At 62.7% G+C, this 57,671-nt stretch carries 49 protein-coding genes; 23 read left to right on the top strand and 26 right to left on the bottom strand.

What is annotated here, in order from left to right:
• Nucleotides 1–129 precede the first annotated feature (129 nt).
• The gene (locus ACVWWJ_RS22195; protein ID WP_456969507.1) at nt 130–1,644 is read left to right on the top strand and encodes an OapA family protein; all 1,515 of its coding nucleotides are present in this window, start codon (nt 130–132) and stop codon (nt 1,642–1,644) included.
• A 3-nt stretch (nt 1,645–1,647) separates the two neighbouring features.
• Nucleotides 1,648–2,763 (top strand): anhydro-N-acetylmuramic acid kinase, encoded by a 1,116-nt coding sequence (locus ACVWWJ_RS22200; protein ID WP_456969508.1) that lies wholly within the window; start codon nt 1,648–1,650, stop codon nt 2,761–2,763.
• Nucleotides 2,764–2,766: 3 nt separating this feature from the next.
• On the opposite strand, the gene ACVWWJ_RS22205 is transcribed toward ACVWWJ_RS22200, so the two are convergent.
• The 3 genes from ACVWWJ_RS22205 to ACVWWJ_RS22215 all read right to left on the bottom strand — a co-directional run bounded on the left by ACVWWJ_RS22205 (nt 2,767) and on the right by ACVWWJ_RS22215 (nt 5,216).
• Nucleotides 2,767–3,078: a hypothetical protein gene (locus ACVWWJ_RS22205; protein WP_456969509.1), complete on the bottom strand. Its 312-nt coding sequence runs from the start codon at nt 3,076–3,078 to the stop codon at nt 2,767–2,769.
• Nucleotides 3,079–3,150: 72 nt separating this feature from the next.
• A complete protein-coding gene (locus ACVWWJ_RS22210) occupies nt 3,151–4,449 on the bottom strand; it encodes an AmpG family muropeptide MFS transporter (RefSeq protein WP_456969510.1) in 1,299 nt (432 codons plus the stop codon).
• Nucleotides 4,446–5,216: an exodeoxyribonuclease III gene (locus ACVWWJ_RS22215; protein ID WP_159896738.1), complete on the bottom strand. Its 771-nt coding sequence runs from the start codon at nt 5,214–5,216 to the stop codon at nt 4,446–4,448. The genes ACVWWJ_RS22210 and ACVWWJ_RS22215 overlap by 4 nt, the downstream gene beginning before the upstream one ends.
• Nucleotides 5,217–5,273: 57 nt before the next feature.
• Here ACVWWJ_RS22215 and ACVWWJ_RS22220 point away from each other — a divergent pair, with 57 nt between their 5' ends.
• From ACVWWJ_RS22220 to ACVWWJ_RS22230, 3 genes are all read left to right on the top strand, one after another.
• A complete protein-coding gene (locus tag ACVWWJ_RS22220; protein ID WP_159896740.1) occupies nt 5,274–5,774 on the top strand; it encodes a GNAT family N-acetyltransferase in 501 nt (166 codons plus the stop codon).
• A gap of 12 nt (nt 5,775–5,786) precedes the next feature.
• A complete protein-coding gene (pyrE, locus tag ACVWWJ_RS22225) occupies nt 5,787–6,434 on the top strand; it encodes an orotate phosphoribosyltransferase (RefSeq protein WP_456969511.1) in 648 nt (215 codons plus the stop codon).
• 98 nt (nt 6,435–6,532) lie between these two features.
• Nucleotides 6,533–7,186, top strand: a complete 654-nt coding sequence (locus tag ACVWWJ_RS22230) for a hypothetical protein (RefSeq protein ID WP_200851995.1) — start codon at nt 6,533–6,535, stop codon at nt 7,184–7,186.
• 8 nt (nt 7,187–7,194) lie between these two features.
• On the opposite strand, the gene ACVWWJ_RS22235 is transcribed toward ACVWWJ_RS22230, so the two are convergent.
• Genes ACVWWJ_RS22235 through coaBC form a run of 3 tightly spaced genes read right to left on the bottom strand, consistent with a single transcriptional unit; the run spans nt 7,195 to nt 11,225 of the window.
• Nucleotides 7,195–9,534, bottom strand: a complete 2,340-nt coding sequence (locus ACVWWJ_RS22235) for a phosphomannomutase/phosphoglucomutase (protein WP_456969512.1) — start codon at nt 9,532–9,534, stop codon at nt 7,195–7,197.
• A 26-nt stretch (nt 9,535–9,560) separates the two neighbouring features.
• Nucleotides 9,561–10,016: a dUTP diphosphatase gene (dut, locus tag ACVWWJ_RS22240; protein ID WP_456969513.1), complete on the bottom strand. Its 456-nt coding sequence runs from the start codon at nt 10,014–10,016 to the stop codon at nt 9,561–9,563.
• Between the two features lie 3 nt (nt 10,017–10,019).
• On the bottom strand, nt 10,020–11,225 hold the full coding sequence (gene coaBC / locus ACVWWJ_RS22245) for a bifunctional phosphopantothenoylcysteine decarboxylase/phosphopantothenate--cysteine ligase CoaBC (RefSeq protein WP_159893366.1): 1,206 nt from the start codon (nt 11,223–11,225) through the stop codon (nt 10,020–10,022).
• 152 nt (nt 11,226–11,377) lie between these two features.
• Here coaBC and radC point away from each other — a divergent pair, with 152 nt between their 5' ends.
• The 3 genes from radC to ACVWWJ_RS22260 all read left to right on the top strand — a co-directional run bounded on the left by radC (nt 11,378) and on the right by ACVWWJ_RS22260 (nt 15,009).
• Nucleotides 11,378–12,118 (top strand): RadC family protein, encoded by a 741-nt coding sequence (gene radC, locus ACVWWJ_RS22250; protein ID WP_456969514.1) that lies wholly within the window; start codon nt 11,378–11,380, stop codon nt 12,116–12,118.
• A 455-nt stretch (nt 12,119–12,573) separates the two neighbouring features.
• On the top strand, nt 12,574–14,262 hold the full coding sequence (gene argS, locus ACVWWJ_RS22255; protein ID WP_159893365.1) for an arginine--tRNA ligase: 1,689 nt from the start codon (nt 12,574–12,576) through the stop codon (nt 14,260–14,262).
• A complete protein-coding gene (locus ACVWWJ_RS22260; RefSeq protein ID WP_456969515.1) occupies nt 14,263–15,009 on the top strand; it encodes an SPOR domain-containing protein in 747 nt (248 codons plus the stop codon).
• A gap of 70 nt (nt 15,010–15,079) precedes the next feature.
• Here ACVWWJ_RS22260 and ACVWWJ_RS22265 read toward each other — a convergent pair whose 3' ends face one another.
• Complete coding sequence (locus ACVWWJ_RS22265) at nt 15,080–15,940, bottom strand: NAD(P)-dependent oxidoreductase (protein ID WP_159893361.1); 861 nt, start codon at nt 15,938–15,940, stop codon at nt 15,080–15,082.
• Complete coding sequence (gene speA / locus ACVWWJ_RS22270; RefSeq protein WP_456969516.1) at nt 15,937–17,823, bottom strand: arginine decarboxylase; 1,887 nt, start codon at nt 17,821–17,823, stop codon at nt 15,937–15,939. The genes ACVWWJ_RS22265 and speA overlap by 4 nt, the downstream gene beginning before the upstream one ends.
• A gap of 319 nt (nt 17,824–18,142) precedes the next feature.
• Between speA and speE the strand changes: the two genes are divergently transcribed.
• The gene (speE, locus tag ACVWWJ_RS22275) at nt 18,143–19,000 is read left to right on the top strand and encodes a polyamine aminopropyltransferase (protein WP_456969517.1); all 858 of its coding nucleotides are present in this window, start codon (nt 18,143–18,145) and stop codon (nt 18,998–19,000) included.
• Between the two features lie 167 nt (nt 19,001–19,167).
• Here the strand turns inward: speE and ACVWWJ_RS22280 are convergent, their stop codons facing one another.
• Complete coding sequence (locus ACVWWJ_RS22280) at nt 19,168–20,202, bottom strand: hypothetical protein (protein ID WP_456969518.1); 1,035 nt, start codon at nt 20,200–20,202, stop codon at nt 19,168–19,170.
• 174 nt (nt 20,203–20,376) lie between these two features.
• Between ACVWWJ_RS22280 and ACVWWJ_RS22285 the strand changes: the two genes are divergently transcribed.
• The 5 genes from ACVWWJ_RS22285 to ACVWWJ_RS22305 all read left to right on the top strand — a co-directional run bounded on the left by ACVWWJ_RS22285 (nt 20,377) and on the right by ACVWWJ_RS22305 (nt 24,354).
• Nucleotides 20,377–20,574 (top strand): antitermination protein NusB, encoded by a 198-nt coding sequence (locus ACVWWJ_RS22285; RefSeq protein ID WP_159893355.1) that lies wholly within the window; start codon nt 20,377–20,379, stop codon nt 20,572–20,574.
• Nucleotides 20,575–20,636: 62 nt separating this feature from the next.
• Nucleotides 20,637–21,269 carry a ParA family protein gene (locus ACVWWJ_RS22290; protein ID WP_159893353.1) on the top strand — a complete coding sequence of 211 codons (633 nt, stop codon included), beginning with the start codon at nt 20,637–20,639 and terminating at the stop codon, nt 21,267–21,269.
• Nucleotides 21,270–21,332: 63 nt separating this feature from the next.
• Complete coding sequence (locus tag ACVWWJ_RS22295; RefSeq protein ID WP_159893351.1) at nt 21,333–21,800, top strand: SixA phosphatase family protein; 468 nt, start codon at nt 21,333–21,335, stop codon at nt 21,798–21,800.
• An 8-nt stretch (nt 21,801–21,808) separates the two neighbouring features.
• Nucleotides 21,809–22,372, top strand: coding sequence for a YceI family protein (locus ACVWWJ_RS22300; RefSeq protein WP_456969519.1), 564 nt, complete (start codon nt 21,809–21,811; stop codon nt 22,370–22,372).
• Between the two features lie 50 nt (nt 22,373–22,422).
• Nucleotides 22,423–24,354, top strand: a complete 1,932-nt coding sequence (locus ACVWWJ_RS22305) for a phospholipase D family protein (RefSeq protein WP_456969520.1) — start codon at nt 22,423–22,425, stop codon at nt 24,352–24,354.
• Between the two features lie 12 nt (nt 24,355–24,366).
• Here ACVWWJ_RS22305 and ACVWWJ_RS22310 read toward each other — a convergent pair whose 3' ends face one another.
• The gene (locus tag ACVWWJ_RS22310; protein WP_456969521.1) at nt 24,367–24,924 is read right to left on the bottom strand and encodes a TonB family protein; all 558 of its coding nucleotides are present in this window, start codon (nt 24,922–24,924) and stop codon (nt 24,367–24,369) included.
• Between the two features lie 20 nt (nt 24,925–24,944).
• On the bottom strand, nt 24,945–26,231 hold the full coding sequence (locus ACVWWJ_RS22315) for an acetyl-CoA C-acetyltransferase (RefSeq protein ID WP_456969522.1): 1,287 nt from the start codon (nt 26,229–26,231) through the stop codon (nt 24,945–24,947).
• Between the two features lie 192 nt (nt 26,232–26,423).
• Here ACVWWJ_RS22315 and ACVWWJ_RS22320 point away from each other — a divergent pair, with 192 nt between their 5' ends.
• Together ACVWWJ_RS22320 and ACVWWJ_RS22325 are read left to right on the top strand one after the other, a co-directional pair.
• A complete protein-coding gene (locus ACVWWJ_RS22320; protein WP_456969523.1) occupies nt 26,424–27,551 on the top strand; it encodes a hypothetical protein in 1,128 nt (375 codons plus the stop codon).
• A gap of 75 nt (nt 27,552–27,626) precedes the next feature.
• Nucleotides 27,627–30,116, top strand: a complete 2,490-nt coding sequence (locus ACVWWJ_RS22325) for a sensor domain-containing protein (protein ID WP_456969524.1) — start codon at nt 27,627–27,629, stop codon at nt 30,114–30,116.
• A gap of 53 nt (nt 30,117–30,169) precedes the next feature.
• Here ACVWWJ_RS22325 and ACVWWJ_RS22330 read toward each other — a convergent pair whose 3' ends face one another.
• From ACVWWJ_RS22330 to glnL, 3 genes are read right to left on the bottom strand one after another with little or no spacing between them, the layout of a single operon-like run.
• Complete coding sequence (locus ACVWWJ_RS22330) at nt 30,170–30,625, bottom strand: GNAT family N-acetyltransferase (protein ID WP_456969525.1); 456 nt, start codon at nt 30,623–30,625, stop codon at nt 30,170–30,172.
• 4 nt (nt 30,626–30,629) lie between these two features.
• The gene (gene ntrC, locus ACVWWJ_RS22335) at nt 30,630–32,015 is read right to left on the bottom strand and encodes a nitrogen regulation protein NR(I) (protein WP_159893337.1); all 1,386 of its coding nucleotides are present in this window, start codon (nt 32,013–32,015) and stop codon (nt 30,630–30,632) included.
• The gene (glnL, locus tag ACVWWJ_RS22340; RefSeq protein ID WP_159893335.1) at nt 32,008–33,027 is read right to left on the bottom strand and encodes a nitrogen regulation protein NR(II); all 1,020 of its coding nucleotides are present in this window, start codon (nt 33,025–33,027) and stop codon (nt 32,008–32,010) included. Before glnL ends, ntrC begins: the two co-directional genes overlap by 8 nt.
• Before the next feature lie 537 nt (nt 33,028–33,564).
• Between glnL and ACVWWJ_RS22345 the strand changes: the two genes are divergently transcribed.
• The 3 genes from ACVWWJ_RS22345 (at nt 33,565) to ACVWWJ_RS22355 (ending at nt 38,684) form a co-directional block, all read left to right on the top strand.
• Nucleotides 33,565–36,231 (top strand): AAA family ATPase, encoded by a 2,667-nt coding sequence (locus tag ACVWWJ_RS22345; protein WP_456969526.1) that lies wholly within the window; start codon nt 33,565–33,567, stop codon nt 36,229–36,231.
• A 120-nt stretch (nt 36,232–36,351) separates the two neighbouring features.
• On the top strand, nt 36,352–37,737 hold the full coding sequence (locus ACVWWJ_RS22350) for an AAA family ATPase (RefSeq protein ID WP_456969527.1): 1,386 nt from the start codon (nt 36,352–36,354) through the stop codon (nt 37,735–37,737).
• Nucleotides 37,734–38,684, top strand: a complete 951-nt coding sequence (locus ACVWWJ_RS22355; RefSeq protein ID WP_456969528.1) for a DUF4435 domain-containing protein — start codon at nt 37,734–37,736, stop codon at nt 38,682–38,684. The genes ACVWWJ_RS22350 and ACVWWJ_RS22355 overlap by 4 nt, the downstream gene beginning before the upstream one ends.
• A 133-nt stretch (nt 38,685–38,817) precedes the next feature.
• Here ACVWWJ_RS22355 and ACVWWJ_RS22360 read toward each other — a convergent pair whose 3' ends face one another.
• The 4 genes from ACVWWJ_RS22360 to ACVWWJ_RS22375 form a co-directional block, all read right to left on the bottom strand.
• On the bottom strand, nt 38,818–40,164 hold the full coding sequence (locus tag ACVWWJ_RS22360) for a TniQ family protein (RefSeq protein WP_456969529.1): 1,347 nt from the start codon (nt 40,162–40,164) through the stop codon (nt 38,818–38,820).
• Entirely contained in the window at nt 40,161–41,180 is a 1,020-nt protein-coding gene (locus ACVWWJ_RS22365; protein WP_456969530.1) for an ATP-binding protein, read from the bottom strand. Before ACVWWJ_RS22365 ends, ACVWWJ_RS22360 begins: the two co-directional genes overlap by 4 nt.
• A gap of 197 nt (nt 41,181–41,377) precedes the next feature.
• Nucleotides 41,378–43,801 carry a hypothetical protein gene (locus ACVWWJ_RS22370; RefSeq protein ID WP_456969531.1) on the bottom strand — a complete coding sequence of 808 codons (2,424 nt, stop codon included), beginning with the start codon at nt 43,799–43,801 and terminating at the stop codon, nt 41,378–41,380.
• Between the two features lie 531 nt (nt 43,802–44,332).
• Nucleotides 44,333–44,584 (bottom strand): hypothetical protein, encoded by a 252-nt coding sequence (locus tag ACVWWJ_RS22375; RefSeq protein ID WP_456969532.1) that lies wholly within the window; start codon nt 44,582–44,584, stop codon nt 44,333–44,335.
• Between the two features lie 295 nt (nt 44,585–44,879).
• Between ACVWWJ_RS22375 and ACVWWJ_RS22380 the strand changes: the two genes are divergently transcribed.
• Both ACVWWJ_RS22380 and ACVWWJ_RS22385 read left to right on the top strand, forming a co-directional pair.
• Complete coding sequence (locus ACVWWJ_RS22380; RefSeq protein ID WP_456969533.1) at nt 44,880–45,359, top strand: hypothetical protein; 480 nt, start codon at nt 44,880–44,882, stop codon at nt 45,357–45,359.
• A gap of 1,133 nt (nt 45,360–46,492) precedes the next feature.
• A complete protein-coding gene (locus ACVWWJ_RS22385) occupies nt 46,493–47,032 on the top strand; it encodes an energy transducer TonB (protein ID WP_456969534.1) in 540 nt (179 codons plus the stop codon).
• Between the two features lie 637 nt (nt 47,033–47,669).
• Here the strand turns inward: ACVWWJ_RS22385 and ACVWWJ_RS22390 are convergent.
• From ACVWWJ_RS22390 to ACVWWJ_RS22400, 3 genes are all read right to left on the bottom strand, one after another.
• On the bottom strand, nt 47,670–48,065 hold the full coding sequence (locus ACVWWJ_RS22390) for a helix-turn-helix domain-containing protein (protein WP_456969535.1): 396 nt from the start codon (nt 48,063–48,065) through the stop codon (nt 47,670–47,672).
• Nucleotides 48,066–48,282: 217 nt separating this feature from the next.
• Nucleotides 48,283–48,528: a tautomerase family protein gene (locus ACVWWJ_RS22395; protein ID WP_456969536.1), complete on the bottom strand. Its 246-nt coding sequence runs from the start codon at nt 48,526–48,528 to the stop codon at nt 48,283–48,285.
• A gap of 48 nt (nt 48,529–48,576) precedes the next feature.
• Entirely contained in the window at nt 48,577–49,287 is a 711-nt protein-coding gene (locus ACVWWJ_RS22400) for an SDR family NAD(P)-dependent oxidoreductase (RefSeq protein WP_456969537.1), read from the bottom strand.
• 81 nt (nt 49,288–49,368) lie between these two features.
• Here ACVWWJ_RS22400 and ACVWWJ_RS22405 point away from each other — a divergent pair, with 81 nt between their 5' ends.
• Nucleotides 49,369–50,253, top strand: coding sequence for a LysR family transcriptional regulator (locus ACVWWJ_RS22405; RefSeq protein WP_456969538.1), 885 nt, complete (start codon nt 49,369–49,371; stop codon nt 50,251–50,253).
• Between the two features lie 178 nt (nt 50,254–50,431).
• Here the strand turns inward: ACVWWJ_RS22405 and fumC are convergent, their stop codons facing one another.
• The 5 genes from fumC to ACVWWJ_RS22430 form a co-directional block, all read right to left on the bottom strand.
• Nucleotides 50,432–51,946, bottom strand: coding sequence for a class II fumarate hydratase (fumC, locus tag ACVWWJ_RS22410; protein WP_456969539.1), 1,515 nt, complete (start codon nt 51,944–51,946; stop codon nt 50,432–50,434).
• A gap of 191 nt (nt 51,947–52,137) precedes the next feature.
• The gene (locus tag ACVWWJ_RS22415) at nt 52,138–52,677 is read right to left on the bottom strand and encodes a hypothetical protein (protein WP_456969540.1); all 540 of its coding nucleotides are present in this window, start codon (nt 52,675–52,677) and stop codon (nt 52,138–52,140) included.
• A gap of 5 nt (nt 52,678–52,682) precedes the next feature.
• Nucleotides 52,683–54,089 carry a c-type cytochrome gene (locus ACVWWJ_RS22420; protein WP_456969541.1) on the bottom strand — a complete coding sequence of 469 codons (1,407 nt, stop codon included), beginning with the start codon at nt 54,087–54,089 and terminating at the stop codon, nt 52,683–52,685.
• 2 nt (nt 54,090–54,091) lie between these two features.
• Nucleotides 54,092–55,729 carry a GMC family oxidoreductase gene (locus ACVWWJ_RS22425; protein ID WP_456969542.1) on the bottom strand — a complete coding sequence of 546 codons (1,638 nt, stop codon included), beginning with the start codon at nt 55,727–55,729 and terminating at the stop codon, nt 54,092–54,094.
• A gap of 15 nt (nt 55,730–55,744) precedes the next feature.
• Nucleotides 55,745–56,290 (bottom strand): sugar dehydrogenase complex small subunit, encoded by a 546-nt coding sequence (locus ACVWWJ_RS22430; protein WP_456969543.1) that lies wholly within the window; start codon nt 56,288–56,290, stop codon nt 55,745–55,747.
• An 849-nt stretch (nt 56,291–57,139) separates the two neighbouring features.
• Between ACVWWJ_RS22430 and ACVWWJ_RS22435 the strand changes: the two genes are divergently transcribed.
• Entirely contained in the window at nt 57,140–57,568 is a 429-nt protein-coding gene (locus ACVWWJ_RS22435) for a low affinity iron permease family protein (protein ID WP_456969544.1), read from the top strand.
• Nucleotides 57,569–57,671: the final 103 nt, after the last annotated feature.

A 57,671-nucleotide genomic window follows, 5' to 3' on the forward strand; every position in this document is an offset into this window, starting at 1 on the left:
GCCGTGGGGGTTAATTGTGCGTTAACCGAAAGATGCGATGCAAAGCCTTGATGGGAAAGGCGTTGACGCCGTTTGCACGAGGCCGTTATGGTACGCGACAACTCGGGGCGAGCGGATACAAGAAAGACAATGACTGATGAGAACAGAGGCGCGCACAGCGCTCGCAAGCAGGCGGTCCGCCGCAAGGCGCAGCGCCGTCATTCGCACTTCTACGATAGTCGTGCGCATTGGTCGTTCAGTCGCAACGCGTCGTCGGAGCCGTTGAGCTGGTCGCGTGAACGCTGGATCCTCGCGGGCACGGCCTTTCTTCTTGTCATCCTCTCCGCCCTCGTGATCCCGGCCTGGGCCGGCGCCATGAAGTCGTCCTCGGTTACCGCCGTTCCGACTCTTCCCGCGAAGATTCCGCTAGGCGCGATGGCCGCGACGACCGCGATCACCACCGACCCTTTCAATCACGCCATCGTCCCGCTCGCCCTTCCGAAGATGGACCCGGCGGCGATCAAGCCGGTCGCTCCCGTCGACGAATGGCAGACCGTACAGGTTCATCCGGGCGAGACACTCGCCGACATCTTCCTGGCTCAGGGCCTGTCGATGACGGATCTGCAGCACGTGATCGATGGCTCGGGCGGCAGCAAGGTGTTCCACCAGATCAGGCCGGGCCAGGAGTTCCAGTTCCTCGTCGGCGGCGATCACCTCCTCAAGGGTGTGCGCTTCGACCAGGACGAAGCGAACATCGCCACCTTGCGTCTGGACGGTGCATCGCCCCAGCTCACCACGAAGACCCGCGACGTGCAGCGTCGCGAGCACATCGCGCACGGAGCGATCGACAGTTCGCTGTTCGGCGCGGCCTCCAAGGCCGGCATGAGCAACGCGATGGTCCTCAAGCTGGCCGAGGTGTTCAAGTTCGATATCGACTTCGTGCAGGACCTGCGCGTCGGCGATAACTTCACCGTGATCTATGACGATGTCTACAGTGACGGCTCGTACCTTCGGGAAGGCGATATCGTCGCGGCCGAGTTCGTGAACCAGGGTAAGCGCTATACCGCTTATCGCTTCAAGAACACCGACGGCAAGTGGAGCTATTTCAGCGAAGAAGGCCGTCCGCTCACTGGCTCCTTCCTGCGCATCCCGGTCGACTTCACGCGGATCTCCTCGCAGTTCAGCGCGGGCCGCATGCACCCGATCCTTGGCACGATGCGCGCGCACAAGGGCGTCGACTACGCCGCCCCGACCGGTACGCCGATCCACGCCGCGGGCGATGGCGTGGTCAAGTTCCGCGGCTGGATGAACGGCTACGGCAACTTCGTGGTCATCCAGCACAACGCGACGATCAGCACGGCCTACGGCCACATGTCCCGCTTCGCGAACCTCCGCGTGGGCCAGCGCGTCAGCCAGGGCAGCACCATCGGCTTCGTCGGCATGACCGGCCTGGCGACCGGTCCGCATCTGCACTACGAATTCCGCGTCAACAACGTGCAGCGCGATCCGCAGACCGTGACCCTGCCGAAGCCGGAGCCCTTGCCGGCGGGACAGCTGGCGAAGTTCAAGAAAGAGATCGTCGGTCCGCAGCTGGCCCGCCTCAACCAGGTCGACAACAACACGAAGCTCGCGCGCGCCGATACCGCCTCGCGCGGCGACGACTGAGTCGTGCCGACGACAGACGGCCTTTACCTTGGCCTGATTTCCGGAACCAGCGCCGACGGCATCGACGCCGCGCTGGTCCGCTTCGACGAAGGGCGCCCGTCCCTTGTTGCCGGGCTGACGCATCCTTGGGACGACACCCTGCGCCGGCGCATTCTTGCCGTGGCGCAGGATGAGGATCGCCTTGCCCTCGATGATTACGGCCGGCTCGATGTCGCCGTAGCCCATGCCTTTACCGATGCCGCGCAGGCCGTGCTCGAAAGAGCCCGGGTGTCGTCGACGGCGGTGAAAGCCATCGGCTCCCACGGCCAGACCATTCGCCATCGGCCCGACGGTCCGCATCCCTTTACGCTGCAGATCGGCGACCCGTCGGTCATCGCCGAGCGCAGCGGCATCGATACGATCGCCGACTTCCGTCGCGCCGATGTGGCGGCGGGTGGCCAGGGTGCACCGCTGGTTCCCGCTTTCCACGCAACGGTGCTGCGGCCGCCGAATGGGGCGCGCGCCGTACTCAATCTTGGCGGCATCGCCAACGTCACGAGACTATCCGCCAGCGGCGAAGTCACCGGGTTCGATACCGGTCCGGCAAACGGGCTCATGGATGCCTGGTGCCTGCGCCACCGCGGCGAAGCGTTCGACCGCGATGGGCGCTTCGCCGCGTCCGGCACGGTCGACGCGACCCTGCTGGCCGAGATGCTCGACGACGCCTACTTCGTCCTGCCGCCGCCCAAGAGCACTGGCCGCGAGCATTTTCATCTGGCCTGGCTGGATGCGCATCCGCGCGTGGCTGACAACAGCCCGGAAGACGTCCAGGCCACCCTGCTCGCGTTGAGCGCGGTATCGATCGCCGATGCCATCGAGCGCTACGCGGCCGATGCCACCGACGTGGTCGCCTGCGGTGGGGGCGTACACAACGCGGCCTTGATGCAGGCCCTCGCGGCGCGGTTGCCGGGACGCGAGCTGGTCACCAGCACGGCCTTCGGCATCGATCCGGATTTCATGGAAGCCATGGCCTTCGCCTGGCTCGCTTACCGCCGCGTTCGCGGTGAACCAGGCAACCTGGCGAGCGTCACGGGCGCACGCGGCCCTCGCCTGCTGGGCGCGCTCTACGCAGCGCCCTGACACTCAGAACGATGTGTTGGGCACGCTTGCCTGACGTTTGTCCGCATCCGCGAGCGTCGAAGGCGATGCCTGGGCGAGTGCCGCCAGTGCTTCCTGGAAGGCAGCCTGCTCCTCGGCATCCCATGCGCCGGTAAGGTGCGCGATGTCGCCGGGCTGGAGCAATAGCTCGCCGAACACGTCACCCGCACTAAGGCCAAGGCCATAGCGCAGCGCATGCAGGATCACCTCATTGATCGACCAGCGGCGTTCTCGCGCGAGCGTCTTGATCCGCTCGGCCATCTGCTCGTCGATGTGTCGCACCACGATATCTGGCACGTGCGTTACCTCCTCGCGCATGCCCCCTGTGCGGCAGATATTACACAGTTTCGGAAGCGCGTTGTGTCGGCCTTATGGCCTGTCCGTTGGGGTCGGCAGGCGCCGCCAGAGCAGTGCCAGGACCAGCAGCGTCGGGATGATCGAGACCGTGCTGATGACGAATAGCGCGGAGTAGCCGGAGTCCTTGACCAGAAAACCCGACATCCCGCCGATCAGCTTGCCGGGCAGGTTCGCCAGTGAGCTGAGGAGTGCGTACTGGGTCGCGGTAAAGCTCCGGTTGACCAGTCCGGACATGAAGGCGACCAGGACCGGACCCGCAAATCCTTGCGCAAAGTTGTCGCCCGAGAGCGTAACGACGAAGGCCCAGGTCTGGCCCGGATTCTGCGCCATCAGCAGGTACAGCATGTTCGATAGCGCGACACCCAGGGCAGCGACAACAAGCAGACGGCGCATCTCGAAACGGGTCACTGCCCAACCGCCGAGCAAGGCACCGGCAATGCCGATGATGACGCCGTAGACCTTGGAGACCTCGGCGATCTGGGTCTTCGTAAAGCCCGCGTCGAGGTAGAACGGGTACGCCATGACCCCGAGCATCTGGTCGGGCAGGCGGAACAGCGCGACGAACAGCAGCAGGCCAAGCGCGAGGCCCATGCCATAACGCGAGAAAAAGTCACGGAAGGGACCGACAAAGCCTTCCTGCACGGCGACGCGCAACGGCACGCGCTCGCGGACCCGATGCTCGGGCTCGCGCGCAATGAGGACCGTGACGATGGGAATGATCAGCAAAAGGCAGACCGCCATGTACCCGCGCTGCCAGCCCACCTGGTCGGCAATGAGCAGGATGCCCGCGCCGCTGGCGATCAGGCCGAAACGATAGCCGAGCGTATAGGTGGCGGCGAGCGCGCCTTGCGCTTCCGGCGGAGCGATCTCCACACGATACGCATCCACGACGATGTCGATCGTCGCGCCCGCGAACGCGGCCAGGAGGGTGGCCCCGACGAATCGGGGCAACGACGCCGTGGGGGGCATGAAGGCCATCGACAACAGGCCCACCGCCAGCAGCAGCAACCCGAACATCAACCAGCCGCGTCGCTGCCCGAGTCGACCGAACAACGGCAGACGGAACCGGTCGACCAGCGGAGCCCAGAGGAACTTGAAGTTGTAACTGAAGGTGACGTAGCTAGCGAGGCCGATCGCGCCGTAGTCGACGCCCGATTCCTTCAGCCAGGCCGACAGTGTATTGCCGACCAACAGGAACGGCAGGCCCGAGGCCAGACCGAAGAAGAGCATGGTGACCGCACCGGGCTGGGCGAACGCCGCGGCCACACCGCGAAGCCCTTTGTACCGGGCCACGCCGGAAGATTGCGTCACTCGGCGTAGTCCACGGTAAACGGCGCATGGTCGGAGAAGCGCTCATCGCGATAGATCGAGCAGTCACGCGCACGGGCTCCCATGCCCGGGGTCACGATCTGGTAGTCGATCCGCCAACCCACGTTGTTCGCGCGCGCCGCCCCACGGTTTGACCACCAGGTGTATTCCACGGCATCCGGCTTGATCGCGCGGAAGCTGTCCACCCAGCCGATCTCCTTGAAGAGGAGATCGAGCCAGGCGCGCTCCTCGGGCAGGCAACCCGAATTCTTCTGGTTGGAGGTCCAGTTCTTGATATCGTTTTTCGTGTGGACAATGTTCCAGTCGCCGCACAGCACGTACTCACGACCGCTGGCCGCCCATTCGCGCAGGATGGGGGTCAGCCATTCCATGACGCGGAACTTGTACTGCTGGCGCTCATCCCCGGACGATCCCGACGGGATGTAAAAGGAAACGACGCTGAGGTTGCCGAAACGCGCCTCGATGTAGCGGCCCTCGCAATCGAAATCCTCGCGCCCCAGCGATACGCGCACCTCATCGGGTTCGCGCTTCGAATAAATGGCGACGCCGCTGTAGCCCTTCTTGCTGCGGGCGTCGTGATAGAAGCAGTGGTGGCCATCCGGGCGGAACATCGGATCGGTCAGCTGGGCTTCCTGCGCCTTGGTTTCCTGCAGACAGACGACGTCCGCGTCCTGGGCGCGCAGCCATTCGAAGACGCCTTTGGTGGCGGCGGAACGGATACCGTTGGCGTTCAGCGAAATGATGCGCATGGGACCTTGGATTGCGTGGGGCGAATCCCGCCATCATACCGGGCCCATAATGGCGGCATGAATAGTGCCATTCGTGTCCTGCCCCTCGATGCCGACGTCAGGCCCGGCGTACTCGCCTTGCGTGTGCAGGAGGATCAGTTCCCCTTCGTCGGGCGCATCGAAGATTCGCTGGCAGACGTGGCCGTGTGCCCCGGCAGCGAGGGACTCGCCCTCGTCGTCGATGACGCCGTGGTCGGTTATGTACGCATCGACCGCCGCGCCTCCGCCCTGGGCGACCACCCGCTGGCCGAAGGCGCGGTCGCCCTGCGCAGTTTCATGATCGACGCGGGCAGGCAGGGCGAAGGCCTCGGCCGGCGGTCGCTCGACGCCATCCACGCTTACGTGGCGGGGCGCCACCCCGATCGTGAAAGGATCCTTCTCACGGTGAACGTGCGCAACGAAGCGGCCGTCCACGTCTACCGGCGCGCCGGCTACCGCGACAGCGGTGAGCTGTACCATGGCGGGCTGGCGGGGCCGCAATTCGTACTGTGGCGCCCGCTGCATCCCTGGAACCCCTGAGAGAGAACCGACGTGCACGATTACCAGCGCGAATTCATCGAGCTCACCCTGGCCCGCGACGTTCTTCGCTTCGGCGAATTCACGCTCAAGTCGGGCCGTATCAGCCCGTACTTCTTCAACATGGGCCGGATCGACTCCGGTGCCGCGTTGGCCCGCCTCGGGCGCTCCTACGCGGAGGCAGCGACCCGCTCGGGCGTGCCGTTCGACATGCTTTTCGGCCCCGCCTACAAGGGCATTGCCCTGGCCGCCGCGACCGCGATCGCCCTGGCCGACGCGCAAGGCCGTGACCTGCCCTGGGCGTACAACCGCAAGGAAGCCAAGGCTCACGGCGAGGGCGGCGTGCTGGTCGGGGCCCCGCTCAAGGGTCGCGTACTGATCGTCGACGACGTGATGACCGCAGGCACCGCCGTTCGCGAATCGCTGGAACTCATCCGGGCGCAGGGCGCGGAGCCGGCGGGCGTGCTCATCGCACTCGATCGCCAGGAGCGCGGACAGGGCGAACTTTCCGCCGCCCAGGAAGTGGCGGCACAGTTCGGCATTCCGGTCATAGCCATCGCCACCCTGGCGGACGTCATGACCTATGCGGGCGAGAAGCCTGAACTGGCCGCCGAGCATGGCCGCCTGCTGGCCTATCGTGAGCAGTACGGCGTCAGTGGCTGAGAAAACGGCGACTACGTCACGCAGGGCCGGACCACGTGCCGCCCCTGCGTAACCTCACGCTCCGCGCTGGCTATACTCCCGCCACAGGAGGGGACATCATGCGTGCAGTGCGTTACATCCTGGCGGGAGCGACGTTGTGCCTGTGCACAACGGCCTTTGGCGCCGATAACACAGCCAACAACAACGGCTTCCGCTACAAGTGGAAGGACGCGTCGGGGCATTCCTATTTCAGTGACAGCCTGACCCCGGACGCCATGGCGGCTGGCTACGACGTCGTCAATTCACAGGGCCTGACCGTGCGCCACGTGGATCGCCAGATGACCTCGGATGAGCGGGTCGCGGCGAAGAAGGTCGCCGATCAGCAAGCCGCCGCCCTGCAGGCCGAGCAACAGCGTCAGCGCGACGACATGCAACTGCTCAATGCCTATCCCAACGAAGCAGCGTTCATGTCGGCGAAGAACGCCGAGGTCGAGAACTTCGAACAGGCCGCGCGCACGACCCGCCTGAATCTGCAGGGACAGGAAAAGGCACTGGCCGACCTCCTGACCCGGGCTGGCGACCTCGAACGCGCCAAGCAGCCCGTGCCGCCTTACCTCAACGAACGCATCACCGAGCAGCGTAATACCGTCGCCTCGCTGCGGGCGGCACTCCAGCGCCAGCAGGCCTCCAAGGACGCGGCCAGGGTCAAGGTCGACGCGCAGCTGCAGCACTACCGCCAGCTGAAAGCCGCTGCCGCCAACAACGGCGGCTGATCAGGCCGTCAGAACGGCAACACGAGGGACCGGTCGACCGCCAGCAGGCGCTGGCGGAAGGCCTGCTTGACGCGCTCCAGTGCCTTGGCCGTATCCGCATCGAAGCGGAACACGAGTGCGGGCGAGGTATTCGATGCGCGCACCAGACCCCAGCCGTCGGGCCAGTCGACCCGGATGCCGTCGATCGTCGTGATCCGCGCGTCGTCGAACGTAGCGGACCCGCGGAATGCCTCGATGAACCGGAACGGCGCGCCTTCTTCCATGGGCAATCGAAGCTCCGGCGTGGACACGCTGGTCGGGAGTGTCTCGAACAGCGCCGCGGCGCTGCGCTCTTCGAGGTCGCCGGCGACGATCTCGAGCAGGCGTGCCGCCGCGTAGATGCCATCGTCGAAGCCGTACCAGCGATTGTTGTCGGCGAAGAAGAAGTGACCGCTCATCTCGCCGGCCAGCGCTGCGCCGGTGTCACGCATCTTCGCCTTGATCAGGGAGTGGCCGGTACGCCACATCAGCGGCACACCCGCCGACTCCTGGATGACCCGGCGCAGGTGCCCGGTGCATTTGACGTCGAAGATCACGGTCGCGCCCGGGTTGCGCGCCAGCACGTCCTGGGCGAACAGCATGAGCAACCGGTCGGCGTAAATGATCTCGCCGGTGGCGGTCACCACGCCCATGCGGTCGCCATCGCCATCGAACGCGATGCCGAGGTCCGCGCCGATCGTATGGACGGCAGCAATGAGGTCGCCGAGGTTTCGCGGGTCGGACGGATCGGGATGATGATTCGGGAACGTGCCGTCCACGTCGCAGTACAACGGCACGACTTCGCAACCGATTTCTTCCAGGACGCGCGGCGCGACGGCGCCGGCGACGCCGTTACCGGCATCGACGACCACCTTGAGACGACGCTCCGCGGAGACATCCCCGGCGATCTTCGCCACATAAGCGTCGATGATCGGCTGTTCGCGCCATGTGCCCACGCCGTCCTCTTCGAGGCGGCCCTCGGCGATACGGCGATGAAGGTCGGCGATCGCCGCTTCGGCGAGGGTCTCCCCGCCGACGACGATCTTGAAGCCGTTGTGGTCGGGCGGGTTATGACTTCCCGTAACCGACACGGCGCAGCCTGTGCCGAAGTGGAACGCGGCGAAATAGGCCACGGGTGTCGGCACGGCGCCCAGGTCGATGACGTCGATACCAGCGGCGCGTAGGCCATCGGAAAGCGCTCCCGCAAGCTCCGCGCCCGACAGGCGCCCATCGCGGCCCACCACGATTTCACGCAGGCCACGCTCGGTCATCAGGCCGCCGATGGCCTGGCCGATGCGGCGCGCGATGTCGGCATTCAGTTGCGTGCCGACCACACCGCGGATGTCATACGCGCGGAAGATGGCCGGATCCAGCGGAAGGGAAGCCGCTCTCGCGACGGGTTTCGCGGCGGGCGATGAGGCGTGCGCCAATGCGGGGTCCGGGACCGGCGGACGGCGCGGCTGGCGTTCCACATCAGCGATGAGGACGTCTTCGGGCTGGGCTTCGGCCTGAGGCTGAGGACGCTGCCTCGCCCACAACAGCGCGATGCCGCCGCCGATGCCGATGAGCGCAAGCAGCACGGCAAGCAATTCCGAGTGCGGAATGACGATGAAGGCCTTCGGCGGCGCGGCGAAGACATAGAGCGAGGTGCCCGGAACCTGCTGGCCCTCGGGCGAGGTCTCGCCCGAGGCTGAGCCGACGGATTCCAGCATCAGGCTGTCGCCACCACCGCCCTGGCGCAGTTCGATCCGGCCGCTCGACGGCGACAGCGCCATGAATTTCTGGTGGATATCGTCGAACGGATATTCGATCCAGACCCAGGCCCGGACGGCACCCTCGGCGTTGACCGGCTCGGCCACCGTGAGCCGGCGTTCGCTACCGCGCATGGAGCTTGCCGCGAGGGGCGCGCCGGTGGCGCCCAGGGCCGCCATCAGCTGGGCGGCCTTGGCGTAGCCGAACTCGCGGTAGTTCGCGCGCACGACCTCATCCAGGCCACCGCTATAGACCTCGATATCCGACGTGGCCGGGAGAAGCGTGCGCAATCGCGCGGCGGCCGCGGCATGGTCGTCGATACCTGCCGCAACGGCAGGATCGACCAGGGCCCGCATGAGCTGGTTGTGCCGGGCAGCGTATGCGTCGCCCAGGTCATGAACGGCCTGCCGCTGCGCGGAACGCGTGCGCTCCGCGGCATCGCTCTCGTCGGCGATGAGCCACGCCTGCCAGGCGCAGAATGCGCCGCCAGCGATCAGCAACGTGGCTCCGATCAACGGCAGCACGCGTCGCATATCGATGCGAAGCCCCCGCCTCGCCCCTCCCTCATTACGCCCCATGCTGCCCCTTGCTCCCCGTCACCTTGTCAGCCAATGCCCGTCGAACCGAACCCGCCTTCGCCCCTCGACGACGGATCGAACGCATCGACGACGCGCAGACGTGCCCGTCCCACGGGCACGAGCAATAATTGCGCAATCCGGTCGCCCGGCGCGATGGTCAATATCGCGTTTCCGCGATTCCAGCATGAAATCATCAGGGGACCCTGGTAATCCGCGTCGATCACGCCGACCAGATTGCCCATCACCAGTCCCTGCTTATGGCCCAGCCCGGAGCGCGGCACGATCAGCGCGCACCACGCCGGGTCACCAATATGGATGGCAAGACCGGTTGGCACCAGCAGACTTTCGCCCGGGGCCAGGGTGACCGGCGCTTCGACCGCGGCGCGCAGGTCCATGCCCGCACTGCCTTCGGTGGCGGGCTCGGGCAGGGGAATGGTGTCGCCCAGACGGGCGTCGAGAATCTTCAGTTCGATGTCGATCAAGGCTCAGGCTCCGATGCCTGCGAGGAAACGTTGGGCGATATGGCCGACCAGTTGCCGCGCCAGCTCGGTCTTGGGTGCCTGGGGCAGCGCGGTGGCGCCATCGCGCCAGTACAACTGCAACGCGTTGTCCGCCACCTCGAAGCCGCGGCCTGGCCCCACCTCGTTGGCGGCGATCATGTCGATGCCTTTGCGTAGCAGCTTTTCCTGCGCGTACGAGGCCAGTTCCTTCGTCTCAGCCGCAAAGCCGACGAGGAACGGCCGGTTCGGCAGCGCTGCCAGCGAAGCGATGATGTCGGGATTTTCGGCCAGCTCCAGGCGAAGCGGCGCACCAGAGGCTTTCTTCAGCTTATGGTCGGCGGTGTCGGCTGGACGGTAATCGCCTACAGCTGCCGCGCCAATATAGATGTCGGTCCCGGCGACGGCCGCGAGCACGGCTTCCTGCATCTGCCGGGCGCTGCGCACGTCGATCCGGTTCACGCCGGCAGGTGTCGGTAGCGAGACCGGGCCCGCGACGAGGGTCACGTCGGCACCTGCGTCGCGCGCGGCGCATGCCACGGCAAAACCCATCCGGCCGGAGCTTCGATTGCCGATGAAGCGCACCGGGTCGATGTCTTCATACGTGGGGCCCGCACTCACCAGCACCCGGCGCCCACGCAGTGGCTGCTCGCCGAAGGAAGCGACCAGGATGTCACGCAACTCATGGGGTTCGAGCATCCGCCCGGAACCGATGTCGCCACAGGCCTGGTCGCCATCGGCGGGACCAAGGATTCCCACGCCGCGGACGCGCAGCGTGCCAACGTTCGCCTGCACGGCCAGGTTCGCCCACATCTGTTGGTTCATGGCGGGAGCGATGTAAACCGGCGCCGCGGTGGCCAGGACCACGGTCGACAGCAGGTCGTCGGCGAAGCCATGTGCCAGCCGCGCGATCGTGTCGGCGCTGGCAGGAGCGATGAGGACACGCTCGGCCCATTTCGCCAGTTCGATATGGCCCATCGCCGCTTCGCCCGCCTCGTCCCACAAGCTTACCCGCACCGGCTGGCCCGAAAGCGCCTGGAAGGTGGTGGGCGTGACGAAATGGGTTGCGCCTTCGGTCATGACAATGCGTACCTCGGCGTCGAGGTCACGAAGACGACGGACGAGCTCGCACATCTTGTAAGCGGCGATACCGCCGGTTACCCCAATCAGGATGCGACGCTGGCGAAGACTCATGGCGGAACGACGCTGCTTCGGAGGGCCAGTTAGCTTAACGGATTTCACGGAGTCCTTTTTTTCCGAATCGTTCTATCGCCAAGCCATGGGCCACAACCGTAAGTTGTTCGCCAGGCCGTCACTCCCGATGGCGAGACAGGAACTATCTGCTTATGAAGCGGGGGACGACCAACCACGCCGGCATCCGCGATGCAGCTGCATCGCCCCATGCCTACCTGCCACGTCCTATCCGCCAGTGGCCGGCGAGCGAGCGGCCGCGAGAGCGCCTGCTGGCCCATGGTGCCGCCGCACTTTCCGATGCCGAACTCATCGCCGTTCTGATCGGCAACGGCACGGTCGGTTGCGACGCCGTCGCCACGGGCCGCGCCCTGCTGGGCCAGGCCGGCAGTCTCGGACGCCTCCTCGCCGATCCCGACCATCTGCCCCGGGTGAACGGCGTTGGCCCGGCCAAGAGGGCGCGCATCGTCGCCGCGCTGGAGCTGGCGCGGCGTTCACTGGGCGAAGATCTTGTCGAACTGCCTCGCATCGAGAACCCGGCCGACAGCGCCGAGTATTTCCGCGCGCGACTCCTTCACCTGCCTCACGAGGTATTCGCCGTCCTGTTCCTCGACACCCGCCACCGCGTGCTGGCGTACGAAGAACTCTTCCGCGGCACCATCGACGGCGCCAGCGTGTATCCGCGGGAAGTGGTCCGGGCCTGCCTGCGGCACCGCGCGAGTGCTGTGATCTTCGCCCACAACCACCCCTCAGGCGTGGCCGTACCCAGTCCCGCCGATCAGGAAATCACCCAGGTCCTGGTTGAAGCCCTGCGGCTGATGGACATCCGGGTGCTGGACCACCTCGTGGTCGGCCATGGCGAGCCGGTTTCCATGGCCAACCTGGGCATGCTCTGAGCAAACTCTGAGCAAAAAAAGACGGCGCGAGTGCCGCTCGCGCCGTCTGGGGGCCATCTTTCGAGGGAGGGGGCGTCGATAACCCTTGTGCCGTCGGCCGGGGAGACACCGGGCACAAGAGGAATTGTGACGACAACCAGTTACAACGCCGTGACGTGCCGAAAAACAGCTCATGACGGCTTGAAGGAATTGACTTATGCACATTGACCCCGTTTTCCACTTGGACGTCACATCTGCTGTCCTCGCGGAGGTCACGGCTTCAAGTCGATGATTTTTCTGGGTTTCAGTTGTTACGCATTGAAGTCAAATCTTGTAGGCGCCTTGCACGATCCATTTCGGCCGTTCTTGCCCACAGACTTATCCACAGGCCTGGGGATACCGCGAAGCGCTCCTGCGACCGGCCCGGGCGCCCCTTCTGATAGGATTGCCGGTTCCATATCCGTGTCCCGACTGCCGTGAAACAAGAGCTCAAACAACTCGTCCTGCAAGCCATTGGTGCTCTGCGGGAGTCCGGCAAACTGCCGTCCGATTTCGTCGCGCCGACCTTCGTGATCGAGCGCACGCGCAGTCGCGAGCACGGCGACTTTGCGACCAACGTCGCCATGATGATGGCCAAGGCCGCGGGCCGTAAGCCGCGGGACATCGCCACCGACCTGGTCGAAGCCCTGCCCGGCTCGGCTCTCGTCGGCAAGGTGGATATCGCCGGCCCGGGATTCATCAACTTCTTCCTTGCCCCGGCCGCCTTCCACGCCGAGATCGCGCGAGCCATCGCCGAGAGTGGTCGCTACGGCTTCAACGAGGACGGCGGCGGCCGCCAGGCGGGCGTCGAGTTCGTGTCGGCCAACCCGACGGGCCCGCTCCACGTCGGCCACGGTCGCGCCGCAGCCATCGGCGACAGCATCAGCCGCCTCCTCCACGCCAGCGGCTGGAAGGTCACGCGCGAGTTTTATTACAACGACGCCGGCGTGCAGATCGCCAATCTCGCCCTGTCCACGCAGGCCCGGGCCAAGGGCATCGCGCCGGACGAAGCAGGCTGGCCCGAGTCGGGCTACCGCGGCGATTACATCGCCGAGGTCGCCAGGGCCTTCCTGGCCGGCGAGTCGGTCGAAGCCGATGGCGAGACCGTCACTGCTTCGGGGAACGCCGACAACCTCGACGACATCCGCCGTTTCGCGGTGGCCTCGCTGCGCCACGAGCAAGATCTCGACCTGAAAGCGTACGGCGTCGGTTTCGACGTCTATTACCTCGAGTCCTCGCTGTACACCGAGGGCAAGGTGGAAGAGACGGTGCGCGAGCTGGTCGCGCACGGCCACACCTATGAGGAAGGCGGCGCCCTGTGGCTGCGCTCCACGGATTTCGGTGACGACAAGGACCGCGTCATGCGCAAGTCCGACGGCACCTATACGTATTTCCTTCCGGACGTGGCTTACCACCGCACGAAGTGGCAGCGCGGCTATGAGCGCGCCATCACGGAACTGGGCTCCGACCACCACGGCTCGCTGGCCCGCGTGAAAGCCGGCCTCCAGGCGCTGGATACGGGCATCCCGAAGAACTGGCCCGAGTACGTGCTGCACCAGATGGTCACGGTGATGCGCGGCGGCGAGGAAGTGAAGATCTCCAAGCGGGCCGGTTCCTACGTCACGCTGCGCGATCTCATCGACGAAGCCGGGCGCGACGCCACCCGTTACTTCCTGATCGCTCGCAAGGCCGATTCGCAGCTGGTGTTCGATATCGACCTGGCGCGTTCGCAGAGCAACGACAACCCGGTTTACTACATCCAGTATGCGCATGCCCGCGCCAGCCGCGTGTTCCGCGAACTGGCCGATCGTGGGCTGTCGAGCAACCGGGGCAACGGCCTGGCGAAGCTGCCGCTGCTCGACACCGAGCACGAGCAAGCGCTCATGGTCGAGCTGTCCCGTTACCCGGAGATGGTCGAGTCGGCCGCCGCCAACCTGGAACCGCACCTGATCGCGCAATATCTTCGCGAGCTTGCGGGCTCGCTGCACAGCTACTATCACGAGCACAAGTGGATCGTCGACGATGCCGACCTGCGCGATGCGCGTCTGGTCCTGGTCGCCGCGACGCAGCAGGTATTGAAGAACGGTCTGGATCTGCTGGGCATTTCCGCCCCGGAGAGCATGTAAATGGCAACACGCAAAAAGGCAAAGGGCCGTCAGGCCGTCCGTAACAGCTCGAGCGGCATGCCGGGCTGGAGCTGGGCGCTGATCGGCATCCTCGCCGGTGCCCTGCTGATGGCTTTCGCGATGCGCGGCTCATGGATGCCCATGATGCGCCAGCACGATGGCCCCGAGCCGAACCCCCAGGCGACGGCGCAGAAGGGCAGCGATCCCGGCGTGGTCGAGCAGACCGAGCCCGAGAAGCCGAAGAAGCCGTCATACGACTTCTACTCGGTGCTGTCCGAAAAAGAAGTGCGCATTCCGGATGCCGAGATTCGCGCGCAGGCTAGTGCCGAAGCGCAGCAGAAGCAGCAACAGCAGGCTGCGCAGCAGCAGGCCGCGGCGCAACAGCAGGCTGCCGCGACTCAACAGCAGCAACAGGCCACGGCGGCCGCGGCGAACCTGCCAAAGGCCACCACCCAGACAGTCACTGCCGCGCCTCCCGCGCAGCCGGCTGCCGCACCGGCCGCCAGCGGCGGTTCCGGCTACCTGCTCCAGGTGGGCGCGTTCCCGAGCGCCTCCGATGCCGAAGCCCTGAAGGCCAAGCTCGCACTGCAAGGCTTTGTCGCCAACGTGCAGGCCGTGAAGGTCGGCGCGCAGACCTACAACCGCGTTCGCCTTGGCCCATTCAAATCGGCGACGGACCTGGAAAGCACCAAGCAGCATCTGCAGGCGGCCGGCATCAGCGCGATCGCACTGAAGGAAGGCAGCTAAGGTTTCCTTCCCGGCTGGCACCAAAAAAAAACCGCCGTCACCGGCGGTTTTTTTGTGCACGACGGTCGACTCATTGACCGCGTTTGAGACGAATCAACGCCGAGATGTCGTCGTCACCGTAGCCCTGGGCCATAAGCTCCGCGAAGTCGGCGAGCGACTGCTCGATGACGGTCCGGTCGGTGCCGGCCTCCATGGCGATACCGCGAACGATGCCGAGATCCTTGTGCAGCAGCGCCAGCTTGAAGCCGACCGAGAACTCGTTGCGAAGCATCGTGGCGCCACGCTTGTCGAGGAACCAGTTGCCGGCCGCGCCTGCCGCGAGGGTTGGGATCAGGCTTTCGGCTTCGAGGCCCAGAGCCTCACCAAGAGCGAGCCCCTCCGTCACCGCATGGGCGATGCCTGCGACCAGCACCTGGTTGACGGCCTTCGTCGCCTGGCCGTTGCCGACGGCACCCATGTGCGTGATGCGTGCACCGTAGGCTTCGAGCACGGGCCGTGCACGTTCGAGCACGGCGGCATCACCGCCCACCATGACCGAGAGCTTGCCGTTCTTCGCGCCTTCCACGCCGCCCGACACAGGAGCATCGAGGAAATCCGCGCCGACGTCGGCGAGGATCCGCGCGGCGCGCTTCGCCGTGGCAGGCGCGACCGTCGAATGATCGATGACGATGCTGCCCTTCTTCAGCGACGGCGCCAGTGCCTGGACGACGCTGATGACGTCCGCATCCGCACTGACGCATAGCGCGACGATATCGGCCGAGGCGGCGATGCCGGCAAGGTCGGGTGCGCCCACGCCGAGTTCCTTCGCCAGCGCATCGGCGCGCGCCTGTGTGCGATTACCTACCGCGACCAGCAGGCCCCTGGTGTGGAGATGGCCGGCCATGGGGGCGCCCATCGCGCCGAGTCCGATAAAAGCTGCCTTGATGCTCATGCTGTCGTTTCCGCGAGATAGGTGTAGCCGGTCAGGCCCTTGTCGAGTGAGGCGTACAACGCTTCGGCCTCGGCACCGACGATGCCCGCGGCAGCCAGACGATCGGTGTACGACTGACGGAGCACCTTGAGATCGTAGCCCACGTAGTCGAGCATCAGGTCCGTGGTGTCACCGCGACGAATGTGGTCGAACTCGTAACCGTTGGCCGTCGCGCGAACGTTAACCGCGTCGGTGTCGCCGAACAGGTTGTGGATGTCGCCGAGCGTCTCCTGGTACGCACCGACCATGAAGATACCCAGGCGATAAGACTCCCGTTCTTTCAGTGCATGCAGCGGCAGGCTCACGTCCACGCCTTCGGCATCCACGTAGTGATCGATGCGGCCGTCCGAATCGCAGGTGAGGTCGGCGATGACGCCGCGGCGTGTCGGCTCCTCGTCGAGACGCGAGATCGGCACGATCGGGAAGATCTGGTCGATCGCCCAGATGTCAGGGACGGACTCGAAGACCGAGAAGTTGACGAAGTACTTGTCGACCAGCTTTTCGTCGAGGTCGTCCAGCGCCTGGCGGTGCGCGCGTTCGGCGGGCAACAGGCGCGGGCGCACCGCGTTGGCGATCGCGTAGAACAATTCGTCGAGCGTGGCGCGGTCGCGCAGATCCAGCTGGCCAAGCGCGTACAGCGAGAGACCTTCGGCCAGGTGATGCTGGGCTTCATGGAACAGTTCCAGCGGCGGGCGGCTGTCGAGCTCGGCATGCGTTTCGCGCAGGTGGCGAAGTACGCTTGGCTCGCCCGCGCGGCCGGCCGGGACGGCACCCTCTGGCACCGGTTCGACTTCGCTGACGTTGACGATCATCACCGCGTGGTGCGCGGTCATCGCGCGGCCGGATTCGGTAAAGATGACCGGCGCCTTCATGCCGTGCTCGGCCACGGCCTCGGCCAGCGGCTGGACGATGCTCGCCGCGTACTGGCCAAGGCTGTAGTTGATCGAGTTGTAGCTGCGCGAACGGGTGCCCTCGTAGTCGACGCCCAGGCCACCGCCCACGTCCACGATGTCGATCGGCACGCCCAGGCGGTGCAGCTCGACGAAGTAGCGAACGGCCTCACGCATGCCGGCGGCGATGTCGCGCACGTTCGAGATCTGCGAGCCCATGTGGAAATGCTGCAGCCTCAGCGTGTGCTTGAGACCCGCGGCATCCAGGCGCTCGATGAGCTCGAGGATCTGGCCCGGGCTAAGCCCGAACTTACCCTTGTCGCCACCGGTGTTCTGCCACTTGCCGGCACCGATCGATGCCAGTCGCACGCGCACGCCGAGCAGTGGCTCGATCTCGAGCGCCTTCGCTTCGGCGAAAACGTGGTCCAGCTCGGACAGCTTCTCGATCACGATGTGCACGCGCAGGCCCATCTTCAGGCCGATCAGCGCAAGGCGGATGTATTCGCGATCCTTGTAACCGTTGCAGACCACCATGCTGCCCGGGCGGGCATGCGCCAGCACCGCCATCAGCTCGGGCTTCGACCCGGCTTCGAGTCCGAAGCCGTGTTCGCCGGCGGCCACCAGCTCGCTGACCACGCCGCGCTGCTGGTTCACCTTGATCGGATAGATGGCGGTGTAGGAGCCCGCATAGTCGACATCGTCGATGGCCTTGGCAAACGCCTGCTGCAGGCGGGCGAGGCGATCGGCGAGGATGTCCGGAAAACGAATGAGCAGCGGCAGGCGCAGGCCTTCACTCGTGGCCTGATCGACGATGGCCGGCAGGTCGAGGGCCGGGCCTTCGGCGCCGCGAGGGCGCATGAGCAGGTGGCCGTCATCGGCAACGTCGACGTAGCCGTTGCTCCAGTGGGGGATCGCGTAGGTCTGCTTGGCGCGGTCGGTGGTCCAGTTCGCCATGGGCGGAGGTCTCCAGGTGATTGTGTCGTGTCCCCCATCGGGGGTGCGCGGAACAGTCGCAGCGGCGAACTTTGACCTGAAGCGGGCCTGGCGGCCGGGAGCCTCGCACGCCGCGGGGCCAACCAGACTGGGCCTGCACGGCGGCGGGGCCGTGTGCAGACCGCGTATTGTACCGGGCCGCCATGACATCCGTGTATCGCCCTTACGCGCGGTAGGGCAAGGCTGACAAGGCCGCGAGGGTAAGGCGACGGCCGCTTGGGGGCCCGGAGCCGGTACAATCCCCGCTTTCGATCCCCTTCCCGTTTCCAGGAACAGCGTCATGTCGCAGCAGCAGCTCAGCTGGTTTACCGAAGCCCACCAGGCCTCGGGCTCCTCCATCGGTTTCCGCGTCGAGCGCCTGTTGCACGCCGAGAAGACCGAGTTTCAGACGATCGAGATCTACCAGACCACCGATTGGGGCAACCTCATGGTGATCGACGGCTGCGTGATGCTCACCGGCCGCGACAACTTCCTCTATCACGAGATGATGACCCACCCGGCGTTGTTCACCCACGCCCGCGCCAAGCGCGTCGTCATCATCGGCGGCGGCGATTGCGGCACGCTGCGTGAGGTGCTCAAGCACGAGGAAGTCGAGAGTGCCACCCAGGTCGAGATCGACGAGCGCGTCACGCGCCTGGCCGAGCAGTACTTCCCGGAACTGTGCGAGGCCAACAACGACCCGCGTGCCGAACTGCTCTTCATCGACGGCATCAAGTACATGGCCGACGCGACCCCGGAATCCATCGACCTGATCATCGTCGACTCGACCGACCCGGTCGGTCCGGCCGAAGGCCTGTTCAACGCTGCCTTCTACGCCAGCTGCTACAAGGCCCTGCGCCATGGCGGCATCCTGGTGCAGCAGTCGGAATCGCCGATGGCCCACATCGAGCTGATCAAGGCCATGCGTTCGGCCATGCGCACCTCGGGTTTCAAGGCCGTGCGTACCCTGCCCTTCCCGCAGCCGTGCTACCCCACCGGCTGGTGGAGCTGCACCATGGCGCGCAAGGACGGCGACCTGTCGGGCTTCCGCGAGCGCGGCGCGATCAGCAAGAACTTCCCCACGAAGTACTACAACGCCGACATCCACAAGGGCGCGCTGGCCCAGCCGGAGTTCATGCGCGAAGCGCTCGGCGAGTAAAGCTATCAGGGAGCTGTAGCTAGTGTGGGAGCCGCTTCAGCGGCGAAAAGCCAACGGAGCGGTTTAGCCAAGACCCATCGCCGGCATAGCCGGCTCCCACACAAAGCGACTCCAGCCAATGAAAAAGGGCGCCCTATAGGCGCCCTTTTTCTGTTTCTCCGGCCTGGTTATTTCTCCGGCCTGGAGGGCTCCCAGCCGGCCGGCGCTTCGGCAGGCATGCCGTAGGCGCGGAGCGAGGCAAGGATGACGCTCATCTCCGTGCCGCCACTACGCGCCAGCATGAGCATCTTCTGCGCCGTGGCCTTGTCGCCCTGGGCCTGCTGGTTCAGCTGCGCGAAGCGCTGCATCTGCCAGATGAGGTTGAGGCGGGCGGTCTTGGCCGAGGCCTGGTCGGAGGCATCCGTGGACAGGGTCTCGCGTAGGTGCAGGCCCAGCGAACGGCCGAGCGGGCTGCTGCCCCACTCGAGCACCTTGGCCAGTTTCAGGCAATCGCCGACGACCGACGCGTCTTCTTTGTTGTCCTCGCAGTACTTCGCCGTAGCCTGGAAGCCCGGCATCGGCTGGGCACTGGCCAGGCCGAAGACGAGCACCATCTGCACGCCAGCGGCACCCGACCCCTGCAGCGGATTGAACGTGTCGGCCGGCGGCGGCAGCTGGGTGACCGAGTTGGCCAACGCCTTCAGGCTGGCACCCAGGTAGTCGTCGTAGAGCTTCGCGTTGGCCGCACGGGTGAGGTCGGCGCGCGCAGCGTCTTTTGCCGCGTTGTGCTGGTCGACGCCCAGCTTGAGCAGCCAGACGGCGGCGTTGTCGGGCGCCTGCTTCTGCAAGGTGGCGAGAGCCTCCATGTTCGGGCAGGCATCGCCCTTGGCGTTGCAGTCGGCGAGGCGGGCCCAGGCAACCTGCGGGCCGGCATCGTCATTACGCGACGCGCGCTCGAGCAGGGCGTGATACGTCAGCACTTCCGGCGGGTTGACCAGCGGACGCGCGAGCAGGGCTGCGCCGAGCAGCGGCTCGGATTCGGTCCGCAGCGCGATGACGCTGGCAAGGTCCTTCTGGAACTGCAGCAGGGCCCGGGTCTGGTCCTTCTGCGCCACTGGCCCCTTGGCCGGTCCGGTTGCCGTACCTGGCCACGGCGTCGCCGCGAAGGTGGGCAAAGAAAGCAGGCTGGCGAGGGCCAGGGTCACGACGCGGCGTTGCCGCATGGGCCATCTCCGTGAAATAAAACGACAAGAATACGGTTCAACCATGAACGGAAGCTGGGCCGTCCGGTCTTCACCAAGCGAAGACATTGCTACTATCGGTCTGAGCGCGGGGGGATCGGGACAGCTGTCCGCATGACCGCACCAATCAATCCTGCGACAGAACAGGAGTTTACAGTGGATCACTTTGCCCTCTTCACCAGCGCACCCGCTGGTTTCTTCGTCGGCTGGGGCACCCTCACGCTGATTAACGCAGGTCTGGCCCAGGGCAAGAACCGCAGTGGCCTGGCCTGGTGGGCGATCTCGCTCTTCCTCGGCCCCCTGGCCACCCTCATCCTTGTCGTCCTGCCGAAAGTCCGCGCAAAGATGTTCTGACCCGTTTGCGTGGGTCCGCAGGGTGTGTAGGCTAGGAGCCCTCCCACGGCAGGTGCGCGCGAATGCTTACGACGCTCGTAGCAAGCAGCAAGGGTGGTTGTGGCAAGACAACGCTGGTCACCCAGCTAGCCACCCACTGGGCACAGGCCGGGAAGCAGACGGCCATCATCGACGCCGACCGACAGCATTCCAGCCTGCGCTGGGTTAGCCGGCGCCCCGAGAACGTGCCCGGCGTCACCGCCGTCGAGGGCAGCCGGAGGGCCTTCGATCGCCTGCCTGCCGAAACCCAGCGAACCATCGTCGACACCCCTGCGGGCGTCGGCGAGAAGGAACTGGAGCCCTATCTCGAAAAAGCGGACGTCATCCTCGTGCCGGTGCTGCCGTCGCACTTCGACCTCGACGCCACGCTCGACTTCCTTGCCGTGCTCCAGGCGATTCCCCGGGTCAAGCGCGGCAAGCTACCGGTTGCCCTGGTCGGCAACCGCCTCAAGCCATGGACCAATGCCAGCCAGGCCGCGATCGCCGAACTCGGTGAGCGCGCACCCTTTCCCGTGGTTGCGGAACTTCGCGACTCGCAAGCGTACGTCTTGCTCACGGCGCTCGGTAAGGGCATCTTCGATTACCACTCGGAAAACGTACGCGGACACCAGGACGACTGGGCAAAACTGCTTCGCTGGATAAAGCGCAGCACCTGAGCCGTAGGGGAACGCGTTGGTAGCACCACGCCACGTCATGTGGCATTGCGGAGGACGGTAACCATGCACGAACTCATCCTGTTGCGTCACGCTGAAGCCGAAGCCATCAAGGACGGCAAGGACGACCGGGAGCGAAAGCTCACCGAACACGGCAAGAACGAAGCCCGCGCCGCCGGCGAATGGCTGGCCAGCCACGGCATCAAGTACGACCGCATCCTCTGCTCTCCCGCCGAACGCACGAAAGAAACGGCGGCCCTGGCTCTCGGTCAGGTCGAGCCTTCTTACGAAGCAGAAATCTACGACGCCACCCCGGGCGACCTCTACGACCTCCTCGACAAGCAAAAGGACGTCGAACGTGTGGTCCTCGTCGGTCACAATCCCGGTATCGAGCAACTGGTAGCCTTCCTCGTCGATGGTCGTTCCGAGGACTACCGCGGCATGCCTCCGGGCGGCATGGCCCGACTCGTTTTCGATGGCCCCCTGGAACCCGGTAAAGCCAAGCTTGAGACGTTCTGGTCTCCTCCAAACTGAGTAGCTTTATGCGTCACCTGTTTTCGGCGATCGTTCTTCTCATGTCGGCGGCGCCCCTGGCCGCCGCCGACCTGCGAATCGACCCCGTGCGTTCACGCGCCGAGTTCAGCGTTCGCCTGCTTTGGGTGAGTAATGTCTCGGGCGCCTTCGAAGGCATTCGTGGTGACGTTTCGATCGACCACGCCGCACAGACGGCCGTGGTCCGCGCCGATATCGATACCGACAGCATTCGCATGGAATCGGCCAGGCTCCGACGCTGGGTCCTCGCGCCGGAGTTCTTCGACGCCGTGCACTACCCCAGCATCCATTTCGAATCCTCGCCCACGCCTGTCGCCCTGCTTACGCATGGTGGCGACGTCGAGGGCAAGCTCACCCTGCGCGGCATCACCCGGCCGGCGACCTTCCATCTGCAAGGCAACCGGTGCACGGCGGAGTCCCTTGCCGGCTGCGTGCTCCAGCTGCAGGGCACGATCGACCGAACCGATTTCGAGATGCGGGGTCGTCGCGGCGCGTTGTCCGACCGCGTCAATCTGGGCATGGCCATCGTACTGGCGGTACCGGGTCAACCCTGACCGGGACGCAGGCTCACCTGGCGTTGTCACCGGTCCCCTATCATCGCGGCATGCGTCGCCTTCTCATGCTCCTGCTCCTCGCCGCCACGCTCGCCACGGGGGGCTGCTCGCTATCGCGCGCGCGCATCCAGCAGGCCGATGCAGTCGTCACCCTGACGGTGGATCGTCAGCTGACTTGCGCGCAGACCGACCATTGCGCCACGCCATCTCCCCTGATCGATGCCGCGAAGGAGGCCAATGCGGCGTCGACGCCGGACAAGCCGGTCCACGTGGCCACCCTCCTCGAGGACGGCGAACAGGCCATGGCTGCACGAATCAACCTGATTCGCGCGGCGACGCAGAGCATCGACGTGCAGACGTACATCTGGGAACAGGACGACGCCGGCAAGCTGGTCCTCGACGAACTTATAAGGGCCGCGCGACGGGGCGTCCATGTGCGCATCCTGGCCGACCAGCTGTTCTCCTTCGGCGATCCGGGCCTTCTCGCCACCCTGGCCCGGGCGAGCGACAAGCTCGAAGTCCGTCTCTACAACCCGACCTTCCACAGCGCGCGCACGCCGCCGCTCGAGTTCGCCGCAGGCATCCTGTGCTGCTTCTACAAGTTCAACCAGCGGATGCACAACAAGCTGATCGTAGTGGACGACCTGGTCGGCATCACCGGCGGCCGCAATTACGAGGACCGCTACTTCGACTGGGACGGCAGCTTCGACTACATCGACCGCGACGTCATGGTCGGCGGCCCCGCCGCGAAGGCGATGGGCGACAGCTTCGAGCAGTTCTGGACGCATAAGCGTTCGGTGGGCCTCACCCGCCTGCACGATGTGAACAGGGAACTGATCGCGGACACCGACGATACCCGGCACTGGCTGCCGCCGACTTATCAGCAGCCCGAACGCGTCGCCGATATCATCAGCGATGCCGAGGATCCTGGCTGGCTGAACGACCGAATCATACGGTCGACGCTGCGCATGAACCGGATCGAGTACCTCTCGGACCTGCCCGGTAAAACCGCCGAGCCCAAGCGCCGCGAGGCACGGACGCTCACCCGGCACATCATGGGACTGGTTCGTAACGCGAAGAGCGAAATCGTCCTGCAGACGCCCTACCTCGTCATGAGCAAACCGGCACAGAAGATTTTCGACCGCCTGCATGCACAAGCGACACCGCCACGTATCGTCGTCTCGACGAACTCACTCGCCTCGACGGATGCCTTCGCGGTGTATGCGCTGTCTTACAAGCATCGCAAGCGCTACCTCACGGACTACGGGTTCGAGATCTACGAGCTGAAGCCGCACCCGGCAAACGCGGACATCGATGCTTTGGAAAATCCCTCAACCGCGCTGGCGAAGCCGCCCCTGGCTGCTACCGGCTCGGGAAGCGGGCGGAGTCGCCGTGGATCGTGGGGAACAGCCGCGGATACCGGCCCGCAGCCGTCTGAGTCTTCCGGCTTCCTCAGCGCGGGAAGTCACTCGAGGCGGGGCGCCCGTCATCGTCCCGCTCCGCTCAGTTCCGAAGGCATCCGCTTCGGACTGCATGCGAAGTCGATCGTCGTCGACGATACCTTTGCGATGGTCGGTACGCACAATTTCGACCCGCGCTCCGATCACTACAACACCGAATCGGGCGTGATCATCTACGACAAGCGTTTCTCGGATCGCCTGCGTGATTCGATCATGCAGGACACCCAGCCCGGCAACGCCTGGGTGATCGGCCCTCGCGAAAAAAAGATTCCCGTGCTGTCGTCGGTCAACGAGTTCATCGGCGACGTTTCCGAGCGACTGCCGTTCTTCGATCTGTGGCCGTTCCGCTACGCCACGAGTTACGAGCTCAAGCCGGGCTGCATCCCCATGCGCTGGACCGATCCGCGGTTCTTCGAATGCTATGAGCCGGTCGGCGACTTCCCCGAGGTAGACGTCTCGTTGAAGCTCATCTACACCCGGATGATCACGGCCTTTGGCTCGTCCGCCGCCGGCATCCTCTGACCGCACGTACCGTCAGAGGCGTGTGAGCTCGAACCGTATCGGCAGGTCGGCGGTGTAGGACGACGGGCGGCTGTCCGCAGCGGCAAAGCGCCAGCCACGGACCGCTTCCTCCGCGGCATGGTCCAGGTCGAGGTCGCCACTGCTGTGGCCCACGCTGACGCCGGTGACGTCACCGTCCTGGGTCACAGTGACATTCAGGATGACCTGGCCTTCGTGCTGCGCCCGTATGGCCGCCATGGGATAGCGCGGCGAAGGCATGTAGACCGGAACGAGGGGCTCGGGTTTTGCAGACGCCACGGCGGACGTCGCGGGCACAGACGCCGGGCCGCGCGAGACGGCGGGGTGGACCGCTACGGCATGCGCGCGGGACCGCTGCGGGGTATCCCCGGCGACCGGCCTGGACGCCTGGGGCCACGGCGACTTCGACAGCAGCTTCGGCATCACTACCTCGGCGAGTGGGCGCGTGGCGGGCGCGCGCTCATAGGTGAGCGCGGTGAGCCAGCTCGTCGCGGCGATGCCGACGACGAGCCCGAGGGCGCTGAACGATGTACTGGTGCGGAGTGCGAGCATGGACGACTTGCGTAAAGGACTCAGGGACGCTCGAGGATCGCCGTGACACCCATGCCGCCAGCGGTGCAGATGGAGATCAGGCCGCGGCCCGAACCCTTCTGCTCGAGCATCTTCGCCAGCGTGGCGACGATACGCGCACCGGTCGCCGCGAAGGGATGACCCGCCGCAAGACTGGAGCCGTTGACGTTGAGCTTCGACGGATCGATCGATCCCAGCGGGCCATCGAGGCCCAGCCGGTTGCGGCAATAGTCGTCGGACTCCCATGCACGCAACGTGCAGAGCACCTGCGCGGCGAAGGCCTCGTGGATTTCGTAGAAGTCGAAATCCTGCAGCGTGAGGCCCGCCTGCTTCAGCATCCGCGGTACGGCGACCGTCGGCGCCATGAGAAGGCCTTCCCCATGAACGAAGTCGACCGCGGAGATCTGCGCGTGCGTGAGGTAGGCCTGGATCGTCAGGCCTCGGTTGGTGGCCCATTCGTCACTGGCGAGCAGCACGGCAGCCGCGCCGTCGGATAGACCGGTGGAGTTGCCGGCGGTAAGCGTGCCCTGCCCGGAGGCCTTGTCGAACGCCGGCTTCAGCGATGACAGCTTCTCGAGGGTGGAATCGCCACGCAGGAAGCCATCGCGCTTGAGCCCGCGGAACGGTACGACCAGGTCGTCGAAGAAGCCGGTTTCGTAGGCGGCGGCCAGCTTCTTATGGCTCGACAGCGCGAGTTCGTCCTGTTCCAGCCGACCGACTTTCCATTCCTTCGCCATCAGCTCGCAGTGGTCGCCCATGGACTTGCCCGTGCGCGGCTCGGCCACGCCCGGGAACGACGGCTTCAGTTCCTTCAGGGAGAAGCCGCGTGTCGCCACGGTAAATTTCTCTTTGAGGGTCTTCGCACGGTTGAGCGCCAACAGGCGCTTGCGCAGCTTCTGGCCGTAGACGATGGGGACGTCGCTGGTGGTATCCGAGCCACCGGCGATGCCGGCTTCGATCTGGCCGGCGGCGATCTTGTTGGCGATGATGATCGCGTTGTCCAGCGAGGTGCCGCAGGCGCGCGCCGTGGTAATGCCGGGCGTGGTGGCCTTCAGCCCCGAGGAAAGGAGGGCTTCGCGGGCCAGGTTCCAGTCCGACGAGTGACGGATGACGGCGCCCATGGCGACCTCACCCAGTTCAGCGCCGTGCAGGCCGAACTTCTCGACCAGCGACCCCAGCACCTTGACCGACATACCGAAATTGCCGACATCGGCATAGGCGGTGTTATTGCGGCAGAAGGGAATGCGGACGCCGCCGACCACACCCACGCGCTTTTGCGACTTTTCCATGCTCTTAGAAGGACAATCCAGGATCGAAAGAGGGTGCCGGGCTAAAGCCCGATATGCAGGCGAAGGGATCGCGGACGCCGACGATCGCCGACGAACGCGTATCGGCAAGGCTAACCCGCATCCCCTTCGGGCGAAAGCCCGAGATGCACCGATGGTAGAATCGCGTTCCTTTGCCGTTCGGAAAAACCCGCCGTGAACGAGTCGCTGATCGCCTGCCCCGCCCTCCTGGCGCTGGAACTGGCCGAGGGCGAGATGCCCGGCCGGCTCGAGCTGACGCGCGATGAAGCGCAGACCCTGGCCGCCCTGGTGGCCGACGACCTGCGCACCTTGCTGCCCGGCGTGGAAGCCTCGCGCTTCGCCCTGGTCGGCGCCCTGTTCGACGGCGTGGAGCTATTGCGCCCGGGCTTCCCCGTCTACGCCACGCTGGAAGAACTGGCCCGGCGCGTACCTCGCGTGACTACCGCCGGCGGCGTCGTGGCCTTCGGCACCCATGAGGGACACATGCCAGCGCAGCCGCTCGTGCCGGATCCGCGCTACGTGGGTGGCCCGATGCGCCTCATTCCGTGGATGCTGCTTGCACCGGCGGATCTCGCCGACGAGCTCACCGCGAAGATGGAAGTGGAACTGGTCGGCCGTGGCGAAGCCGGGGCAAAGACCGCGGATTTTCTCATGCGGACCCTCGGCGCACGCCTGGAGCACGCGCGCTACCTCAGCCGCGACGACCTCCTCGCGCTCACCTGCGTGCAGTACGAGCACGTGAACCTGGCGCCCTTGTGGACCATGCTCGAAGCCGCGCTGCTCACTCCTTATAAGGAGGAGACCGCCCTCGGCTCGCGCGGCCTGCCACTGCACTATGCCGAGGGCCGTGTCGCCATTCCCGGTCCGGCCGGATGGTTCGCCCGCGCCGGTGGCCAGCGGGACAACGCCGCCCACGAGTTCGCTGGCACGATCTTCGAGTTGCGGCAGTACGCCGCCCTGCTCGCCGCCCACCACGTCCCGCTCCATCTCGAAGGTGCGCCGGCGCAGACTGCGGGTTATCTCATCGAAGCCATGGCCGAGGCCGATCCCGCGCTGCCGCAGCCGCTGCTCTACGCGCACCAGGCAGCAGGCCTTGGCATGGCCGCCGTGACCGTCGCCCAGCCATCGGCGGGCAAGGCGCGCATCCTCGCCCACGGCTATCCGCTCGCGCCCGACGCGCTTGGTCCCCTGCTGGACACGCTGGTCGAACGCTACACGGCAGCCACCGAGCTACATGCCCTGGGCAAGGTGCTTCTGGACGCTGACGGCGCCCTGTCGGCACCGGCTCCGGTACTTCACTGACGGTTTCACGAATCCTTCGATATACGCCGCCGCGGGGACGCATTAGAGTTGGGCCATCGTCCCCTCGGCGACCGCATGCGCCTTTCCGCTCCACCCGCAAACGATTCCCCGACCGACTGGGCGGCCTACCTGCTGGACCGTGCGCCGGCCATGATGGCTTACGTCGATTCATCGCTGCGCTATCGGTTCGCCAGCCCAGCCTATGCCGCGTGGATGGATATCGAGTGCGAGACCCTTGTCGGCCGCCGCCTCAATGAAGTGATCTCCCCGGCGATCTATGCGCGCATCGAGCCCGGTGTCACGGCTGCGCTTGCCGGTGAGCCGATCGTCGCCGACCGCGAGATACGCCGTGACGACGGTAAGCGCTACGCCCAGGCAACCTTTACACCGGATATCGCCGACGACGGCAGCATTCGTGGCGTTTCTATCCTGCTTGCCGATATCTCTGGCCGGCACGTGCTCGAAGCACGCCTGAAAGAGAGCGAACGGCGCTTCTCGCAAGCGTTCCGCCACGCGGCAATCGGCATGGCACTGGTGCTTCCGGATGGCCGCTGGATGCAGGTGAATGACGCCCTCTGCACCATGCTCGGTTACACCACCCAGGAATTGCTGACCGCCGCGTACCAGGACATCACGCACCCGGACGATCTCGCCACCGATCTCGCGCTGGTGCAGAAGATACTGGCGGGCGAACGCGCCTCGTATAACCTGGAGAAACGCTATCTCCGCCGCGACGGGCAGGTGGTGCATGTGCTGCTCACGGTATCGCTGGTGCGCGACGAGCACGGCGAGCCGCTCTACTTCATCTCGCAGGTCGTGGACATCAGCGAGCGCAAGGCCTTCGAGGACGCGCTGTTCCGCGAGCGCGAACTGGCGGAGGTCACGCTGAAATCCATCGGTGATGCCGTGATCACCACGGACCCCTACCTCATCGTCACCTCGCTCAACCCCATCGCCGAGGCGATGACCGGCTGGTCGAGCCACGAAGCCGTGGGCCGTCCCATGGACGACATCTTCCAGCTGCGCGATCCGCTGACGCGCCGACCGATCCCCAACCCGCTGATCACGGCGGTCACTAAGAACACCATCATCGGCTTGACCACCGATGCCATCCTCGTGCACCGCAATGGTTTCGACAGCCCGATCGAGGATTCCGCCGCGCCGATCCACGATCACGCCGGCAACGTGGTCGGCGGCGTGGTGGTGTTCCACGATGTCAGCGAGACACGTGCCCTCGCGCTGAAGATGGCGCATCTGGCACACCACGACACGCTCACCGGGCTACCCAATCGCGCACTGCTGCAATCGCGCATGGAGTTCGCGGTGACCGTCGCCGCGCGCCGCAACCAGCGTGCCGCCCTGCTTTTCGTCGACATCGATCATTTCAAGCAGATCAACGATTCCATGGGCCACGCCGCGGGCGATGCCCTGCTGCAAGAGGTGGCACGACGTATTCGCGCCGCCGTTCGTCCGGACGATACCGTGAGCCGGCTTGGCGGCGACGAATTCGTCGCGCTGCTGCCGCATGTGGATGGCGCGCCTGACGCGGCCACCGTCGCCGAGCGCGTGCTCGAGGCATGCAGTGAAGCGGTGGGTGTCGACGCGTCCGCGCTGGCGATCAGCTTCAGCATCGGCATCAGCGTGTATCCAGATGATGCCTTCGATGCGGAATCGCTGCTGCGCAATGCCGATACCGCCATGTACGAAGCGAAGATGCAGGGCCGCAACGGTTACCGCTTCTTCAATGCGAGCATGAACGAGCGCAACACCGCTCGCGTGCGCATCGAAGTGGAACTGCGCAAGGCACTCGCCCGCAACGAACTGAGCCTTCACTACCAGCCCAAGGTCGACGTGAACCTGGGCACCGTTGTCGGTGCGGAGGCGCTGTTGCGCTGGCAGGTCAATGGCGAGGATATCTATACGCCGGAGCAGTTCATTCCGGTGGCGGAAGATTGCGGCCTCATCGTGCCTATCGGCGAATGGGCCTTACGCGAGGCCTGTCGTCAGGCCGAGATCTGGGCGCGCCTTTACCGGCCGCTTTCCGTCTCGGTAAACGTATCGGCGCTTCAGTTCCAGCACACGCGCTTCTTCGAATCGCTGCGTGGCGTACTCGCCGAGACCGGCCTGCACCCCACCCTGCTCGAGCTGGAACTCACCGAACGCACGGTGATGGAAGGCGGCGACCATATCGCCGACCTCCTGCACCGGATCAAGTCGCTGGGGGTGTCGCTGAGTCTCGACGACTTCGGTACCGGCTACTGCAGCCTCTCGTACCTCAAGCACTTCCCCATCGATACCCTGAAGATCGATCGCACGTTCATCCGTGATGTCGCGTGGGACAACGACAGCGCCGCCATTGTCAGCGCCATCATCGCGATGGGCAGTGGCATGAACAAGCAGGTGCTCGCCGAGGGTGTCGAGAGCATGGAACAGGCCAACTTCCTGAGCTCCGCCGGCTGCCCGCAAATGCAGGGCTTCCTCTTCGGCAAAGCCGTACCCGCACGTGAATTCGAAGACCGCATCGCCGTCGTCGACACCGGCGACCCGCGCGTCCAGCAGCGCTAGCCCCGTAGCTCGTGTGGGAGCCGCTCTCTGTGGGAGCCGCTTCAGCGGCGATATCAAGATTCCAACATCGCCTCATACATGTAGTAATGACACCGCTCCATCCCCAACCCCGCATACGTCGCCTGCGCCCGCTCGTTCTCCGTCTCCACATACAACCGCACGCCCACAGCGCCAGCCCCGCCTGCCATCGCTTTCACATGCGCATAAAGGCCACGAAACACACCGCCCCGCCGCGCCTCAGGCGCAACGTAAACGCTCTGCACCCACCAGAAGTCACCGCAACGCCAGTCACTCCATTCGTAAGTGACTAGCAGGCAACCCACGGCGACGCCGTCCAGCTCGGCGATAAGATAGAACCCACGCCGGGGCTCATCGAACACCGCGCGCACCCCGTGCCCGATGGTCGCCGGATCGAGCGCCTTGCTCTCCGTTTCCCACGCCATGGCAATGTTCCAGCCAGCGATCGCGTCGGCGTCATCGACAGCCGCGCGGCGAATGTAAAGGCTCATGCTGTTATCCGTTGGAAGGGCGCCGCTTGCGCGAGGCGCCGAGTTTGCGTGTCAGTGTGTTGCGGCCAACGCCGAGCGCGGCCGCGGCATGCTGGCGATGACCATCGTTGGCAACAAGCGCCGCCTGTAGCAAGGTCTTGTCGAGCGCATCGCGTGCGCGTGCATGGACATCCACTTCGCCCTGCGCGAGCGCGTCCTGGGCCCAGATGCGCAAGGCATCGGTCCACTCGCTGCTGCGTGTTTCCCGCGCCGGCAGCGCGCCGAGATCGCTGGCAAGGATCTCCGAGCCGGGAGCGATGACGGCGAGCCGTCGGCACAGGTTCTCCAGTTCGCGCACATTGCCCGGGTAGTCGCGCTGCTCGACCAACTTCATCGCACCGCGTGAGAAACGCTTCGGCGGCAGCTTCAGCTCAGCGGCGGCCTGGGCAAGGAAGTGCCGCGCCAGCAACGGAATGTCACCGCGCCGCTGGCGCACCGACGGGAGTGCGATACGCACCACGTCGAGACGATGCTTCAGATCGGCGCGGAACAGGCCTGCTGCCACCCGTGCATCCAGGTCCTGGTGGGTCGCGGCGATAATCCGCACGTTACCGCGCATGAGCTCACGACCGCCGACGCGATAGAACTCGCCGCCTGCGAGTACGCGCAACAGACGTGTCTGCAAGGCAATCGGCATGTCGCCGATTTCATCGAGGAACAAGGTGCCACCTTCGGCCTGCTCGAAGCGACCGGCGTGGCGTCGTTGTGCGCCAGTAAACGCACCCGCTTCATGACCGAAGAGTTCGCTTTCGAGCAACTCAGCGGGAATGGCCGCCGTGTTCAGCGCGACGTAGGGCTTGCCGCTGCGCGCACTCTCCTCATGCAGTGCACGGGCGACGAGTTCCTTGCCGGTCCCTGTTTCGCCGGTGATCAGCACGTTGAGATCGCTCGCGGCCACGCGGCCGATCAGCCGGAATACCTCGCGCATCGCCGGGCTCTCGCCGAGCAGGGAGTGTGCGTCCACCCGTCCGACCGGCACGATGACTTCTTCGTGCGCGGCAGCGAGCGTGCGTTCCACCGCTTCGACCGCCAGATCCAGATCGAAGGGCTTGGCCAGGTAGTCGGCCGCGCCGGCGCGATACGCCGCCGCCGTAGTGGCGACATCGGTATAGGCGCTCATGACGATCACCGGACCGATGTTGCGCCGGGTGAGATCTTCAAGCAGTCGCAACCCGTCTTCGCCGGGCATGCGCACATCGGTCACGAGCAGGCCGGGCCGGCCTTCCGCCAGCGCAGCACGCACGGCATCGCCCGCGCTGAACTCACGCACCGTGTGGCCCGCGTCACGCAGGGCCTCGGCGAGCACGAAGCGCACGCCGCGGTCATCATCGGCAATCCAGATTTCAGTCATGGTGCCGCTCCATCGGAAGGTACAGGGAGAACACCGTTTCGCCGGGGCGACTGGTGAAACGCAGGTCGCCGCCATGTTCGAGTGCGATCTCGCGCGACAAGGCGAGGCCGAGGCCCGTGCCATCGGGACGACCCGATACCAGCGGCTGGAAGAGGGAATCACGCAATTCGTCGGGAACGCCGGGGCCGTCGTCGACCACGTCGACGCGTAGCGCCGCGCGTACGGTGCGTTCGCCGAGGCGTGCGCCGTGCTCGACGCGGGTGCGCAGCGTGATCGCGGTGGCGCCCGCTTCGCTGGCGTTGCGGGTGAGGTTGAGCAGCACCTGGAGCAGTCGATCGGTATCGCCGACGCTATCCGGCAGGCTGGGGTCGTAGTCGTGGCGGACGCGCAAGGCATCGGCCTCCGCACCAACCAGGCCTTCGAGACGTTCGAGCAGTTCGTGGATGTTGACCGGGCCGAGGCGGGCCGCGCCGCGGTGGCGTAGCAGTCCGTCCGCGAGGGCCGCGAGCCGATCCGCCTCGGCGATGACCATACCCGCCAGTTGGCGCAGGTCGTTGTCGGCGACGCGGCGTTCCAGCAACTGCGCGGCGCCCCGAAGGCCAGCCAGTGGGTTCTTCACTTCGTGGGCGAAGCCGCGCAGGGTGGCGGACAGTGGCGTGCCGGCAGCCGCCGCGCTGAGTTCCGGCGCCAGCGGGTGCACTTCGACCAGCAACCGACCATCGTCCAGCGGCTGCATGGTCAGGTCGGCGGTCATTTCCCGACCCCGGGCGACGCCGAAGGTGACGCCACGGAGGTTGAAGGGGCGACGTTCGAGGAGGGTTCGCTCCAGCTGGGAGGCGAGGGAAGCCTCTCGCATGAGGACAGGCAGCGGCTGGCCGACCGCCGTGCGGGGGCCGACGTCGAGAACCTCGCCTAGCGCTGGGTTGAGCCAGTTCACGCGAAGGTCTGGCCCGATGACGGCGAGGCCGGTACCGAGCAAGGTTAGGAGGTCAGCCTGATCTGGTGCGTGCATTGCACCAATGTAGGGAGGTTGTTTGCAGGGCGCAATCGGACAGATTCTTGTTGGGATTGGACGGATTCCCATAGTTGGGACAACTGCTCCAACTATGGGAATCGACATTCGGCCGCCAAGCCTCATAACTCGAGGGTTATACCTAGCCCGCCGCCCAATCTGAACACTACGGACCGTCCCCAGAAATATACGATGGTCGATCCTCGCAGTCGGCCCTCGGATCCAACAACACAAATTAGCCCGTGCTCGCCCACCTTGAACGTGCCGCAGTCGCGCGCAATCGATGACATCGCCGACCATGAGGGGAAAGCGACCGCACCTGACTTGTGGCGACGTAGTGCCTCTGGTCGGCGCGTGTTGCGGCGAAAGGCTCGGCTGACCGTCACCAGCCCTTCCCCAGTTCCTGAACCGGCTCGCGACCGGTAGTAGACTCGATGGACTCGGTGGACCCGGGGACGACAGGGGAGATAGGGAGCATGCGACAGCAAAGGCAACAGCCTTCATCGGCAGCGATCGTCACGTGCGAGGGCAAGTGAGATGGCGCTACTGGATGACATCCTAGCTTGGTCTGAAGGCCTGCCCTCGTGGCAGCGCGATGCCCTCCGGCGACTCTTCGTGAACCGTACGATGTCGCCAGATGACCTCGGTGAGATCCTTGCCATGGTCAAGGAAGAGCACGGCGCTGCGAGACCTGCGGCTGTGCAACCCTTGGTATTTTGCGAGGACGACATTCCAGCGGTCGGTGCGAGGGCAAACGTGCATCTTCTTCGTATCGACAATCTGCAACACGTCAACCGCCTTCCGGCCGGCCATGCCGTCGATATCGCTCCCGACAAGCTGACGGTTCTATTCGGAGAGAACGGCGCCGGAAAGTCTGGATACGCTCGCATCTTGAAGAACGCTTGCCGAGCCCGTACCAAGGCGCCGGTTCTGCCAGATGCGTTCACCGTGGGATTACCAAGGCCGACGCCGTCGGCTGACATCACCTTCGTCATTAACGGCGGAGAGACTCATACCGCATCCTGGCGCCAGGGTGCCGTGGTCGCCCGCGCGCTGGGGAACGTCGCGGTCTATGACAGCGCCTGTGGGGCGGATTACGTGGCTAAAGAAGGCGTGAGCGATTACCAGCCGTATGGTTTGCCTTATCTCAACCGCCTTGCAGACGCACAGAAGTCGATGCAGGGAACTATTGACCAGGAGCGACAGCAAATCCGCCTGAACGCGGCCGCCTTCCTTGATCTCCACGGCCAGCATGAAGTGGGCGAAATCCTCGGTCGCCTTAGCAAAGACACAGACCTCGCCCGCCTACGCGCCCTTGCAACACTCACTGCTGAGGATATTGCCCGAGTTAGCGAACTCGAAAAGATACTTGGCACGATGAACCCGGAACCAGACGCCCGAGCCGCCGAGCGCCTGGCAGATCGTCTCGACACGGCTGCGGCGAGCGCACAGAAGAGCCATAGATATGTGACGGATAAGGCGGTGGATGAGGTCCGACTGCGCCAAGCAAATGCAAACGCGACGGCTGACGCCTGGAAGTTGGCTCAGGAGCGACTCCAGAAGAGCGAGGACAACGCAGACGTCGAACTGCTCGACGGCACGGGTAACGACGTTTGGAAGATGTTGTTCAAAGCCGCCGAGGCCTTCTCAATCGGACATGCCTATCCCGAACACTCTCACCCGAACGTTGACGACGGAGCGCGTTGCGTCCTCTGCCAGAGCCCGCTGGATGAATCTGCGAAATCTCGCCTGTCCCGCTTTGCGACCTTCGTTGCTGATGCCGCCTCCACAGATGCGGAGGCAGCAGCGACCCGGATGAGGGAGACCATGGCGGCCATTGCGGAGGCGAACTTGACTCCACTGGACGCCCCCACGCTAACTGAGCTCGAAGCCGCAGATCCTGCACTGCATACATTTGTCGTCGAAACCCTCGAAGCATGGGTGGACCGCAGGCGCTGGGTGGCAACCTGCGTCGACACGAGGGACTGGTCCCCAAAGCGAGCGCCACTGCCGGACGGCGACGCTCTTGATGTTCGCCTACGTATTAAGGCGGTGGCACTCCGCACTCATGCCAAGGAACTGCGCGCCTCCCTCGATCCGGAGGTAAAACGCGCTCTCGACAGCGAAAAGTTGGCTCTCGTCGCTCGCCAGAGCCTTGTCCCTCGTCTCAATCAGATCGAACAACACGTCCGCGATGCGAACCTTCATTACTACCTGACGAATGCGTACAACGCGCTGGCACCTCGCAAGGTGTCACTGAAGATGACCGAGCTCGCAGGGACCTACGTTACAGCCGAGTTGGCCAAGGTCATGACACAAGAGCTGACCGCCCTCGGCTACCGCAAAAAAGTCCTTCCTGACATCAAGGGCCGTACGGATGTTGGCCAGACCATGGTCACTTTGAAGGTCAAGGACTGCAATGACGCCCCCGGCCAAGTGCTTTCGGAGGGCGAACAGCGCGCAATGGCTCTGGCACTGTTCTTGGCCGAGGTCCGCTTACAGGATCACCAATCGACCGTCGTTTTCGATGATCCCTCGACGTCATTCGATCATCATCATCGCCAGCACATAGCGGATCGCATCGTCGCCCTGGCAGCAGAGCGTCCCGTAGTCATTTTTACGCATGATGCTGTGTTCCTTACAGAGCTGAGCCATGCCATCGGCGACCGGAATCAGCCTGTCGCCTACCGCACGATTGCTTGGGCAAGCACAGGACCGGGCTTCGTCAGCGAAGGGCTGACATGGGAAACTATGAATACCGATGCGCGACTGGATGACTTAGAAGCGTCAGTCAAGCCTCTCACCGCCTACGCCGGGGACTACATGGACGAAAAAACCAAGGAAGGAGTGAAGGTTGGCTATACCAAGCTTCGCGGCACCATCGAGCGCGCGGTTCGGGAGGTGTTCTTGAACAACACGGTTCGTCCATTTACTGACGAGGTCTCGGTGGGCAGCTTCGGAGCGGTCATCGGCCATCCGAAGGATGAGTGGGACCGTATGTCCGGAATGTATAACCGCTGCTGCGAAGTTACCGATGCACACGACACTAACGCCGCCAGGCAACGCCCTATTCCGAATCCGAGTGAGCTACTCGAAGATATAGCCGTTTTCAAGGAGAATCTGGGGAAAGCCAAAGTCCGCCGAAAAGCGTTTCAGAAAGAACGCGGAAGCCAAGGTGAAGCTGCGAAGAACCTGTTCGGCTAGTCACTCAGAATTCGGCAAGAGGGAAGACCCACTCATGCGGGCGGGCTCTGTCGCAAGCTCAGCCACGCCATATTTTTTTCACGGCGCGACACTCATCACCCAACCCGGAAAGGGTAACCCATGGAACAGATCACTTCATTTGCAATTACCGGACTCCATGGAGCAGTCGACGTCGACGTACCAATCTCTGATGGGAAAGTCATTCTCGTCGGCGTAAATGGCCTCGGCAAGACAACAATCGTCAGCATGCTCTACTTCGTCCTCACCCGGCAGTGGCAAAAACTTCTTGAGTACGAATTCACAAAGCTGACACTCAGCCTCGCTGGCGAGCGCGTTGAGATCGAGAGGAGTGCGCTCGACGGACCCGACCTCGCGCTCCAAGCATCCTTGTTCGAGTCGTTTCCGTTGGCGGTTACTGACCGGGCGCGGAACTCGCGAGAGTTTCTTGATCTTCTCAGGCACGTTTCGCTTGGACGTCTTAATCGAGAAGACATCGCCCGGACGGCGCGAAAGTTGGATATGTCGCCGTTGACACTTGAGAGGTTGGTACTCTCTTACGCCAGACCATCCGGCAAGAAGCAGCGAAATGCCAGCAAGGCCTTGCAGGAAATCGAGAGTCGGCTGGTGAAGTTTGATGCGCAGGTGCTCTACTTACCCACATACAGGCGCATTGAACAAGATCTTAAAAGTCTCTTTCCCGAGCTCGAAGGAGACTTCAGGAAGGCTGTTCGAACGAGAGTTACGCGAGACGGTCGCGCCGGATACGTTGAGTTGGTCGAGTTCGGCATGGAAGATGTCGAGGCCCGCGTCAATGCAAAAGTGGCGGCCCTCAAGGAGGGGTCGCGGGTAGAGCTCAACAATCTCGCGGGCGGCTATCTTCGCGACGTGATCCGCGGCGAGGCGAGAGAGTGGTCGGGCGATAAGATCTATGAATTGGAAGACCACGAAGTAACGCTTATCCTTGGTCGCGTCGAGGAGAAACAGCTCGACGAGGCAGACAAAAGAAAGGTCTTCGAAGTCATCTATCGAATCCGAAATCGCCAGGGTTTGGACACGGATCAGGATCTGCTGGCCCACTTCTTCTCTAAGCTCGTCAGCATTCACGAAATTCAGAAGAAGGCCGAGGTCCCTCTCCGTCAATTCATTGACGTCTGCAATAAATACCTGCAGGCAAAGCAATTCTCGTTTGACGACGTCGGCTACAAACTCACGCTTGAACTCGACCGAGGCGGTTCTGTCGAGATGAAGGGATTATCATCAGGTGAGAAGCAAATCGTATCCTTATTTGCGCAGATATACCTTGGTGAGTCCGACAGCTACGCCTTGATCATCGACGAGCCCGAACTGTCGCTTTCGGTGGAATGGCAACAGACGCTGCTTCCAGACATTATGAATTCTGGCAGGTGCGTCTTCTTGGCGGCTGTGACGCATTCACCGTTCATCTATGACAACGACCTTCTGCGTTACGCACGAGACCTCGCAGAGTTGCAGAGGCCGCATCGATGAACCGAGTCGATATTCTTATCGACGCGGGAAGATCGGCCGTCGCGAAGTTTCATGAGTTACGCCTAAAGTACTGGAACCGAGACATAGACGTAATTTGCTGTTTCGAGGGCGGCGACGATCAAGAGTTCTACCTTGCCCATGTACGTCGCGACCTCGGTCTTCACGGGAGTCGCGTGGATGTAGTCAACTGCGCAGGCAAGAAAACGGTTTTGTCCATGCTGCGTTGGAGCACCGAAAAGGCCTGGAATTTAGCCAGGCTCGGATTCTTTGTCGATCGTGACTTCGACGACTTCCTTCAGAATGGCGCCGAGAGTCCGCAGCTATATATATCCGATCATTATTCAATTGAGAGCCACGTCGTCGACGACGATTACTTCGCCAATGTCTGGCAGGATCTTTTTCGCTTGTCCGTAACTGACGACAGGTACGCTGCATGGAAGAGTTTGTACTATTCCGGCGCGGAGACTTTTGCACGCCTCCTCAAGTCCGTGACTCATCTCGCTCTGGCAGCGAAATTGAGCGGTGGGAGCGTCGACTTCGAAAGAGTCCGCCTGAATGATCTGGCATCCCTATCTCCGGAAGGGCATGTGTTGCGGAGAACGGGACATGTGTCGTTCTCCTACGCCGATGTCGTGCTCGGTTCACAGTTGTCCAGGGAATCGCTTCGTTCCGCTCGCAAAGCCGTAGCTTCTTCTGACTACCGCAAATGGCTTCGAGGAAAATTCTTGCTCTGGTACTCGACAACTTTCTTCGCTCGGATGAAGTCCGTTCTCGGCGCGAGAGGACAGCTGAATCGCGCCGTTGTACGCTTCCACTTTAGTGTAAACACCGCGGCATTCTGTCTGTGCAGCAGAGCTACGCCCCCGAGATCCCTGATCGATTTTCTACGTTTATGGGCGGCGCGAATCGTCGCCGAAGGACTTGTTCCTCGCGGCGGCCCTGGTTAACCAGTAGGAGAAATTGGTGGCCAGCGAGTCGCCTGTTCGTCATCAGCTAGAAGAACCTCCACGATGCTGGCACTTAGGGGGAATCCCGGCGCTCGTGGCTAGCCCAGCCGTCCACCTGAAGATCGCCCGCCTTTCAGTCCCGGCCTATTGCAGCTCTCGCTAGACTCTCTTTCACTCGCGACATCTTCTTCGGTTCTCGGGACGTCGCCTGAACCTTCAACCATGCTCGTGCGCCTTCGTACGCGCTATACGCGTATTCGATCGGCACACCCGCGTCGCAGGCCGCTTGGGCGATGATGCGTGACGGACTACATATCCGCTTTAAAGTCCGCAACGGCGAGGCAGGCGACATAAACATCCTAAAAGCCCTGTCTGTATGAGCCAAGGCGGCGTCACCGAAGCGTGATTTCCTCTCGGCCAGATACTCATAGTGAACCCTCGGTGTAAGCTCGACGAGTATGTTTCTTCCGGCATACACCGCCCTGGCAAGCCATCTTACATGGGGCAAGTACGTCGATCTCGGCGTGGCGATAAGCGTAGCGACCATGGCGTTGAACCGCCGAACCGTCGCGGCATAGCGTTCACCGGCCACTCCCGTGAACTCGAGCTGTTCACCGGGAAACACCATCGGCAACGAGGCGGCTTCGTCCGGTCGAAGAAGCATTTCCTGCAAAGTGATGCGCTGAATCGCACAGGACTCGATTAAATGAGCCACCGTCGTCGGCCTTCCCGTGAAGATTCTGTCGAGGTAGACGGGCGGTGCCCAGCAAAGACCCATCCTTGAGTCGAACCTATCTACACCACGATTACGCTTGAAGGATGAACAGAACTGAGAGTAGGAACTCAGCGGGATCTCTGTCTGCTCCGGGTCAGCACACAGGCTCAAGAGATCCAGCACCCGATCTTGAGCCCACTTCTCATAGCGACCCTGTACTGTAAAGCTTCCTCGGCCCGCGAGCGCCTCGCCACAGCGCCCACAATGACGTCGACCGGAATAGTCGGTAGTGCGCTGATACGATCCGCACGCAGAGCAGCTGCTCACGAGGCGACATCCATGCCAGTTACAGTAAGTCGCCGCTTCCACACGCCACAATAGCGGCTCGTAGGAGGTTTCCGCTTCCCACCTCGCGTAGCACATAGGACACCATCGCCGTACGCCTCCATTTCTTCCCAGGGCGGTTCGCGCAAGGATGTGACGGAGATTTCGAAACGTCCCGCAATGCAGATCATCTTGGCCTGTCACTCGCTCCAGCCCCCCCGATAGCGCCGCTGCCGTCGGAGTTGGTATGCAGGTCGCAGTGAACAGCGTTGCTCGTACCGCACGATCGACCAAGTGGTCCGGCGCTGCGACGGTTAGGATGCTTCGTGCCCGAAACCCTGTTACCCAAGCGAGCCGGGCAAGATAGTGCTCCAGCGATTCGACGTCTCCGGTTCCTACGCCACGCAGTTTCAACGGTGGCAAGAGCGTCCAAGGGATCATGCGCTATCCCCATCGCTCCCACGGATGTTCTGACGTGGGCCGAGAACATGATCAAGGTAGCTTGTCGGATCGCCCGCGGCAGCAGTCAACTCGAACGTGTCGACGTCTGCCCACAAAGATTTCAGACTGCCCGTGCCATAGAAAGCCTTCTGAAGATGACGCCTGCCTACCTTGGCTACGCCATCCCCTGCCGCGAGGACCTTCGCCCTTGAGAACAACTTGACGACCTCTCCACAAAGCCCTGCGGTAGCGGCCATAAGCTCATCCACCATCGACCTCGCGTCGGCTGTGATCACATAGGGATGCTCAACGAGCAATGATTTGAGCATCGCCGTGAATTTGTGTTTGTCGCCTCGCCTTAAACGCTCGTTATAGGGGTAGAACCAGACCGGCAGAACGCGGCGCCGTGAATCGTGGAAGACATCCCACAGCTCCGTTATGCGAGGAACACCGGTGAGAAGGAATGTCTTCTTCCATTGCTCAGCGATACTGGCGAGGTGCTGAATGTGATCAGCGGGCAGTTTGTTCCTACGGTTCACCAGTAGGGCGGTCGCAAATTCGATGGAGAAAATGTCACATCCCCTTACATCAGAGGTGTGCAACATCGCTTCCCAGCATTTATCCTCGGTCATCTGGCTAGAACGCAGCGAATACCATGCGGTCGCCTGGTCTCCGTTCAAACCGAGATCGAGCATGCCGCCGGACTTATCTCTGGTTCGCGACAGCCATAGAAGGTCCGGGAAGTTCAGCTGCTTGCTAAATGCATTGACCAGTGATCGGCTGCTAAAGAATGCATTGTGCGGCAGGGAGGCATACACCTCGGTGATGGGGAGCCGGCCACGCCCCCACTCGGCAGGCTGACCAAATGCCTGACGCATCGCCGCATGCCGGACCTCCGTCTTCCCGACTCCAGATGGTCCAATCAGGAAGATAAAACTTCCTGCGGAAGCCTCATCGAATGCGGCAAGCAGCGATGACTTTGCCGTTCTATATGAAGGATGATTAATTAGTCTCATCGTTCACCTCGTTCTGATCGACAGCTTCGCACTCCGAGGTGATCGTCGTCGTGCGCTGACAGGGCTTACTCATCGCAGCATGACGGACCTTCGTTTTCCCGACCCCAGAGGGTCCGGTCAGGACAATGACGCTTCCTGGGATAGCGTCGTTGAGTGCGGCTAGCAGCGATGCCTCCGCCGCACTATAGAACGCATGATTAGTTAGTCTCATCGTCCACCTCATACTGGTCGACGGCATCCCACTCGGCGGCGGTCGTCATCGGCCGCTGCACTGGGGCTTTGAATGTCGCGGCCGAGGTCGGCGACCTACCGTTCCAGTGAGCGGTTGTTTCGGCATTCTGCTGCCTCGTGCGACGGTGGCGCTCGAGGCCAATTGCCTCTTTTTCCGAGCGACTCGCTGAGCGGATGAGAGGAGCCAGCAACAGTTCGAAGAGGCGATCCTGAGACGACATGTGGAGATACCTCTGAACGTCGCTTCGAAATGCTTTAACGATGTCCCTGCCTGACCTCACGTAGATGAAGGATGGATCCTCGGAGTCCGCGCGCATGTCATCGACGCGCCTACCGCGCGAGGTGAGCGCGCTAAGCGCGTCACTCACGTAGAAGCCGGCTTCCGTCCTCACACCTTTGCCGGGAACCACCTTGCGCCCAATCTTTATGGGTACGGACGTTTCGAAAAGGAAATCGTCGTCAACCTTTCTAGACGCCCCGAAGTACCCCCAGCGATCGATGGCTTCATCGCGACGCTCGGCCGGGGTGAAGCCGTCTTCGCCTGGAGTTCTTTGATAGTCGGTGTAAAGGTAGTCTGCGATCAATCGCCTTATGTCGGCAAAGGAGGTTTTTGCGTTGTTTCTCGACTTAAACCGTCCATCGACAGCTCGTCCTGCTCGGTCGCTTTGCGTGTTGCCGATGAGACGATGGGATACGAAATGGTTAATCTGTTTCAGGCATTGCTCGACCTGGCCGTTGTACTGACTTCCGCCAGCAGGTGACCAGCGGATATGTGTATGACCGTCGCATAGTTCGTTTACCCAATGACTTTTGTTCTCGGCCCCTCGGTCAAAGTGGTACATACCGGGCTCTCGACCGTGTCTACGCACGTATTCACGATGCAACAGCGCGAGTCCGTCCGTTCTTGCTGGCCCGAAAATCAAAACGTCCGCCATGGCGCAGCCCGAACCACCGTCTACCCCGTAATACAGTTTGGCCTTTCCCTCAGGGACGAGGGCGAGGAGATCCGGCGCATGCCTAAGGTCGACGTCGGTCGAATCGACATGTATCACCTGGCCGAAACCCAAAGGCGGCATTGAGCGCTGCAACGGGTCGCTAGACGGTCGTACGGCGTGAAATGCCCGCTTTCCGCCGGTCGCAAGCGCTACGCGCTCCTTCGGTATTTTTTGCAATGCCGTCCATAGCGTTTTCTTGCTTGGATGGGGCAAGCCCTTTTGCGAGCATCGGTCCTTGAGCTCGTGGAATAGGTCGACTTGCTGCGTCAGCGCACCACTAAGCCAACACTCGTCTATGACGTTCTCGAGCTCTTTTCGGACCAAGGAATCCAGCCGACCCTCCCGATTGCCGCTCAGGTAGTAAGCTGGCAATAGCGCTTCTAGCGGGTTCCTCCCGGCTGCGATGGCCCGATCTCGCTCGGATGCCAATTCCTTCGCGCGACGTGTCCAAGTTTTCTCGCCGCGCTCTATCGCCTGGAGCCACTCCAACCTTCGAATGGCCTTTTCGCGCCCCACGCAACTGGAACGCGAGAGTTCGGTCGATGGCAATTCGTCTGTGTATGCGGCGAAGTTTCTTTTGAGGACCAGCTCGTCGCGCGATTGCATGACCTCTCTATCCAGCCCTAGATAAAAGTTGTCTGGATCGTTGAGGGACGCCGACGATAGCGATCCGAAGATGCGCCCGGTGGCAAGAAGCAAGAGTACGTGGCAAGGCTGAAGGCCGCTAACCTGGCTTACCAACGTTGACATCGTTAGATAGTGGGAAGCTAATGATTTGCATACGGCATCAGAGACCGTTGGTGGGACTCGGCGATCTCGATCCATCAGAGCTGCGTAGCAGATCTCGAGATTCTGCTGATATGTGCCTGCCGGGAATGGCGGGGTCCAGACGCGAAACGACAGGCCTAACTGGTCGGCGAAGCGTTGGTACGGCTCATGCTCCCATCGTCCGCCTCTCACGACCCACCCCGCGCGCTCTCCTCTGCGCTCCAGCCAGTCTAACTTCTTGCACTCGACCAGTTCGATCCTATCCCGGTAGAACACGAGGAAATCTAGATGCGCGCTCGAAATATGTGGTTTCCCCGCCTTGTTCGCGCGTTCAATTCTGCGACAAGGCGGTTGGCAAGCGTAGGCCAGAACAGACGGGTCCATTTCGAGTTCATAAGCAAACAGGAGCTCACACGTGTGACTCTCGACCATCCTCGCCTGCCCATTCTTCAACGACTGATGGCGCACGATTACGTTCATTAGGGAGCTCTTTCCTACCAAACGCTTATCGGATCCGTCGACGATGTCGGTCAGGATTTGCAGCCGGGTGTCAAAGATTCCGCATGCCTCGGCAGTTGGCACGAACCAAGGCGCCCGACTGATCCCGTTGAGGGATTTCTCGCTCATGGCGTTGTCTCCCTGCCGGAGACACCGCACCTAATCGAAGGCACCAGGAACGGTTCGTTGGGATATTCACAACGCCCGCGCGAGTCGAACAACCGTCCGTAGTTCGCCCCGGTTTGATTGCGCTTTCCGTTATCGCCCTGCCTGGGCGATGTCACGTTAATAACGGCCACAGTGGCTGGAGCGCGCCACAGCCCTGGCCGGCGTGAGATTTGTCGCTCTGACCAAATGCCCGGTTCGCCGCAAATGAGATCGCTCCTCGAAAAGACCGAGAGGATCACCCGACTGGTGATATTCATCATCGTCCTCGCTGCGCTTCGGCAACAGTTGCCCGTGTCGGCGCCTTGAATGGCTTGACATGGAGGGATCGAAGGAATAGCGTCGGTGTGGACTCGGTTCGCAATCGAGATCAACCCGGAGGCCCCGCGAGTTAGCGCTCGGTGGGGCCTTTTGCTATCCGTCGTGTGAGTGATTTGGTGGGTTCGTAGCTCTCGGTTGTTCACCTCCAAGGGTGGGGCGGCCCTGCTGCCGGCCTCAGGGGGCCCGATTTGCGGCGCCCGGGTTCAACGCCGATTCGAGCCACTGCTTCACTGTCGAGGTTGCTGCGAACCAGCCGCGCCTGCCCGCGAGCCTGAATAGCTGGAAGGGCAGCTGACCGCGATGGTGGGCCTTGTAGAGAGCCTCGGTCGTGGGATAGCCGAGCAGGCGCGCCGTTTCTGCCCCCGTCAAGATCGGTGCTCGCGGGAGATAGAGGTCCAGATGCATGTGCGCCAAGTCGGGTTGCATCGGCAGCGCCCTCGTTTCTTGTCCGGACTAGGGAGGACTGGCCGTCCATCGGCCCGCCGGTCTGCCCTACTGCCGTCACGCTGCCACAACTGGCGCTAGAAATCAACTAACTCATTGTATTTGTTCGTATAATATACATTTCGCGGACAGAGCTACGTCTTTTCCGGGCGCGCGCTCGCTTAACAGTCTCAGGTGAGATGCGACTTCGCGAGCAGCACGGATCTAGTGAAACGGCGGATGTCTAACGCCCGCCTCTTGGGCCCCGCCCCGGGCCTTCATAGCCGTGAGCGGGCGTATGCTCATCATCCGTATCACTGCCAGGATCGCTGTCATGACCGGGGCTGCAATGATCGATCGCGAGCATAGCCATGCATTGGATGTCTTCGTCGCTGCCGAGAGGCTGCTGCGACCGGATTCGGACGATGCGCAGGCACTTAACGCCCTCTTCCGCTTCCTAATCGCCCCCGCCGATGCGTTAAGCGAAGTGGCGCAAGCGGCCACATCAGGCCCTCGGCCCTTCGGCCAACGGGTGCTGGCTCACGCTGAGGCGATTGCCCCGTCACCCGATTCCAGCGTGGTGGTCCGCTCGCTCATGCTTTTTGCGCAGGCTGTTTGGCTCTTCGGCTCAGAGGAAACGGCCTGGAATTGGTGGCTGAGGCCTCTCGAAATCGAACATGCGGGGCTGAGGAAGGCGCCTTGCGACATGGCCGGCGATGCAAAACAGGCACATCAGTTATTCACCATGATGGTCCGAACGACCGAGGGCATATATTGAGAATGCATGACGAGCCAGTGCTTCGTATCGATCGAGACTTCAGCATGCGGTGGCTCACTGGCCAGCCGCTAGATCAGCTTCGCAGCTTGAGGAGACCTCGCCGACGTCATGCCCCTGCATGGAAATGTTGGCCGGACCGGCGCACGTCGCCGGTGCGCTTGTGCCTATCTCACATGAACACGGACGCCACCTCCACAGCAGACGTAGGCACTCGCCTTGGGGCCGATACGCTTCTTGCCTGTCCTTCAGTTGTCACGTCGCACGTTGGGCCATTTAGGGGTTGGCAAACAGGACAGACTTGTATCGCGCGTAATAGATCGCGCATTAAGGGCAAGGTGAACCGGGCGTGTCTCCAGCCGCGCGATCTCACGAACGCGTAGGCCGTCGCATTCGCCGAATACGCCTGCGTAGTTGAGTTCTCTCCCTACGAAAAATTGGCCTAGCAGCTTACTTGGCCGCAGCGGTGGGGGAGGATTCGCCCTATCCGAAGCTCACGTCGTGAACCTGGGAGATAACCGCCCCTGCAATACGGCACGCGCTGAGGGTCGCAAGCGAGGCCACCGGCCACCGGAAGACCTGCCTTCATGCGACGCAAGCGGGCTACCCTGTTTATGAGCGCATGGGCTACACCCCGGTGACGCGCATCGTGGGTTTCGGCCCGGCTAGTCCATGAGGACGATGCTCGGTAGTGCCTTCGACGGATCAATTCAGACGGTCGGTTCCTTGACGAACCGGGTGGCATATTCCTCGATCGCGGCCTTACCTTCGAGGAGAGCCCTTTTCAAGGGTTGTTGGACTGCATGGAGGGCGAGCGCGCGTTCCCGCGGCGGGTCTCCTGCAAAGCCTCTCAGGGAGGCTTCCTCGGTGAGCCTGCCTTCGTCGCCATCGAGAACCACGCCGTTGGATGCTTCCCAGCGCTACAGGACTTCAAACGTCGATTGGAGTTGTCTCGTCTCAGCCGTGGTTATTGGTGCCGAAGGCAGGGTGCCGGGAGATCGCCTCCTGTTGTTCCGGCCTGCGGAGGAACCAGTGTTGTATCTAATCCCTGGAAAGTACGTCGTGGGAGTGCGAATGCCCGACTGGCAAGACCGCATTGAAACTGCGGTGGATGCCAACCGTTTGTCGGGGCGTGCATGGTGAAGGTCGTCAGTGCCATCAACCCGCGAATTTTTATGATCTCTCTCGCCCTGATTTTAGGTGGCTGCCGGTCCGACGTGCGCGATTCCGCGCCCACGGTCGGTCCTGGCACGGCCGCCGCGGTGAGTTACGCGCTCGTTCCTGCGGCCGCCTCGGCGACCTACGCGCTGAAGCGCAGTGAACACGCTTTCGGAGCGCAGCCTCTTGTTCGCGACCCGCCGGAGTATCCGGGGTCAATGATAGAAAGGCAGCTTCCGCCAGTCATAGTTCACGCAAAGGCGATTATCGACGAGCAGGGCCACGTGACCGACGTAAGGGATATGGACGGTGTCTCGACGTCGGATCACGCCGCTTTCTTTGATGCATGCCGGGATGCGCTAAGCCGCTGGCGATTCTCGCCGATGACGGTCGTGGAGGAGTTCGACGACGGCAAGGGGAATATTTCCCAGAGTCGCAAGAATGCCGCCTTCAGTCTCGACTATGTGTTTCGTTTCGAGCTGGTGGATGGGAAGCCAACAGTCACCCCGCAAGGATAGTCGCTGCGGTCGTCCCGGATGCGAAGTAGCCGTAAACTCCGTTGTTCCGGGAATCTTCGCTAAAAACGACAGCTGCGCTAAATGGCGAGCGCGCGCAATGGTAAGCCACTTAATCAGCGGCACGCCTCCCGCATCTCTTCATCAACCATAATCAGGATCCCGAGGTCGTATAGGCGACAGGGCGAAATATTTCTACCATTGACAGAGCCGATCGAAAAGCGACCTGGTCAGTCGTTTCGTCGAAACGAACTCTCACCCAAATTGTTGGCGTCCGCCGTGCCGCCGGCCATCTGCACGTCCTGGCGCTCCCGGGAAATTCGCTCGACGAGCGCCCGGAGGTCCTCGCACAGCTGGCGGGCATTTTGATAGTGCCAGTCGCTTCGCTCCATCCCGCGCCAACGGCCTTCGCTGCGACTGCGCCGCCCTCGTTGACCTCGCTGCACCACTTGGCGTCTCGGCTTCCCGGCACGTAGCCGCTTGGGTCGGTGGTCAGGGCTGACGCCGCGATCCACTTCGTCAATTACGCCGCCGGCGCCCGGACACGGGCAGTCGTTGAACCCGCGAGTCCTATGGTCCGCGGCACGCCGCGCTTTCACGGCGTGCCGCAACTTAGACGTGCGACGGCCATCACGGTAGCCTAGTCAGCGAGCGAGCGACGGTACTTGCCAGGGCTCTCGTGGCGCAGCCTTTTGAAGGCGTTTGTAAGGTGGCTCTGGTCGGTAAAGCCGCAATCTACCGCGATGGCTGCTAGAGATAGCTCATTCTCCGCAATGAGATGCTTTGCCCGATCGAGACGCTTCTCTAGATGCCATCGACTTGGGGTGATGCCGGTCGCGATTTTGAAGGCGCGCGAAAAGTGCTCGCGGGATACCCCGCATGCGCGCGTGGCCTCGCGCACGGCCAGCCTCAGAGACGTCTGATTGGCCAGGCACGAGATCGCGGCCCGCAATTGCCAATCGGCTAGCGCACCGCGCGGGCTTCGGCCGCGCGGCCCCTCGTCTGATGTATGGGGGTTGCGGCTTTTCTCAGTCATCAGATTTGAGCACACGGCAGTCAGCCGCGCCCTCGTGCCGGCCCTTCCAAGGACGTCGTGGTGACGGAAGATTCTTGGCTACTGATATAATGGACACGGTTATGGTCCTCTGTCGGCGCCAGGTGGCCCAGGAGCCGCGATCCGAGTTATGAGGTCATTCCGCGACGGGCATACGGGTAGCTGCAATACGCATGAACGACGCAGCTCACGTCTGATGTCAGGGCTTTGCCTGCCGCTCGCGGGCGCGCTGGATGCGAAACTCATCCAGCGGCACGCCGCTCTGCCCGATGTCCTCGATCTCATGCTCGTGAAAAAGCACGGTGGTGTCCTCGTGCGGCTTGCCCATGACGTCGAAGAGTAGGTCGGCGACTCCTTTGTAGACGGCTGCCTTTTGTTCACTGGTGGTGCGGACTGCACCCGGGCTGGTGCCCTCACGGGTCACAAGGATGTTTACGATCGGCATAAGGTTCTCCAAGAGGGTGGGGCCGCCTGGCGCGCGCCCCTGGTTAGGTCAGCGACCGGCGATCAAGCCGCCATCGACGTGCAGGATTTCGCCCGTGGAGAAGGCCGCATCCTCGAGATAGAGCACCGCGCGGACGATGTCTTCGACCTCGCCCAGCTTGTTCATCGGGTGGAAAGCCGCCAGCTGGTCGACCATCTTCGGATCGTGCATGGGGGTGCGGATGACCCCGGGTGCCACGGCGTTCACTCGGACGCCGCGCGTGGCATATTCAATTGCCAGGCTCTTGGTGGCGGAGTTCATGCCGCCCTTCGTCAGCATTGCGATAAAGGCGGGACCCCGCGAGCTGGCGAACTCCGCCGTCGACGCCGTGATCTGAACGATGTGGCCATTGCCCTGTTTCAACATGACAGGGGCGACCTGCTGGGTAGTGAAGAAAAACCCGTCCAGGTTCGTCTTCAGCTTCAGCCGATAGTCTTCTTCGGTGTAGTCGACGAACGGCTTGCCGATGAAGATCCCGGCATTGTTCACCAGGGTATCGATGCGACCGAACTTCTCGAGCGCCGCCGCAACCAGGCGCTTGCCCGTCTCCGGATCGCCGATATCACCGGCCACCGTCACCAGGTCCGGATCCGGGGAGGGCTTGATGGAGCGGGACGTGGCAACCACGGCATAACCGCGTGCACGAAACCCGTTGACGATGCCCTCGCCGATGCCCTGGGATGCACCGGTGACGATGGCTACTTTCTTAGTTTGTGACATGTTTCTGCTCCGTTTTTTGCTTGCGTGATGGGCAGAATCTACGGCACTGTAAGGGTCTCGAAAATTGGATATATCCAATCAATGGCTGTTCAAAAACGTTCAGACCTCGACTGGGAAGACGTCCGGGTGTTTGTGGCTCTGGCCCGGCAGGGCAGCCTGTCCGCCACGGCTCGCATGCTCTCTGTCAGTCACGCCACGGTGGCGCGCAGGATTCATTCCTTGGAGCAAAGTCTCGGAGAGAAGCTCGTTGAGCGGCGGCTCGAGGGCTACGTGCTGACGCCGGCTGGGACGCATGCGCTGGAGGCTGCAAGCGATATGGAGCAGTCAGCCCAGATCCTCGGCCGAGGCATGACCGATGGTTCCCCTGCCGGATTGGTGCGGGTCAGTGCATCGCCGGGGCTTTCGTCAGGATTCCTCACGTCGCGCCTCGTGCTTCTGGCCATGCGTTACCCGCGGCTCGATATCGACCTCGCGGCGGTCCTTCGGTCGGTCAGCCTCGAGCGTCACGAGGCGGATATCGCTATCCGGTTCGACAAGCCCACAGACGGCGACATCATCGCCCGCCCGCTGATCACGGTCGGCTATGGGTTTTACGGTACGGATGAGGCTTGTCGATCCTTCGAAGCCGGTGGCGACCTTGTTCTCATTGGCTTCAACGAGTCGGATGCATATTTACCCGCAGCAACATGGATGTCCGAGACCTTTCCCCGTGCTCGCGTCGCGTTCCGTGCGAAGGATCAGTTCCTTCAATCGATTGCCGCGCGATCAGGCGCAGGCCTGGCGCTCATCCCTCACTACATCGGCCGAAGCGATTCCATGCTGCGCATCTGCGACTTGGGTGCGCTGCCGCCAGTCAGGGACGTCTACCTGGTGACCCGCCGGCGCGACCGGAAGGATGCATCGATCCGGGTCATTGCTGACGAAATCATCGCGATGTTTGAGCAGGAGCAGGAACTCTTTCGCTGATTTCTGATTTCCTTCGCGGGAGCGGTGGAGAAAGATTCCGTAGAAAGCGCAACATCGGTGCCGAGTGGCATAAAGTCGTGCCGCAGATGGCAGTTGCACGGAAGGAGGGTGCCATCCGTGGCACGTGTACGTGAGCCCGGCACTGCAATCAGATGGTCGCTGGCCAATAGCGGTTCGCTCAGTCGCCTCCAGTGGCGATGGATGCCGTGACCATCTTTAAAGGTACGACGATACGGTCGAACTCGGCTTCTGAAACGTAACCGAGCTTCAATGCCGCCTCTTTGAGGGTTGTGTCGTTATCGTTGGCATAGTGGGCGATTTTTGAAGCCTTGTCATACCCAATGACTGGCGAGAGTGCGGTCACAAGCATCAAAGAGCGATCGACGTACACCTTGATTTTTTTTTCGTTCGGCTTAGTGCCTTCGACCAGGTATTTACGGAAGTTCGTCGTGCTATCGGTGAGCAGGCGAACGGTATGCGTGATGTCATACACCATCACCGGCTTGTAGACGTTCATCTCGAGGTAACCCGATGCGCCGGCGAATCCCGTCGTAACGTCGTTGCCCATGGCCTGCACTGCGCACATGGTCAGTGCCTCGGCCTGCGTCGGGTTGACTTTCCCGGGCATGATGGACGAGCCAGGCTCGTTCTCGGGAATGATGAGTTCGGCAAAGCCGGCTCGGGGGCCGCAAGACATCAGTCGAATATCATTACCGATCTTGAATAGCGATACAGCTAGCGTCCTGAGTGTCCCGGACATCTGAACCAGGTCGTCGTGTGCGCCCTGTACAGCGAATTTATTCGGTGCGCTCACAAAAGTGAGGCCGGTGAGAGTCGATATTTCCGCCGCCGCCGCCGGGCCGAAGTCCGGTGTTGAATTGATTCCGGTGCCAACCGCAGTTCCGCCAATGGCCAGGCGATAGATGCCTTTCAGTGCATCATCCAGACGGATCAAGTTATCGCTGAGCATGGCAGCGTAGCCGGACCATTCTTGGCCGAGCGTTATCGGGGTGGCATCCTGCATGTGGGTTCGCCCCACCTTCACTATGTCTTTCCACGCAACAGCTTTGTCGCCGATGGCCCTGGCCAACGCATCGATTGATGGCATTAGTCGCTTCTTCACGCTCATCGCGACGGCGATGTTCATCGCCGACGGAAACGTGTCGTTGGACGATTGCGCCATGTTCACATGATCATTGGGATGAACGGGTTGTTTGCTCCCGAGCGGCGTACCCGCTAACTGGCAGCAGCGGTTCGAGATGACCTCGTTTACGTTCATGTTGAACTGTGTGCCAGAGCCAGTCATCCAGACATGGAGGGGGAACATGTCGCTATGCTGGCCAGCGAGGATCTCATCGCACGCTTTGAGGATCAGACCGAATTGCTCGTCCTTCAGCCGCCCCGACTTGTGGTTGGCGATGGCGGCCGCCTTCTTTAGGTATGCATACGAGGAAATCATTTCCCGCGGCATCAGATCGATTCCGATGTCGAAATGCTCCAGTGAGCGTTGCGTTTGGGCGCCCCACAGCTTTTCGCTGGCAACATCCACTTCGCCCAGGCTATCGGTTTCTTTACGGGGAACTAGGCGGGATGGGGGTGGAACGACTGGGGACGTGGCGACGGCAAGGGCAGAGGCACTGGCCATGGCCAGTGACGCAGTGACGCCGGATTTAAGTACGTCTCGACGATTCATGAAGTTTCCAATTCAGATGGGGAAGAGTTCGGCGCAGGCGCGGGGGGTGGGCAGAGGCGATCCCTGCTCACATGGACATTACCGTCGATTTTTGATCACACCAGAGCACTCGACGGCCAATCACCCGGCGGCCATTCACCGGTACGCGGCGAAGAACAAGACCGGTGAAGACGGTCAAATAGCATCTGCTATCAGGGCAGGAGCTTCTGACGGCTCGGAGAGTTCGGTACGAAAGAGTCCTTTTCGCCGGGATCCAGTACAACGTAGCCGCGGCGCCAGGGCTGATCATCGATCAATCGCCACTTGTGGCCGCTCCCGGTATGGTCTTCGGCAACCAACACATCCCCCGGCCGCAGGACGAAGGTTTCCCCCGATCGAGTCTCGAACTGCAGCGTTCCGCTTAGCGTGATGACGTACTGCGGCTCGGGATCGTTATGCCAGTCAAGCGAAGCATGTGGCGCCGACTCCTTGAAGTGGAGCGCTGTAACTTTGGTGCGCTTGGACAGGTCGATGTTACCCTCGAGTACGTGCGAAACGTTATCGGGACCCGTGAACAGCTTGAACGCGTGAACGGCTGTGGTGCCGGTAACCACCTGCTTACCCGCTTCGCTTTTCGTAGCTGACGCGTTGGATATAAGTAGAAGGAGGGCGCTTGCGGCGACGCGTCTGCGCCAGCTCGCAGCCACCGGCTTCGGGGTACGCGGTGAGACTGTTGGCTTAGCTCGTTGCATGTTTTTCACCTTTGGCGCATACGGCGCCGGCGGCGCCGAACCAACAGAGCGATGGCACCGGCAACCGCCAGGGCGGCCACTGTCATACCGACACGGGCCACCGCCACCAAGTGCGACGTGGGTCCTCCTTGGCGAACGATCGCCACGTCATTCGCGGTCACCGAGGGATCACCGTTTCCGTACGTGGAGAGGACATAGTTAGCAAGCGCTGCGATCTGCGCATCGGATAAGACATTCAGGTCATTCGGGTTGCCACCGAATGCCGGCATGTAAACCTGACCGCCTCCGGTTGTACGATCCACACCGTTCAAGATTGTCGCGATCAGGTTCGTTGGCTTGGAGAGTCCGGTCGCCGAGTTATGAAACAGGCTAGGGTAATACCCGTCACGAGTCCCCTGGCCGCTGTAGATATGACAGCTGGCACAGTTGCCTTGAAACAGCTGCGCGCCGGATGATTTTTCGCTGGGGTCCATGCCACGAAATGCTGCAACGTTTGACTTGGCGGCCCCGCGCTGGAAGCGCGAGACATCCTCATTCGCGTCACGGACACCCGGGACGGTCTGAATGTAGATCGCTATGTCATCTAAATCGTCGTCAGATAAATGTTGGAAGCTGTGCTCCACCGCTTCACCCATACTGCCAGCCGCCTGCGCCTTGCGGTCGACGTGTCCCGAACGCAAGTACTGCACAAGCTCAGCGTGTTGCCACAGACCAATGCCGCTTATGGGGTCAGAGGTAATGTTTGGTGCATACCAAGGGCCGACGGAGCCGCCACTCAACGCGCTGTCTGTTTCTTCCTGCATAAGCAAACCGCGCGGCGAATGGCACGTACTGCAATGCGCAGCGCCCTCGGCAAGGTATCGGCCCCGGTTCCACTGGGCGGACCTCGATGTATCGGGAACGTACGGGTGCGAAGTCAGAAAGAGGAGATTCCACCCCGCCATCGAGGCGCGCAGGTTCATCGGGAACGGAAGGTCGGTCTCAGGCGCCGGTTCGTCGACCGGTGCGATGCCCTGCATGACGTAGACATACAGGAAGTGAATGTCCTCGTCAGTCAGCAGTGCGTAGGACGTGTACGGCATGCCCGGATAAAGGTTGCGGCCGTCGCGCCGAATGCCATGACGCACGGCATCAGAGAATTGCTTCTCGGTGTATTGGCCGATGCCAAACTGCTTCGATGGCGTGATGTTGCTCGCATACATCGTTCCGACAGGAGACCTGATGCCCATGCCCCCCGCATAGGCCTTTCCACCTTTCGCCGTATGGCAGGCGGCGCAGTCGGCTGCCGTGGCGATGTACTTTCCTCTTTCGATCGCGTCGCGCTCGGCCGGATCATCGGCTGCACGACTCGCGGTGCATCCAAGACCGAGGAGACCGATGAACGCCATTATGACGAGGGATGAGCGTTCCATCGTCAGCCTGTCCTTAGCTGATCGATGATCGCGTCCGCCGCCTTGAACGCCAGGGCAGCCATTGTCAGTGTGCTGTTTCCGCAGCCCCCAGTCGTCATGGCGCCGCCGCCCGGCAGAAACAGATTCTGATGGTCATGCGCCCGGCAATCGAGGTCGACCACGGACTTGCCCGAATCGCGCCCCATTATCGTGCCGCCCATGATGTGGTCGCTCTGCGTGAACTCGGTGCTTATCTCCGCTTGCTTGGCGCCGAGAGCGACCGCCAGGCGTCTGGCGATGGGAACGGAATACGAAGCCGCCGACTCACGAACGTAGTCACCCACGTCGTAGTAGATATTCGGCTTAGGCAGGCCCAACCAGTCGGTCTTTGCTGAGAGCGTCAGGCGGTTGTCAGGCATCGGAAGCAACTCGTGCTCGATGGCTATCTCAGCCGTGCAAGCCGACACGCGTCGAATCTCCCGATCAAGCGCCTTTCCGACGAGGCCTTTTTTCAGGGCGGCCACGGCTCCGATGCGGCTGCGCGCCATATTGTTGAATCGAAATAGCGCACCTCCGTGCTTTGCGCGGAAGTCGCCTTGGGATGTCTCCATGATGCTGCTGCCCTGTACGGGTCCGACGCCGGTCCATGCAGGTTCCGCCAGTTCTAGCTCCGCTACGAGCTTGGGCTGGTCCATCATGTTGCGTCCTACTTGGTCGGAGCTATTGGCCACACCGCGGGGATTGCGATTGTCCTGCGACATCAGTAGCAGCTTGGGCGTCTCAATGCCATTGCACGCCAGGACGAAAGCCCGCGCGGTCACACGGTGGGATACTTTGTTAGAGTCGTAGTAGTGGACAGCCTGGATCTGGTTTCGCCCGTCGGTCTCGAGCTTGTACGCGACCGCGTTCGCAAGGATCCTGCCACGCTTGGCTTCGATCTTGGGAAGCGCGCTGGCAGCGTCGTATTTTGCGGCCACCGGACAGACAGGAATGCAGTTGTTGTTCCCACAGCAGGGTGGTCGGCCATCGTAGGCGATGCCACTGTTTCGAGCTTGAGCCGCCGGATGATTGCGCAGTCCGATCGACGCTGCTGCATCGGTAAAGCGCTGCTCACCGGGACCAAACGGCAGGCGGCCCATGGGATAAGGTTTGGATCGAAGCGGTGGCCACTGCAGCTCGGCCTCGGACGGACCGCAGACGCCGAGCTTATACTCGGCGCGCGTGTAGTAAGGCTCCAGGGTCTGATAGTCGAAGTCCCAGTCGCGTCCTACGCCATAAAGCGTCTTCAGACGCATATCATCAGGCGTGAGGCGCCAACAAATGCCCGCCCAGTGCCAGGTCGCTCCACCTGCGTATCGGACATAGCCTTGCTGATACGCCCGGGCGTTTGGCCCGGTCAGTTGCAAGTATTCGTGCTCCTGTCCCTGCTCAAGAGACTCCATGTGGGGAGCCCAAGGCGAAGGAGGATAGGCGGCGTTGAAATGAAGCCTCGATGACGGGGGCAGATTCCGGTACCGCTCAACGATTTGCCAACGCTCAACCCGTGGCCCTGCCTCGAGCATGAGCACGGACAGCCCAGCGTCCAGGAGTTCTTCCGCCACGATGGCGCCAACAACGCCCGTGCCGACTACGATGACATCCGCTTTCGCTACTACAGACATTTGCAGGTTCTCGGCCTAAAACTTCGGCATGTAAGTCAACGGTGGCGCTTCAGCGCTCCAACCGTTCGGGCCTGAAATCGCGTACGTCGGAATGGTCATCACATCGATGGTCGGTTTGAACATGAGTGCCTCCTCATAGGCAAACACCTCAGCCTCAGGGATGTCGACAATGACGCCCATATACCAGGCCGCAATCATCGAATGGGCCGCATCCTTAAGCCTGCCTTCGGGAATGACTTCGAAGAAGTCCTCCACCACCCTCGCGTTCTGGCTATGCGCAATGGCCAATAGTCGATCCGTCGCCGCCGGTAGCTCCGGATTCATCCTGAGCATCGCCGCAGCGAGCCGTAGGCCGACGTCATCGCTGAGGACGTGATTGATCAAAAGGCGCGAAAGCTCCATAAACGTCTTCCCGTATGGAGTTCCTTCGGCTGGCATGCTTCGTATTGCATCAGGAAGATTCAAGAGCGTCGCGGCAATCAGCCATGTGCCACCGAGCAGAATCTTGCGTCGTGATAGCTGGAACTCGGCCGGCGAGTCGTCGCGCTCGTCCTCTCTCACTCTCTAACCTCCACTCAATCGGTAGCCATAACGCAGCGATTCCATTGCGCTGCACACATACAGGCGAAACGGAATGGAAGCGCCCTGCCATCAAATTTTATTGATGGCAATCCACGAAGGATTGCAACAAAAAAGCCAAGTTATGGTTGTCGGTATTGCCGCCCCAGCTGCCGATGGGCCGGCCGTAGCCCTAGCGCTCCTGACTGCGCGCCGCATGCAGTGCGGCGAGCTCTTTGAGGTGGTGACAAGACAACCACCGTGTCAGTTCGCCGTCGGAGAGCACTCGGGCAACCACCTTCGCAAGGACGACGCCTTCATGCACGGCCTGGCATTCTGCGCTCCCATTCTCGGGAAACTTGGACGAACGCCTCAGCGCAACTCCACGAATACCGTGTCGTCTGAGCATTCCCGTCGCCCGTGTATCGGCCAACAGGGCATCGAAGGACTTGGTCACAGCATGAAAACGGGTCTCCGCATTTCGTGCCTCATCCTTCAGGGTCTCAGCCTCCTGCCGCCGCACCCACTCTCCTCTGACCGGGTCACCCACACAACTGCGCCTCCATCTGGGACAAGCAAGAGAGGTCTTTCAGCACGACCAGTGAGGGATACCTGCAGCCTTCAACGAGAGGCCCGTTGTGCATGTAGAAGCACTTCAGCCAGGTTGGGAACAGCATCCGTGGAAGAACGAAATAGTCGGTCGGACCAGGTTCTCCGTAGACGGACCGCGCGAAGACGACGATGTGTGTTTCCTCGGCCTCCCTGTGGTTGAACCACTGTTGAGTGGCCCCCTGTGGCCCGTAGCTGAGGCGACGAGAGAGGCATTTATGGTCATCCGAAGAGGAGGATGCTATGGCTAACGAAAGCAAGCAGAGTTTCTTCACCCGCATGGCGATGTCCGTCGCCAAAGCTGCAGGAAAGCCAGCGACGTTCGCTGCAGCTGCGGGAATTGTCGTGATTTGGGCAGCGAGCGGGCCGGTATTCGGGTTCGGAGACACGTGGCAGTTGGTGATCAACACCGGCACGACGATCGTGACGTTTCTGATGGTGTTCCTCATACAGAACACGCAAAACCGCGATACGGAAGCCATGCAGATCAAGCTCGATGAGCTTATCAACGCAGTGAACGGCGCGAACGCCGTGCTCCTGGATCTCGAGGAACTAGACGAGAAATCTCTGGACGCCATTCGCGGACACTACATCCGGCGCGCCGCCGAAGCCCGCCAGGGACGTGAGTACGAGGATTCGCCCTCCGACGAGGCCGATGACGTCGACAAGTAGGCCGTCAGTTCCCGGGTCGGCCTCTCACGAATCTTCGACGTTCGCGCCTGTATTTCTCTCGCTCAACGTGAGGGCCATATGCGCAGCGAATGGAACGAAGAAC

It is taken from the genome of Luteibacter sp. HA06, from assembly GCF_054061215.1.

Coding starts and splice junctions, on each gene's coding strand:
- ACVWWJ_RS22195 (WP_456969507.1), top strand. CDS start 130: ATGACTGATGAGAACAGAGGCGCGCACAGCGCTCGCAAGCAGGCGGTC.
- ACVWWJ_RS22215 (WP_159896738.1), bottom strand. CDS start 5,216: ATGCGCATCATTTCGCTGAACGCCAACGGTATCCGTTCCGCCGCCACC.
- ACVWWJ_RS22220 (WP_159896740.1), top strand. CDS start 5,274: ATGAATAGTGCCATTCGTGTCCTGCCCCTCGATGCCGACGTCAGGCCC.
- ACVWWJ_RS22230 (WP_200851995.1), top strand. CDS start 6,533: ATGCGTGCAGTGCGTTACATCCTGGCGGGAGCGACGTTGTGCCTGTGC.
- ACVWWJ_RS22235 (WP_456969512.1), bottom strand. CDS start 9,534: ATGGGGCGTAATGAGGGAGGGGCGAGGCGGGGGCTTCGCATCGATATG.
- coaBC (WP_159893366.1), bottom strand. CDS start 11,225: ATGAGTCTTCGCCAGCGTCGCATCCTGATTGGGGTAACCGGCGGTATC.
- radC (WP_456969514.1), top strand. CDS start 11,378: ATGAAGCGGGGGACGACCAACCACGCCGGCATCCGCGATGCAGCTGCA.
- ACVWWJ_RS22260 (WP_456969515.1), top strand. CDS start 14,263: ATGGCAACACGCAAAAAGGCAAAGGGCCGTCAGGCCGTCCGTAACAGC.
- ACVWWJ_RS22265 (WP_159893361.1), bottom strand. CDS start 15,940: ATGAGCATCAAGGCAGCTTTTATCGGACTCGGCGCGATGGGCGCCCCC.
- speA (WP_456969516.1), bottom strand. CDS start 17,823: ATGGCGAACTGGACCACCGACCGCGCCAAGCAGACCTACGCGATCCCC.
- speE (WP_456969517.1), top strand. CDS start 18,143: ATGTCGCAGCAGCAGCTCAGCTGGTTTACCGAAGCCCACCAGGCCTCG.
- ACVWWJ_RS22280 (WP_456969518.1), bottom strand. CDS start 20,202: ATGCGGCAACGCCGCGTCGTGACCCTGGCCCTCGCCAGCCTGCTTTCT.
- ACVWWJ_RS22290 (WP_159893353.1), top strand. CDS start 20,637: ATGCTTACGACGCTCGTAGCAAGCAGCAAGGGTGGTTGTGGCAAGACA.
- ACVWWJ_RS22295 (WP_159893351.1), top strand. CDS start 21,333: ATGCACGAACTCATCCTGTTGCGTCACGCTGAAGCCGAAGCCATCAAG.
- ACVWWJ_RS22300 (WP_456969519.1), top strand. CDS start 21,809: ATGCGTCACCTGTTTTCGGCGATCGTTCTTCTCATGTCGGCGGCGCCC.
- ACVWWJ_RS22305 (WP_456969520.1), top strand. CDS start 22,423: ATGCGTCGCCTTCTCATGCTCCTGCTCCTCGCCGCCACGCTCGCCACG.
- ACVWWJ_RS22310 (WP_456969521.1), bottom strand. CDS start 24,924: ATGCTCGCACTCCGCACCAGTACATCGTTCAGCGCCCTCGGGCTCGTC.
- ACVWWJ_RS22315 (WP_456969522.1), bottom strand. CDS start 26,231: ATGGAAAAGTCGCAAAAGCGCGTGGGTGTGGTCGGCGGCGTCCGCATT.
- ACVWWJ_RS22325 (WP_456969524.1), top strand. CDS start 27,627: ATGCGCCTTTCCGCTCCACCCGCAAACGATTCCCCGACCGACTGGGCG.
- ACVWWJ_RS22330 (WP_456969525.1), bottom strand. CDS start 30,625: ATGAGCCTTTACATTCGCCGCGCGGCTGTCGATGACGCCGACGCGATC.
- ntrC (WP_159893337.1), bottom strand. CDS start 32,015: ATGACTGAAATCTGGATTGCCGATGATGACCGCGGCGTGCGCTTCGTG.
- glnL (WP_159893335.1), bottom strand. CDS start 33,027: ATGCACGCACCAGATCAGGCTGACCTCCTAACCTTGCTCGGTACCGGC.
- ACVWWJ_RS22345 (WP_456969526.1), top strand. CDS start 33,565: ATGGCGCTACTGGATGACATCCTAGCTTGGTCTGAAGGCCTGCCCTCG.
- ACVWWJ_RS22350 (WP_456969527.1), top strand. CDS start 36,352: ATGGAACAGATCACTTCATTTGCAATTACCGGACTCCATGGAGCAGTC.
- ACVWWJ_RS22355 (WP_456969528.1), top strand. CDS start 37,734: ATGAACCGAGTCGATATTCTTATCGACGCGGGAAGATCGGCCGTCGCG.
- ACVWWJ_RS22360 (WP_456969529.1), bottom strand. CDS start 40,164: ATGATCCCTTGGACGCTCTTGCCACCGTTGAAACTGCGTGGCGTAGGA.
- ACVWWJ_RS22365 (WP_456969530.1), bottom strand. CDS start 41,180: ATGAGACTAATTAATCATCCTTCATATAGAACGGCAAAGTCATCGCTG.
- ACVWWJ_RS22370 (WP_456969531.1), bottom strand. CDS start 43,801: ATGAGCGAGAAATCCCTCAACGGGATCAGTCGGGCGCCTTGGTTCGTG.
- ACVWWJ_RS22375 (WP_456969532.1), bottom strand. CDS start 44,584: ATGCAACCCGACTTGGCGCACATGCATCTGGACCTCTATCTCCCGCGA.
- ACVWWJ_RS22380 (WP_456969533.1), top strand. CDS start 44,880: ATGCTCATCATCCGTATCACTGCCAGGATCGCTGTCATGACCGGGGCT.
- ACVWWJ_RS22385 (WP_456969534.1), top strand. CDS start 46,493: ATGGTGAAGGTCGTCAGTGCCATCAACCCGCGAATTTTTATGATCTCT.
- ACVWWJ_RS22390 (WP_456969535.1), bottom strand. CDS start 48,065: ATGACTGAGAAAAGCCGCAACCCCCATACATCAGACGAGGGGCCGCGC.
- ACVWWJ_RS22395 (WP_456969536.1), bottom strand. CDS start 48,528: ATGCCGATCGTAAACATCCTTGTGACCCGTGAGGGCACCAGCCCGGGT.
- ACVWWJ_RS22400 (WP_456969537.1), bottom strand. CDS start 49,287: ATGTCACAAACTAAGAAAGTAGCCATCGTCACCGGTGCATCCCAGGGC.
- ACVWWJ_RS22405 (WP_456969538.1), top strand. CDS start 49,369: ATGGCTGTTCAAAAACGTTCAGACCTCGACTGGGAAGACGTCCGGGTG.
- fumC (WP_456969539.1), bottom strand. CDS start 51,946: ATGAATCGTCGAGACGTACTTAAATCCGGCGTCACTGCGTCACTGGCC.
- ACVWWJ_RS22415 (WP_456969540.1), bottom strand. CDS start 52,677: ATGCAACGAGCTAAGCCAACAGTCTCACCGCGTACCCCGAAGCCGGTG.
- ACVWWJ_RS22420 (WP_456969541.1), bottom strand. CDS start 54,089: ATGGAACGCTCATCCCTCGTCATAATGGCGTTCATCGGTCTCCTCGGT.
- ACVWWJ_RS22425 (WP_456969542.1), bottom strand. CDS start 55,729: ATGTCTGTAGTAGCGAAAGCGGATGTCATCGTAGTCGGCACGGGCGTT.
- ACVWWJ_RS22435 (WP_456969544.1), top strand. CDS start 57,140: ATGGCTAACGAAAGCAAGCAGAGTTTCTTCACCCGCATGGCGATGTCC.